At 41.5% G+C, this 57671-nt stretch carries 49 protein-coding genes (2 of these 49 only partly in view); 44 read left to right on the forward strand and 5 right to left on the reverse strand.

Annotation, left to right across the window (positions count from 1 at the left end; all coding sequences use genetic code 11):
• Positions 1-905: the 5' portion of a LacI family DNA-binding transcriptional regulator gene (locus tag HMPREF2607_RS05490; protein ID WP_048674949.1), read on the reverse strand. The gene continues 61 nt to the left of window position 1, outside the view; only the first 905 of its 966 coding nucleotides appear in the window; the start codon lies at positions 903-905; its stop codon lies off the left edge, out of view.
• An 8-nt stretch (positions 906-913) separates the two neighbouring features.
• Positions 914-2356, reverse strand: a complete 1443-nt coding sequence (locus HMPREF2607_RS05495) for a sucrose-6-phosphate hydrolase (RefSeq protein WP_048674946.1) — start codon at positions 2354-2356, stop codon at positions 914-916.
• Between the two features lie 189 nt (positions 2357-2545).
• Between HMPREF2607_RS05495 and HMPREF2607_RS05500 the strand changes: the two genes are divergently transcribed.
• The 14 genes from HMPREF2607_RS05500 (at position 2546) to HMPREF2607_RS05565 (ending at position 18114) form a co-directional block, all read left to right on the forward strand.
• A complete protein-coding gene (locus HMPREF2607_RS05500) occupies positions 2546-4549 on the forward strand; it encodes a PTS sucrose transporter subunit IIABC (RefSeq protein ID WP_070476255.1) in 2004 nt (667 codons plus the stop codon).
• Positions 4550-4729: 180 nt separating this feature from the next.
• Positions 4730-5623, forward strand: coding sequence for a fructokinase ScrK (gene scrK / locus HMPREF2607_RS05505; protein WP_002884717.1), 894 nt, complete (start codon positions 4730-4732; stop codon positions 5621-5623).
• A gap of 65 nt (positions 5624-5688) precedes the next feature.
• Positions 5689-6636 (forward strand): mannose-6-phosphate isomerase, class I, encoded by a 948-nt coding sequence (gene manA, locus HMPREF2607_RS05510; protein ID WP_070476257.1) that lies wholly within the window; start codon positions 5689-5691, stop codon positions 6634-6636.
• 2 nt (positions 6637-6638) lie between these two features.
• Positions 6639-6983: a hypothetical protein gene (locus tag HMPREF2607_RS05515; RefSeq protein ID WP_014632612.1), complete on the forward strand. Its 345-nt coding sequence runs from the start codon at positions 6639-6641 to the stop codon at positions 6981-6983.
• Positions 6984-7165: 182 nt separating this feature from the next.
• Entirely contained in the window at positions 7166-9715 is a 2550-nt protein-coding gene (gene secA / locus HMPREF2607_RS05520) for a preprotein translocase subunit SecA (protein WP_070476259.1), read from the forward strand.
• A gap of 23 nt (positions 9716-9738) precedes the next feature.
• Positions 9739-10770 (forward strand): 3-deoxy-7-phosphoheptulonate synthase, encoded by a 1032-nt coding sequence (locus HMPREF2607_RS05525; protein WP_014632614.1) that lies wholly within the window; start codon positions 9739-9741, stop codon positions 10768-10770.
• Positions 10771-10854: 84 nt separating this feature from the next.
• Positions 10855-11883, forward strand: a complete 1029-nt coding sequence (locus tag HMPREF2607_RS05530; RefSeq protein WP_070476261.1) for a 3-deoxy-7-phosphoheptulonate synthase — start codon at positions 10855-10857, stop codon at positions 11881-11883.
• Positions 11884-11888: 5 nt separating this feature from the next.
• Entirely contained in the window at positions 11889-12242 is a 354-nt protein-coding gene (acpS, locus tag HMPREF2607_RS05535) for a holo-ACP synthase (RefSeq protein WP_002891813.1), read from the forward strand.
• Between the two features lie 27 nt (positions 12243-12269).
• Positions 12270-13373, forward strand: a complete 1104-nt coding sequence (gene alr, locus HMPREF2607_RS05540) for an alanine racemase (RefSeq protein ID WP_070476262.1) — start codon at positions 12270-12272, stop codon at positions 13371-13373.
• A 120-nt stretch (positions 13374-13493) separates the two neighbouring features.
• Positions 13494-15524 carry an ATP-dependent DNA helicase RecG gene (gene recG, locus HMPREF2607_RS05545; protein WP_261674281.1) on the forward strand — a complete coding sequence of 677 codons (2031 nt, stop codon included), beginning with the start codon at positions 13494-13496 and terminating at the stop codon, positions 15522-15524.
• Positions 15525-15535: 11 nt separating this feature from the next.
• On the forward strand, positions 15536-16042 hold the full coding sequence (locus tag HMPREF2607_RS05550) for a hypothetical protein (protein WP_070476266.1): 507 nt from the start codon (positions 15536-15538) through the stop codon (positions 16040-16042).
• 613 nt (positions 16043-16655) lie between these two features.
• Positions 16656-17093 (forward strand): hypothetical protein, encoded by a 438-nt coding sequence (locus HMPREF2607_RS05555; protein WP_070476268.1) that lies wholly within the window; start codon positions 16656-16658, stop codon positions 17091-17093.
• 190 nt (positions 17094-17283) lie between these two features.
• The gene (locus HMPREF2607_RS05560; protein WP_048790092.1) at positions 17284-17892 is read left to right on the forward strand and encodes a DUF2975 domain-containing protein; all 609 of its coding nucleotides are present in this window, start codon (positions 17284-17286) and stop codon (positions 17890-17892) included.
• A gap of 9 nt (positions 17893-17901) precedes the next feature.
• Entirely contained in the window at positions 17902-18114 is a 213-nt protein-coding gene (locus HMPREF2607_RS05565; protein ID WP_022496194.1) for a helix-turn-helix domain-containing protein, read from the forward strand.
• 47 nt (positions 18115-18161) lie between these two features.
• Here the strand turns inward: HMPREF2607_RS05565 and HMPREF2607_RS10530 are convergent, their stop codons facing one another.
• Both HMPREF2607_RS10530 and HMPREF2607_RS05570 read right to left on the reverse strand, forming a co-directional pair.
• On the reverse strand, positions 18162-18305 hold the full coding sequence (locus HMPREF2607_RS10530) for a hypothetical protein (protein WP_002884712.1): 144 nt from the start codon (positions 18303-18305) through the stop codon (positions 18162-18164).
• Positions 18306-18308: 3 nt separating this feature from the next.
• Positions 18309-19277, reverse strand: a complete 969-nt coding sequence (locus tag HMPREF2607_RS05570) for an asparaginase (protein ID WP_037602584.1) — start codon at positions 19275-19277, stop codon at positions 18309-18311.
• 71 nt (positions 19278-19348) lie between these two features.
• Between HMPREF2607_RS05570 and HMPREF2607_RS05575 the strand changes: the two genes are divergently transcribed.
• The 16 genes from HMPREF2607_RS05575 to addA all read left to right on the forward strand — a co-directional run bounded on the left by HMPREF2607_RS05575 (position 19349) and on the right by addA (position 42671).
• On the forward strand, positions 19349-20734 hold the full coding sequence (locus tag HMPREF2607_RS05575; protein WP_014635024.1) for a Cof-type HAD-IIB family hydrolase: 1386 nt from the start codon (positions 19349-19351) through the stop codon (positions 20732-20734).
• A gap of 117 nt (positions 20735-20851) precedes the next feature.
• Positions 20852-22033, forward strand: a complete 1182-nt coding sequence (locus HMPREF2607_RS05580; RefSeq protein ID WP_070476270.1) for a DUF6574 domain-containing protein — start codon at positions 20852-20854, stop codon at positions 22031-22033.
• Positions 22034-22084: 51 nt separating this feature from the next.
• A complete protein-coding gene (locus HMPREF2607_RS05585) occupies positions 22085-23812 on the forward strand; it encodes a zinc ribbon domain-containing protein (RefSeq protein ID WP_014635022.1) in 1728 nt (575 codons plus the stop codon).
• A gap of 216 nt (positions 23813-24028) precedes the next feature.
• The gene (locus HMPREF2607_RS05590; RefSeq protein WP_070476272.1) at positions 24029-24475 is read left to right on the forward strand and encodes a LytTR family DNA-binding domain-containing protein; all 447 of its coding nucleotides are present in this window, start codon (positions 24029-24031) and stop codon (positions 24473-24475) included.
• A gap of 4 nt (positions 24476-24479) precedes the next feature.
• The gene (locus HMPREF2607_RS05595) at positions 24480-25175 is read left to right on the forward strand and encodes a LiaF transmembrane domain-containing protein (protein WP_070476274.1); all 696 of its coding nucleotides are present in this window, start codon (positions 24480-24482) and stop codon (positions 25173-25175) included.
• Positions 25176-25271: 96 nt separating this feature from the next.
• Complete coding sequence (locus tag HMPREF2607_RS05600) at positions 25272-26309, forward strand: S66 family peptidase (RefSeq protein ID WP_070476276.1); 1038 nt, start codon at positions 25272-25274, stop codon at positions 26307-26309.
• A 362-nt stretch (positions 26310-26671) separates the two neighbouring features.
• Positions 26672-28270: an Hsp70 family protein gene (locus tag HMPREF2607_RS05605; protein ID WP_048790187.1), complete on the forward strand. Its 1599-nt coding sequence runs from the start codon at positions 26672-26674 to the stop codon at positions 28268-28270.
• On the forward strand, positions 28267-28779 hold the full coding sequence (locus tag HMPREF2607_RS05610) for a hypothetical protein (RefSeq protein ID WP_070476278.1): 513 nt from the start codon (positions 28267-28269) through the stop codon (positions 28777-28779). Before HMPREF2607_RS05605 ends, HMPREF2607_RS05610 begins: the two co-directional genes overlap by 4 nt.
• A 9-nt stretch (positions 28780-28788) precedes the next feature.
• A complete protein-coding gene (locus HMPREF2607_RS05615) occupies positions 28789-29574 on the forward strand; it encodes an ATP-binding cassette domain-containing protein (protein WP_002891779.1) in 786 nt (261 codons plus the stop codon).
• Between the two features lie 8 nt (positions 29575-29582).
• Positions 29583-30398, forward strand: coding sequence for an ABC transporter permease (locus tag HMPREF2607_RS05620; RefSeq protein WP_002891777.1), 816 nt, complete (start codon positions 29583-29585; stop codon positions 30396-30398).
• Positions 30399-30659 (forward strand): hypothetical protein, encoded by a 261-nt coding sequence (locus tag HMPREF2607_RS05625; RefSeq protein ID WP_002891774.1) that lies wholly within the window; start codon positions 30399-30401, stop codon positions 30657-30659.
• 9 nt (positions 30660-30668) lie between these two features.
• Positions 30669-32408, forward strand: coding sequence for a DUF6287 domain-containing protein (locus HMPREF2607_RS05630; RefSeq protein WP_048790189.1), 1740 nt, complete (start codon positions 30669-30671; stop codon positions 32406-32408).
• A 332-nt stretch (positions 32409-32740) separates the two neighbouring features.
• Positions 32741-34051: an ATP-binding protein gene (locus HMPREF2607_RS05635; RefSeq protein WP_048790190.1), complete on the forward strand. Its 1311-nt coding sequence runs from the start codon at positions 32741-32743 to the stop codon at positions 34049-34051.
• A 33-nt stretch (positions 34052-34084) separates the two neighbouring features.
• The gene (locus tag HMPREF2607_RS05640; RefSeq protein ID WP_048790191.1) at positions 34085-35458 is read left to right on the forward strand and encodes a GHKL domain-containing protein; all 1374 of its coding nucleotides are present in this window, start codon (positions 34085-34087) and stop codon (positions 35456-35458) included.
• 249 nt (positions 35459-35707) lie between these two features.
• Entirely contained in the window at positions 35708-39028 is a 3321-nt protein-coding gene (gene rexB, locus HMPREF2607_RS05645) for an ATP-dependent nuclease subunit B (protein WP_070476312.1), read from the forward strand.
• A complete protein-coding gene (addA, locus tag HMPREF2607_RS05650) occupies positions 39018-42671 on the forward strand; it encodes a helicase-exonuclease AddAB subunit AddA (protein ID WP_070476280.1) in 3654 nt (1217 codons plus the stop codon). The genes rexB and addA overlap by 11 nt, the downstream gene beginning before the upstream one ends.
• A gap of 353 nt (positions 42672-43024) precedes the next feature.
• Here the strand turns inward: addA and HMPREF2607_RS05655 are convergent, their stop codons facing one another.
• Complete coding sequence (locus HMPREF2607_RS05655; RefSeq protein WP_064523930.1) at positions 43025-43756, reverse strand: DUF554 domain-containing protein; 732 nt, start codon at positions 43754-43756, stop codon at positions 43025-43027.
• 273 nt (positions 43757-44029) lie between these two features.
• On the opposite strand from HMPREF2607_RS05655, the gene HMPREF2607_RS05660 reads away from it, so the two are divergent.
• The 14 genes from HMPREF2607_RS05660 to HMPREF2607_RS05725 form a co-directional block, all read left to right on the forward strand.
• Positions 44030-44761, forward strand: a complete 732-nt coding sequence (locus HMPREF2607_RS05660; RefSeq protein ID WP_064523928.1) for an ABC transporter ATP-binding protein — start codon at positions 44030-44032, stop codon at positions 44759-44761.
• Positions 44762-44763: 2 nt separating this feature from the next.
• Positions 44764-46353: an ABC transporter permease gene (locus HMPREF2607_RS05665; RefSeq protein WP_070476282.1), complete on the forward strand. Its 1590-nt coding sequence runs from the start codon at positions 44764-44766 to the stop codon at positions 46351-46353.
• Positions 46354-46472: 119 nt separating this feature from the next.
• Positions 46473-47276 carry a glutamate 5-kinase gene (gene proB / locus HMPREF2607_RS05670; RefSeq protein ID WP_014635008.1) on the forward strand — a complete coding sequence of 268 codons (804 nt, stop codon included), beginning with the start codon at positions 46473-46475 and terminating at the stop codon, positions 47274-47276.
• Position 47277: 1 nt separating this feature from the next.
• Positions 47278-48528: a glutamate-5-semialdehyde dehydrogenase gene (locus HMPREF2607_RS05675; RefSeq protein WP_070476284.1), complete on the forward strand. Its 1251-nt coding sequence runs from the start codon at positions 47278-47280 to the stop codon at positions 48526-48528.
• Positions 48529-48622: 94 nt separating this feature from the next.
• Positions 48623-49015, forward strand: coding sequence for a DUF805 domain-containing protein (locus HMPREF2607_RS05680; RefSeq protein WP_037620160.1), 393 nt, complete (start codon positions 48623-48625; stop codon positions 49013-49015).
• A 99-nt stretch (positions 49016-49114) separates the two neighbouring features.
• A complete protein-coding gene (locus HMPREF2607_RS05685; RefSeq protein WP_021143652.1) occupies positions 49115-49513 on the forward strand; it encodes a DUF805 domain-containing protein in 399 nt (132 codons plus the stop codon).
• 98 nt (positions 49514-49611) lie between these two features.
• Complete coding sequence (locus HMPREF2607_RS05690) at positions 49612-50010, forward strand: DUF805 domain-containing protein (protein ID WP_021143653.1); 399 nt, start codon at positions 49612-49614, stop codon at positions 50008-50010.
• A gap of 141 nt (positions 50011-50151) precedes the next feature.
• Positions 50152-50613 (forward strand): Wzz/FepE/Etk N-terminal domain-containing protein, encoded by a 462-nt coding sequence (locus HMPREF2607_RS05695; protein ID WP_014635003.1) that lies wholly within the window; start codon positions 50152-50154, stop codon positions 50611-50613.
• Positions 50614-50643: 30 nt separating this feature from the next.
• Entirely contained in the window at positions 50644-51672 is a 1029-nt protein-coding gene (locus HMPREF2607_RS10535) for a hypothetical protein (protein ID WP_021147434.1), read from the forward strand.
• 110 nt (positions 51673-51782) lie between these two features.
• On the forward strand, positions 51783-52733 hold the full coding sequence (gene rsmH, locus HMPREF2607_RS05705) for a 16S rRNA (cytosine(1402)-N(4))-methyltransferase RsmH (RefSeq protein ID WP_002888254.1): 951 nt from the start codon (positions 51783-51785) through the stop codon (positions 52731-52733).
• A gap of 2 nt (positions 52734-52735) precedes the next feature.
• Positions 52736-53056 carry a cell division protein FtsL gene (ftsL, locus tag HMPREF2607_RS05710; RefSeq protein ID WP_002891750.1) on the forward strand — a complete coding sequence of 107 codons (321 nt, stop codon included), beginning with the start codon at positions 52736-52738 and terminating at the stop codon, positions 53054-53056.
• Positions 53057-53059: 3 nt separating this feature from the next.
• Positions 53060-55327, forward strand: a complete 2268-nt coding sequence (gene pbp2X, locus HMPREF2607_RS05715) for a penicillin-binding protein PBP2X (RefSeq protein WP_037602531.1) — start codon at positions 53060-53062, stop codon at positions 55325-55327.
• A gap of 1 nt (position 55328) precedes the next feature.
• Entirely contained in the window at positions 55329-56351 is a 1023-nt protein-coding gene (mraY, locus tag HMPREF2607_RS05720; protein WP_002891748.1) for a phospho-N-acetylmuramoyl-pentapeptide-transferase, read from the forward strand.
• 73 nt (positions 56352-56424) lie between these two features.
• A protein-coding gene (locus HMPREF2607_RS05725; protein ID WP_060971666.1) for a DEAD/DEAH box helicase crosses the window boundary here: on the forward strand, positions 56425-57671 show its 5' portion. Its footprint extends 97 nt past the window's final position; only the first 1247 of its 1344 coding nucleotides appear in the window; it begins with the start codon at positions 56425-56427; the stop codon falls past the right edge of the window.

The following is a 57671-nucleotide window of genomic DNA, read 5'->3' on the forward strand; positions in this document are numbered from 1 at the left end:
CCTTTAATTTTCTTGAGAAGAATTTCGACACAAAGTTTAGCAATTTCATCCAAAGGTTGTTGGATAGTTGCTAACTCTGGGTAGAAGTGACGGATAAAGGCGGTACCGTCATAACCGATGATTTTTAGGTCATCTGGGATAGAAAGTCCCAATTGTCTAGCTATCTTCATAACCAAGATAGCTGTTAAATCGTCCGAAACAAAGATGCCATCTGGTTTTTCACGAGAGATAATAGATTTGATTTCTAATTCTCGTCGCATGAGAGACAAATCGTTTGGAACAGGACAAATAATACCTTCCTTGTCCAATTCATAATTAAAACCTAGTTGACGAAGTCCTGTTGGAGAATCCGAATTATCATAGCCTGTAATCATGACAATGCGTTGACAGCCAGCCTTGACCATAGCTCTTGCGGCTAACTTGCCACCTTCAAAGTTGTCAGACGAAACAATAGGAATCTTTGGGGCGAGATTACGGTCGAAGGCAACGATGGGAGCTTCAACCTTCTCATAATCCTCAATACCAAGATTGTGACTAGATGAGATGATGCCGTCACATTGGTTGGCGGCGAGCATCTCCAAATAGTCCCTCTCCTTGTTAGGATCATGCTCACTATTACAAATAATGGTTTTATAACCTTGCTTAAAGAGTTCATCCTCAAGACGTTCAATAAGTTCGGCATAAAATACATTGGAAATATTTGGGAAAATCAAGCCAACGAGTTTGGCCGACTTTCCTTGAAGACCTCGAGCTAAATTATTAGGTTTATAGTTGAGTTCTTGCATAGCAGCGTGAACTTTGTCAATGGTCTTCTGTGAGAGGTAGCCCTTTTTGTTTATGACGCGAGAAACTGTGGTTGGGCTCACACCAGCCAGTTCGGCAACGTCAGTAAGCTTTGCGACCATAAATCACCTTAGTATTTCAAGTCGAAGTAGTGTCCAGAAACGTTTCCTGACGTTACTTTGATACCAGTTTGTTCTGCACTTGGGAAAACACGACTAGTGAAGACTTTCTCACCTTTGTTGAAGTAAATTTCAACGATTGAGTTATCTACAAAGATGTTTGCTGTTGCAGCTTGACCGGCATCAAGTGTACATTCACGACTTGTTCCAAAGTCAGTAGCATATTGTTCACCAGCTTTAGAACGGTCAAGGATAACTTTTCCGTTTTCAGTATCAACTGTAAGTGACAAGCCATTTCCTTCTTGGTCTGCGAAGAGGACAAGTTCTGTTTGAGTGTTAGCTTCAAAGTTAAGTTCAAGCTCGTAAGTGTTAGTTGTTGCCGTTTTTTCAGAGAAATCTTCTTGGCTAGCACGTAAGCTTGTAATGGCTTCGACTGGATATTGGTAGAGTTTGCCATCTTTAATAGACAATTCTTTAACCAAGCTCATAGCCCCTTGGTAGTCGTATTTGTCAGTTGGATAGTCCACATCTGGAAGACCGATCCAGCTGACAATAAGGGCACGACCATCTGGAGTATTAAAGCCTTGAGTTGCATATGCTTCAAATCCGTAGTCCAAGTTGATAATTGGTGTGCCATCAACGAGGGCAGGTTTTTCTGTGTCGAAATCTTGGAAAATCTTATAAGTGTTAGGGTAGATGTTACCGTAGTCAAGTTCAGCTTTATCGAGACCTTGTGGGCTATAAAGAAGAACAGGTTTGTCATCTACAAAGACAAGGTTAGGACACTCAATCATGTACTCTGACCCAGTGCCACCAAAGTCAAGATTACCAACCTCAACCCAGTTTTCGACATCATTGTCTACTGCCTTGTAAAGTTTGATATAACCTTGTTTATCGTGGTTTTGAGCACCTACGATAGCGTAGAATTGTCCCTTGTAATCGAAGATTTGAGGGTCACGGAAGTGCCCAGTAGCGTCAGCAGGTTGTTTGATAAGAACCTTGTCGAATTTTTCGATTTTGCCGTCTTTATCCATCCAAGCGCCGATTTGACGTGGGTCACGAACCCAGTTTTCATCACGAACGTTCCCAGTATAGAAGATAAAGAGTTTATCACCGATTTGATAAGCAGAACCTGAGTAGGCACCGTGGCTATCATTTTCATGGTCTGGCAAGAGTTTGACACCAGTTTCTGTAAAGTGAACCAAATCTTCAGTTTCAGTATGCACCCATTGTTTCAAACCATGAGCAGCTCCAAATGGCCAACTTTGGTAGAAAAGTTGGAACTTACCATTAAAGTAAGAAAAACCGTTTGGATCATTAAGAAGCCCTGTTTCTGGTTCGATATGGTAACTTGCACGCCAAGGTGATTTAGCGACATTTTCTCTAATCTTTGTTTTTTCTTCGTCTGTCCAATCTGCGTATGGACGGTAACGAACTTCTGTTGGTAGATTCATATTTAGTAATCTCCTAATCTATTTGTTAATAATATAGTAAACGTTTTACCTAGAAAAATCAACGATTTATCATAAAAAAACAAAAAATTATGCTAAACGGTTGACATATGACAGAAAGATGCTAAAATAGTTACCGTAAAGAAAAGCTAAACGCTTTCATACCAAATTTTATTAAGGAGAATTTTGCAAATGGATAACAAACAAATTGCAAAAGAAGTCATCGATGCCCTCGGTGGACGTGAAAACGTCAACAGTGTTGCTCACTGTGCGACTCGTCTACGTGTGATGGTTAAAGATGAAAACAAAATCAATAAAGAAAAGGCTGAGAACATTGAAAAAGTTCAAGGTGCTTTCTTCAACTCAGGTCAATACCAAATGATTTTTGGTACAGGTACTGTTAACAAGATTTACGACGAAGTCGTTGCTCAAGGTCTTCCAACAGCATCTAAAGACGAACAAAAAGCAGAAGCTGCTAAACAAGGGAACTGGTTCCAACGTGCTATCCGTTCATTCGGTGACGTTTTCGTTCCATTGCTTCCAGCTATCGTAGCGACTGGTCTTTTCATGGGTATCCGTGGAGCAATCAATAACGATACAGTTCTTAGTTTGTTCGGTACAACATCTGAAGCTTTCAAAGCAACAAACTTTTATACATATACTGTTGTATTGACAGATACAGCCTTTGCTTTCTTCCCAGCCTTGATTTGTTGGTCAGCCTTTAACGTATTTGGTGGTTCACCACTTCTTGGTTTGGTTCTTGGTTTGATGATGGTTAACGCAGCACTTCCAAATGCTTGGGATGTAGCCAGTCAAGCAACAAAATATGCCGTTGACCCATCAAAAGATATTTTGGGTAAAATTGCCAACATGGATGTGTTGGGTAGCTTGAAATTTACAGGTGCTGTAGAAGCAACTAAAACCCATCCAATTTACTTCTTTGGATTTATCCCAGTAGTTGGTTACCAAAACTCAGTCCTTCCAGCCTTCTTCGTAGGTTTGATTGGTGCTAAATTTGAAAAATGGGTTCGTAAATGGGTTCCAGACGTTCTTGACCTTCTCTTGCGTCCACTTATCGTCTTCGCTGTAATGTCAGCTTTGGCACTCTTTGTCATCGGACCTGTCTTCCACGCTGTTGAAAGCTACGTTCTTGCTGGTACAGAGTGGGTCCTTAACTTGCCATTTGGTCTTGCTGGTCTTGTTCTCGGTGGTGTTCACCAAGTTATCGTCGTTACAGGGGTTCACCACGTCTTTAACTTGCTTGAAGCTAACCTTATTGCAAATACTGGTAAAGACCCACTTAACGCAATTATCACAGCTGCTATGACTGCACAAGCTGGTGCGACACTTGCAGTTGGTTTGAAAACTAAAGATGCTAAATTGAAAGCACTTGCTTTCCCTGCAACTCTTTCAGCAGTACTTGGTATCACTGAACCAGCTATCTTCGGGGTTAACCTTCGTTTCGGTAAACCATTTATCATGGGTCTTATCGCCGGTGCTGCTGGTGGTTGGTTGGCATCAATCCTTAACCTTGCTGGTACAGGATTTGGTGTAACAATCGTTCCTGGTACTCTTCTATACCTTAACGGTCAAGTACTTAAGTATGTGATTATGGTACTTGTAACACTTGCTCTTGGTTTTGCTCTTACTTGGATCTTCGGTTACAAAGAGGAAGAAGTTGAAGCTCTTGAAGAAGTTGTAGCTGAAGATATCGCTTCAGCAGGTTCAGCTCCAGTTGAATTGCAAGCTGAAACAATCGCTGCACCACTTAAAGGTGAAGTTGTAGCTTTGGAAAATGTTAATGACCCAGTCTTCTCATCAGGAGCTATGGGTAAAGGTGCCGCTATCAAACCTTCAGGTAACCAAGTAGTCGCACCATTTGATGGTGAAGTGCAAATCGCCTTCCCAACAGGTCACGCTTACGGTCTTAAATCTGATAAAGGTGCTGAAGTGCTTATCCACATCGGTATCGACACTGTCTCACTTGACGGTAAAGGATTTGATGCTAAAGTTCAAGCAAATCAACGTATTAAAAAAGGTGATGTCTTGGCTACCTTCGATAGCTCAGTAATCACTGAAGCAGGTCTTGACGATACAACTATGGTTATCGTTACAAACACTGCAGACTTCGAAGATGTTTCATCAGTAGCGACTGGTTCAGTTGCTGAAGGTGCAGACTTCATCGCAGTTAAATAATAAGCTAGAAAAGTCGAAGCCAATTCGGCTTTTTTAGTTAAATAGCTCATAAAGAAAAGTATGAAGCAGAGTAGTCTGTGCCTCCTTAAACAAGGTCTCATTTAGATTGTCTTTTGCCTAGCTTTTCTTTATAATAGTATAAATAGTTATTATTGATCATAAAAGGAGATAGCTTTACCTATGGCTAAACTATACGGAAGCTTGGAAGCTGGTGGTACAAAATTTGTTTGTGCTGTCGGTGATGAGAAATTCCAAGTCGTTGAAAAAACTCAATTCCCAACAACTACACCTTATGAAACAATTGATCGTACGATTGAATTTTTCAAACGTTATGAAGACCAATTGGCTGGAATCGCTATTGGTTCATTCGGTCCAATTGATGTTGATCCAAACTCTGAAACATATGGTTTTGTGACTTCAACACCAAAACCACATTGGTCAAATGTCGACCTTCTTGGTTTGATTGCTAAAGAGTTTAATGTTCCTTTCTACTTTACGACTGATGTTAACTCATCTGCTTATGGTGAGACACTTGTTCGTAAAGGTGTTAAGAGCCTTGTTTACTACACTATCGGAACAGGTATCGGAGCTGGAGCTATTCAAAATGGTGAATTCATTGGTGGTATGGGTCATACTGAAGCTGGTCACGTATATGTACCTCTTCACCCAAATGATGTTTCCAATGAATTTAACGGAACTTGTCCATTCCACCGTGGCTGTTTGGAAGGTTTGGCTGCTGGACCATCGCTCGAAGCTCGTACAGGTATTCGTGGTGAATTGATTGATCAGCATTCTGAAGTTTGGGATGTTCAAGCTTACTACATTGCTCAAGCGGCTGTCCAGGCAACTGTGCTCTACCGTCCAGAAGTTATCGTCTTTGGGGGTGGTGTTATGGGACAAGAACACATGCTTCGTCGTGTTCGTGAAAAATTCACAGCTCTTTTGAATGGTTACCTTCCAGTACCAGATGTAAATGAATATATTGTGACACCTGCTGTTTCAGGTAATGGTTCTGCGACGCTTGGTAACTTCGCACTTGCTAAGGACGTAGCCGACAAGCATGCAAACAAATAAACAAAATATGTAAAATCGCTTTAAGAGATAATCTTAAGGCGTTTTGCTCTATACAGGAGGAAGTAATGGAACCTTTATTTTTAGATTCACCAATGCATGAGAAAATCTGGGGAGGTAATCGCCTCAAGACAGAGTTTGGTTACGATATTCCCAGTGAACATACTGGTGAATACTGGGCAATTTCTGCCCATCCTAATGGTGTATCCTATGTCAAAAATGGAAAATATGCTGGTTTCCACCTGGCAGAGCTTTACAAGGATAAACCAGAACTTTTTGGGAACCCCAAGACTAGTGTTTTTCCTTTGTTGACCAAGATTTTGGATGCTAATGACTGGCTCTCAGTGCAGGTACACCCTGATGATGCCTATGGGCTAGAGCACGAAGGTGAGTTAGGAAAGACAGAATGTTGGTATATTATTGATGCTGAAGAGGGTGCAGAAATTATTTATGGTCACAAGGCTAAGACAAAGGAAGAGCTGGCATCCTTGATTGAGGCAGGTGATTGGGATGGACTTTTGTTGAAAACTTCTGTTAAGAAAGGTGACTTTTTCTTTGTACCAAGTGGCACCATGCATGCTATTGGCCCAGGTATCCTTATCTTAGAGACTCAACAATCTAGTGATACTACTTACCGTGTTTATGATTTTGATCGTAGGGATGATCAAGGCAATAAACGTGAACTTCATATTCAACAGTCTCTTGATGTCTTGAATCTAGGGAATCCAGAAAATAGCGTCCCAGCAACTGTTAAGACCTTGCAATTAGAGTCGACTTGTTTGACATCAAACTCCTTTTTCACTGTGTATAAATGGAAACTCAGTGGCTTGGTTGACTTCAAGCAATCAGCTCCCTATTTGCTTTGTTCAGTACTTTCTGGCAATGGGACCATGACTATCGATTCACGCATTTATTGTCTAAAAAAAGGCGATCACTTCATTCTTCCAAATGATGTGACAGATTGGGAAATTGATGGACAATTGGAGATGATTGTCAGTCACCCTAACGAGGCTTAAGTATGAGTAATGAAAAAGTTTTAGCGGCCCTATTTGAGCGTATTGAAATCAACAAATCCTATTATTTTGAGGGAGCTTATTATCGTCTGAAAGACTATGGAGACCACATTTATGGCTTACAGCGGGCAATTCCTGGTATGTGTGGTGAAAAAACAGCTTCCCCTAGCATCAAATTTTACTGGAAAAATGGTGTCTTGGACTATCAATTCTACGTTGATTTTGAAGCTAGTCCTATGATAATGAAGGCCTATAGCAGCACCGACCATGCTTTCTTCGAGCAGGCTTTTGAAAATCTCTTGCATGATTTTGAGGATATCCTAGAGAGCCAAGAAAACTCTGAGAAGTAGGTATAAAGTATTATTGTCGATATTTTCAGTGAATCTAATAAAAAAGTTTTACTTTATTTGCGAATCCATTGTGAAAGCCCTTAAACTAGGGCTTTTTTCTTTGTCAATCCTTGAGTGATTTCTTGTTTAAAGGGGGCTTTTGTGGTAAAATATGGAGATAAAGACTGTCGAAAGGAAAAAAGATGGCAAATTTATTACGCAAAATCATTGAAAATGATAAAGGCGAAATTAAGAAACTAGAAAAAACTGCCAAGAAAGTCGAGAGCTATGCTGATGCAATGGCAGCTCTTTCAGATGAAGAACTTCAGGCAAAAACAGAAGAATTTAAAAAACGATATCAAAACGGAGAAAGTCTAGACCAACTCTTGCCAGAGGCATTTGCAGTTGTTCGTGAAGGGGCAAAACGTGTTCTTGGACTTTTCCCATATCGTGTGCAAATCATGGGTGGTATTGTTCTTCACCATGGTGACGTCCCAGAGATGCGTACAGGGGAAGGGAAAACCCTGACTGCGACAATGCCTGTTTACCTAAATGCTATTTCAGGTGAAGGTGTGCACGTTATCACCGTTAACGAATACCTTTCAGAGCGTGATGCAACTGAAATGGGTGAGCTTTATAGTTGGCTTGGTTTGTCAGTAGGGATTAACCTTTCAGCCAAATCACCAGCTGAAAAACGTGAAGCTTATAACTGTGACATCACTTACTCAACCAACTCAGAGGTAGGTTTCGACTATCTTCGTGATAACATGGTTGTTCGTAAGGAAAACATGGTACAACGTCCATTGAACTATGCCTTGGTCGATGAGGTTGACTCAGTTCTTATCGACGAAGCTCGTACACCATTGATTGTATCAGGTCCTGTAAGTTCAGAAACTAATCAGTTATATCATCGTGCGGATGCCTTTGTTAAGACCTTGACAGAGGATGATTATGCCATTGATATTCCAACGAAAACGATTGGTTTGAATGACTCAGGTATTGACAAGGCTGAAGAATTCTTCAACTTGGACAACTTATACGATATTGACAATGTTGCCTTGACTCACTATATTGACAACGCCCTTCGTGCCAACTACATCATGTTGCATGATATTGACTATGTGGTCAGTCCTGAGCAAGAAATTCTTATCGTTGACCAATTTACAGGTCGTACCATGGAAGGACGTCGTTTCTCAGATGGGCTCCACCAAGCCATTGAGGCAAAAGAAGGTGTGCCAGTTCAAGAAGAAACGAAGACATCTGCCTCAATCACTTACCAAAATATGTTCCGTATGTACAAGAAATTGTCAGGGATGACTGGTACTGGTAAAACTGAGGAAGATGAATTCCGTGAAATTTACAACATGCGAATCATTCCGATTCCAACTAACCGTCCAATTCAACGTATTGACCACGATGACCTTCTTTACCCTACCTTGGATGCTAAATTCCGCGCTGTGGTACAAGATGTTAAACGTCGTTATGAAAAGGGACAGCCAGTCCTTGTTGGTACGGTTGCCGTTGAAACATCTGACTTGATTTCTAAGATGTTGGTTGAAGCAGGTATTCCTCATGAAGTGCTTAATGCCAAGAACCACGAAAAAGAAGCGCATATTATCATGAATGCGGGTCAACGTGGTGCCGTTACGATTGCGACCAACATGGCCGGTCGTGGTACCGACATCAAACTTGGTGAAGGTGTTCTTGACCTTGGTGGACTCTGTGTCATTGGTACAGAGCGTCACGAAAGCCGTCGTATCGATAACCAGTTGCGTGGTCGTGCGGGACGTCAAGGGGACCCAGGGGAATCTCAATTCTACCTTTCACTTGAAGACGAATTGATGCGTCGTTTCGGTTCTGATCGTATCAAACAAGTCTTGGAACGTTTGAATGCTGATGATGAAGATATTGTTATCAAATCACGTATGTTGACACGCCAAGTGGAAGCGGCTCAAAAACGTGTCGAAGGAAATAACTACGATACTCGTAAACAAGTTCTTCAGTACGATGACGTTATGCGTGAACAACGTGAAATCATCTACGCTGAGCGTTATGATGTTATCACAGCGGAACGTGACCTTGAACCTGAGATTAAGGCCATGATTAAGCGTACGATTAACCGTACGGTAGATGGTCACAGCCGCAATGATCAAGAGGAAGCTCTTAAAGGTATCTTGAACTTTGCTCGTCAGGCCTTGGTTCCTGAGAATGCCATCTCACTTGAAGATTTACGAGAAGTGGGAGAGGTAACGAAACGTAGTGTTAATTATGACGCTATTAAAGTTTACTTGAATGAGTTAGCAGATGATGTTTATGATCGTCAAATCAAGAAATTGCGTTCAGAGGAAGCTATCCGTGAATTCCAAAAAGTCTTGATTTTGATGGTTGTTGATAACAAGTGGACGGACCATATCGATGCCCTTGATCAATTACGTAATGCCGTTGGTTTGCGTGGTTATGCCCAAAACAATCCAATTGTTGAGTATCAATCTGAAGGGTTCAAGATGTTCCAAGATATGATTGGGGCAATTGAATATGATGTGACACGTACAATGATGAAAGCACAAATTCATGAACAATCTCGTGAAAATGTGAATGAACGTGTTTCAACAACAGCAACAGGCAATATCCAGGCTCACCAAGCAGATGCTAATGGTCAAGAAATTGACTTTAGTAAGGTTGGTCGTAATGACTTCTGTCCATGTGGCTCTGGTAAGAAATTTAAAAATTGTCACGGTCGTAAACAATTTTAGGAAAAAAGAAATAGGTAATTATTATGGTTTTTAAAGCAGTAAGTGAAAAAATTGATTTTGATGCAGTTAAAGAATCAACTACATTGACAGGTGAAGCCCTTGCCAAGAAACAAGCTCGTGATAAAGAGCTTGAAGCAATCATCAAGGGTGAAGATGACCGTACGCTTTTGGTTATTGGTCCATGTTCATCTGACAATGAGGATGCAGTTCTTGATTATGCTCACCGTCTGGCTAAACTTCAAGAAGAAGTTAAAGATAAAGTCTTTATGGTTATGCGTGTTTATACAGCTAAACCTCGTACAAATGGTGATGGTTATAAAGGACTTGTCCACCAACCTGATGCTGAAGGTAAACCAAACCTAATCAATGGTATCAAGGCTGTTCGTAATCTTCACTACCGTGTTATCACTGAAACTGGTATCACAACTGCTGATGAAATGCTTTACCCAGAAAACCTTCCTTTGGTAGATGACCTTGTGTCATATATTGCCATCGGTGCACGTTCTGTAGAAGACCAACAACACCGTTTTGTTGCATCAGGTATTGATGTTCCAACTGGTATGAAGAACCCAACATCAGGGAATCTTAACGTTATGTTTAATGGTATCTACGCTGCACAAAACAAACAAAACTTCCTCTTTAACGGTGAAGAAGTTGAAACTTCAGGTAACCCATTGGCACACGTTATTCTTCGTGGTTCAACGAATGAATATGGTAAAAACGTGCCTAACTTCTACTATGATGATGTTCTTGAAACAATCGAACACTATGAACAAATGGGCCTTGAAAATCCATTCATCGTTATTGATACAAACCATGATAACTCAGGTAAACGTTACTTGGAACAAATCCGTATCGTTCGTCAAACCTTGATTAACCGTGACTGGAATGAAAAAATCAACAAAGTTGCACGTGGTTTCATGATTGAATCTTACCTTGAAGATGGCCGCCAAGATGCGCCAGATGTCTATGGTAAATCAATCACTGACCCATGTCTTGGTTGGGATAAGACAGAAGAATTGATTCGTGAAATCCACGATACTTTGTCAAAATAATAAGGTAACAGAAACCATATATGGGGAGTGAACCGTTTGGATGACCAAGCGGTTCGCTCTCTTTTCACAAAGAGAGGGAAATAGATGGGAATTCATCAAAATAGTCCGCTGATTGATGTAGCGGAAGTAAGGAAATTGCATGCTCTTACGGGAGATGCTCTAGTAACTAAACAGGCTAATGATGAGGCTTTGGCAAAAATTATCAAGGGTGAGGACAAACGTATTCTCTTGGTTATTGGTCCATGTTCGTCTGATAATGAAGAAGCTGTTCTTGACTATGCTCACCGTTTGGCCAAACTTCAGAAAGAAGTGAAAGATAAAATCTTTATTGTTATGCGTGTTTATACAGCTAAACCACGTACTAATGGAGATGGTTATAAGGGGCTTATCCACCAACCAGATGCAGAGGGTGATGTAGACCTTCTTGCTGGAGTTAAGGCGGTTCGCCACCTTCAGTCACGTATTATTACTGAAACAGGCCTCCCAATCGCTGATGAGATGCTTTATCCGTCAAATCTTTCCTTCTTTGATGACCTGCTTAGCTACCATGCTGTTGGAGCACGTTCGGTTGAGGACCAAGAGCACCGCTTTGTAGCTTCAGGTATTGATGTGCCAATTGGTTTGAAGAACCCAACGTCAGGAAATTTGAATGTCATGTTTAATGGTATCTATGCTGCGCAGAACCAACAGCATTTCCTTTACAATGGCGCTGAAGTTAAAACAGATGGTAACCCACTCGCTCACGCTATCTTGCGTGGTGCCAACAATGAAAATGGACAGAACATTGTTAACTACCATTACGAGGACTTGGTTAAGGCTTTGGACAAGTATAGTGCACTTAATCTGGAAAATCCATTTATCCTTGTTGATACTAACCATGACAACTCAGGTAAAAACTTCATGGAGCAAGTTCGTATTGTGCGTGAAGTCCTTCTTAACCGTGAGTGGGATGAGCGTATCGCGGACACCGTGCGTGGCTTTATGATTGAGTCTTACCTTGAGGATGGTCGTCAAGACACACCTGAAGTTTATGGTAAATCAATTACAGATCCATGTCTTGGTTGGGATAAGACAGATAGCCTTATTCGTGAAATCCACAATCGACTGTCGTAACAATTATGATTTTTGGACATGGTATAGACTTGCAGGAAATTTCAGCTGTAAAAAAGGCTTATGACCGTAATCCACGCTTTGCAAAAAAGGTATTGACACCAAAAGAGTGGGAGCGTTTTGAATCCCTTTCTGGTAATCGTCAGATGTCTTATTTAGCAGGGCGCTGGGCCGGTAAGGAAGCATTTTCAAAGGCTTGGGGTACTGGTATTGGAGCAGTTGGCTTTAAGGATATTGAAATATTGACCAATGACAAGGGAGCTCCAGTGGTGACCCAATCACCTTTTGAAGGCAAGGTTTTTATCTCGATTTCCCATAGCGGTGATTTTGTTCAGGCAAGTGTCATTTTAGAAAAAAACTAAGAGATAGATGTTGGAAGAGGATAGCTTATGATTTCAAGTTTACATCGACCAACCTTGGCAAAGGTTGATCTATCAGCAATTTCAGAAAATATTGAACAAGTGGTTAGTCATATTCCTAAACAGGTGCAGACTTTTGCAGTTGTTAAGGCCAATGCTTATGGTCATGGCGCTGTCGAAGTGGCTAAGCATGTATCTAAGCAGGTGGATGGTTTTTGTGTTTCCAACCTAGACGAGGCGCTTGAACTTCGTCAAGCTGGCTTGGAACAACCGATACTTATTTTAGGAGTAGTCTTGCCAGGCGAGGTTCCTTTGGCTATTCAAGAAAACATCACGCTGACGGTAGCTTCGCTAGAGTGGTTGGAAATGGTTAAGGATCAAAGGCTTGATTTAACTGGTTTGACCTGTCATATTAAGGTTGATTCAGGTATGGGCCGTATTGGGGTGCGTAGCCAAGAGGATGCGGATAGCTTGATTGCCGGACTTAAATCACTTGGTGCGGATGTCGAAGGTATTTTTACTCATTTTGCAACGGCTGATGAGGCAGATGATAGTAAATTCAAGCGTCAAATGGCCTTCTTCACGGATTTAGTTAATAACTTGGTGGACTGTCCTCGCTTGGTACACGCTAGCAACTCTGCGACAAGCATCTGGCATGCAGAAACAGTCTTTAATGCGGTACGTCTAGGTGTCGTCATCTATGGTCTCAATCCTAGTGGCAGTGTTTTAGACCTTCCCTATAACATTCGTCCTGCTTTAAGATTGGAGACAGCACTTGTTCATGTTAAGACCCTGCCAGCAGGTCAAGATGTGGGTTATGGTGCAACGTATACGACGACAGCTGATGAGGTTATTGGAACCATTCCGATTGGCTATGCGGATGGTTGGACCAGAGATTTACAAGGTTTCCATGTTATTGTGGATGGCCAGCTTTGTCCTATTGTTGGGCGTGTGTCTATGGACCAGATCACTGTTCGCCTTCCTAAGGTTTATCCCCTAGGAACTCCTGTCACTCTTATGGGGGAAAATGGGGGAGCAAGCATCACTGCGACAGAGGTTGCTGAAAAACGTGGCACTATAAACTACGAGGTCCTTTGTTTGCTTAGTGATCGTGTACCTCGTAGCTATGATTAATGTAAATAAAAAGAGAAATCCAGTTTGATACTGGATTTTTTGATTTTAGTGAAGACCATTTTCATGTGTTATAATAGCAGATAAGGCTTCCTCTTTCACGAGGAGAAGAACACGATAGAAATGATAGAGGATATGATTCAACTAGATTCACCGATTGCGGATTTGAAAGGTTTTGGTCCTAAGTCCGCTGAAAAATTTACCAAATTAGATTTGCACACGGTTGGGGACCTCTTGCTTTATTTTCCTTTCCGATATGAAGATTTTAAGAGTAAGTCTATCTTTGAACTGATGGATGGCGAAAAGGCAGTTATTACGGGAACCGTGGTAACCCCTGCCAATGTGCAGTATTATGGCTTTAAACGTAATCGTCTGAGTTTTAAAATCAAGCAAGGAGAGGCAGTGATTGCCATTAGTTTCTTCAACCAGCCTTATCTTGTAGACAAGATTGAGATGGGGGCAGAAGTCGCTATTTTTGGCAAATGGGACCAGAAGAAGTCTGCAGTGACTGGTATGAAAGTGTTGGCCCAAGTTGAAGACGATATGCAGCCGGTTTACCATGTGGCCCAGGGCGTTAGTCAGGCCCAGCTGATAAAGGCTATAAGGGCAGCTTTTGATAGTGGGGCCTTGAATTTGTTGGAGGAGAGTCTCCCACAGGTGCTTATGGACAAGTATCGTCTTATGGGACGCCAAGAGGCTGTGCGTGCCATGCATTTTCCGAAAGATTTGGCTGAATATAAGCAGGCTCTACGTAGGACCAAGTTTGAGGAGCTCTTTTATTTCCAGATGAACTTACAGGTGCTGAAGGCTGAGAATAAGTCCGAAACCAATGGTCTAGCAATTGCTTACGATGAGGCCAAAATCAAAGCCAAAATTGCAGAATTACCATTCCCCTTGACAGAAGCCCAACAGCGCAGTTTATCGGAAATCCTAGCTGATATGAAATCTGGAGCTCATATGAACCGTCTTTTGCAAGGAGATGTGGGCTCAGGGAAAACAGTTATCGCTAGCCTGGCTATGTATGGGGCCTATACGGCAAGATTGCAGTCTGCTCTCATGGTACCGACGGAAATCTTAGCAGAGCAGCATTATCAGAGTTTGCAGGGGCTTTTTCCTGAGCTAGAGGTAGTGCTCCTAACTTCTGGGATGAAGGCAGCGGACAAAAAAGTAGCTCTTTCCAAAATCGAATCTGGGGAGGCTCAGATGATCGTGGGGACTCACTCACTGATTCAGGATGGTGTGACTTATCACAGGCTTGGCCTAGTAATTACTGATGAGCAACACCGTTTTGGGGTTAATCAACGTCGTATTTTCCGTGAGAAAGGTGATAATCCTGATGTCCTCATGATGACAGCGACACCTATCCCTAGGACCTTGGCGATTACTGCCTTTGGAGAGATGGATGTGTCAATCATTGACCAGATGCCGGCTGGGCGTAAGCCCATTATTACCCGTTGGGTTAAACATGAGCAACTAGATACCGTACTGACTTGGATTAAGGGCGAGTTGGAAAAAGATGCTCAGGTCTATTTTATTTCACCTTTGATTGAAGAGTCTGAGGCTCTCGATTTGAAAAATGCGGTGGCCCTTCATCAGGAACTCACAGATTTCTTTGGGGATTCAGCTACAGTGGCTCTGATGCACGGTCGCATGAAAAATGATGAAAAAGACCAAATTATGCAGGACTTCAAGGACAGAAAGTCTCAGATTTTAGTATCAACCACAGTTATCGAAGTAGGGGTTAACGTGCCAAATGCTACAGTTATGATCATTATGGATGCCGACCGCTTTGGACTTAGCCAGCTTCACCAACTTCGAGGACGTGTAGGTCGTGGCCATAAGCAGTCCTACTGTGTTTTGGTGGCTAATCCTAAAAATGATACCGGGAAAAAACGCATGCAGGCCATGTGTGAGACTACGGATGGTTTTGTTCTAGCAGAAGAGGACCTTAAGATGCGTGGTTCAGGAGAGATCTTTGGGACACGTCAGTCAGGAATTCCTGAATTTCAAGTGGCTGATATTGTGGAAGACTACAATATCTTAGAAGAAGCAAGGCGCGTGGCCAGCCAAATTGTGTCTGACCCTAACTGGCGCGAGAATCCTGATTGGCAGGTGCTTGGAGCTCATTTGAGAAGCCAAGGCGAGTTTGATTGAGGAGGAAACCTATGAAAAAGAAACGGTTAAAACTCGATTTTTTTGCGATCTTGCATCCCTTATTTCTTATGATGTTAGGTCTTATATTTTATTTTTTCGCCTTCATCTTGATTTGGTTTATTACCGAATTGGCAAAGCTGATAGAAGGAAAGACGGACTTTCATACCCTATATCTTTATTCACTTCTTATCTCTCTAGTTTGTTCGGTATTACTGATTATGTACGTCGCGGGTTTTATAGCTCAGCTGATTATCCATATACAGCATCAAAAGGAAAGGACGCTTTTGCCGGTCTGGTGTATGCTTACGGCTGTACTGATGCTTGTGCCCCTATTCGAAGATTTTAGTATCTTAGGCTCGTCCTGGAATTTTAAAGGGTATTTTCTTTCCATAGTTGCCTACATTGCCTATCTCTTTACAAAGCTACCCAAGGTTATTGAAAGTTACCGCTATCATGCGACAATTCGCTATGCCGTTTGGGTGGCTCTGGTCTTGGGAATTATTTTATCTATGCTTTAGACAGAAAAACTCTCAGTAAACTCACTGAGAGTTTTAAGTCTCCTTCAAGCTTATTACAAGCTTTCTTTAAGTTAGGACACCTATAATAAAACCATCAAAACGAGATAGGTTTTGATAATAAAACGTTTTGGCTTAGCCAAACCATTCCTACGAAGGAGGACAAAACAATGACAGTAAAAATTAAAGTAACCTACAACCGAAATTTCCAGAAGAATCCTCAAGACTTTAAGGTTTATCAAAACTAATATTGATGCTAGGAAGAGGCTAAATTTACCCATATTCTACAACTTTCATCCCTCATTTTCCAAAATCCCTTTTTCCTTTTTTTCATAACGTAGAATCCCTCTTCTTAAACTCATAAAAAGTCTAGACGGAAGCATGACCAGTCTAGGCGATTAACATAAGTAAGCTAACCAGTTGAGATTTTCTTGACTGGTTTTTTTGAAATTTAGATAAAAAATATCGAAAAACGATAAAATGTGTTGACAAGGAGAAATAAAGAGTGTAATATATAATTATCGATAAACGATAATAAGTTTTCAATAAAGATAATCTTATTCGCGAAAAAGAGAAATTATATACTAAAAACTATTTAATAAAGGAAATACTTATCATGAAAACACTTAAATCAATCATCAACGCAGTTCTTATTCTTCTTATGGCAATCTACGGTCTTGCAATGCTTGCTTTACTTATCCTTCCTTTTGTGGATGTGACTAATCTTTTTCCAGGTGCTGAGGTTCATTACCTTTCTGGATGGGGTTACTGGCTTGTATCAGAGTTACAATTTGCCTTCTATCTTGCCTTGATTTGTCTCCTTCGTAAAGAGTTTAAAGACTTTACTTGGAAGGCATTTTGGACCGAAGATTTTTCTCTCTTCTTGAAAAAGGCTGCTCTTCTAACCTTTGTGCCATCAGCCTTGAATATCTTCTTACAGTTGGGAACGACAGATCACCTAGTAATGGACTTCAGCACATCAGTCTGGCTCCTCTTGGTCTCTCTAGCTTGTGATGCTGTCTGTCTTCGTAAGGGACAAACAGCTGTCAAATAATTGAAGGAATCTTATTTGAAAAGTAGTAAAATCTTACCTATAAACTAGTATTTTATATTGATATTCGATATAATTGATACTGTTAATAGTTAGCTAATGATTTGTATGAGGTCAAGGGCTCCTAGAGGCACCTTGGCTTTTTCTAGTCTATGCTCAAAGAAATCAAATGAATTTACAATCGAGGTAACACATGACAACTATCTTATTTTATTTTTTAATCATCCTAGCCTTGGCTGGCTCTAGTTATTATGGTTGGAGATCAGCCAAAAGTGCTAAAAATCGTCAGGAAACGCAAGAACAGAAACGTCTACGTAGTATTCTCCTGTTTGTTAATGTCCTCCTTTTTGCGGGCTTTTTAAGTCTTGTTATTACCATTCTTAATGATGCCTTTATCCTGACGGGTCATGAAGGACTCTTACAACAAGGTTTGCGTATGCTTCTTGGTTCGGGGGTTACCGTGAAAAGTAGTAGCACTAGTCTGACGCTTTTTGCAGCAACCATTGATTTCCTTCGTATGGTAGTCAACATAGGATTCTTGTTGTGTCTACGTGCCTTTTTGATTAATCTTTATCGTTCTGATATTTTCATTGCTAAAAATGCTAAGTTGGTTCGTTGGTCAGCGCATTTGCTAGTTCTTGGGGCTTTTATCAATAATGGTATCTTTACATTTGGAACAGGCAGCCATAGTTATAGTTTCTTTAACATCAGTTATTTGCTAGTTAGCTTTGTCCTCTATGCTGTTGCTATGATTTTGACTAAGGCTAATGCCATTGCTGAGGAAAATGAGTACACGATTTAGGAGGGGCATATGATTATTGTCAATTTGGACGTTGAACTTGCCAAGAAGAAGATGCGCTCGGGTGAGTTGGCAGAACGTATTGGTATTACCCCAGCCAATCTCTCGGTTCTAAAGACCGGCAAGGCCAAGGCAATCCGTTTTACGACTCTGGATGCTATTTGTAAGGAGTTAGATTGCCAACCAGGAGATATTCTTGAATATAGATCAGATGAAGAAAATTAAAAGCCTGAAGCAGTAGTCACTTCTCTAGTGATCATGCTTCAAGCTTTTTATTTTTTCTTCAACCATGCGACCAGGGCTAGACTGACTAGCACGGTGCCACAGACCATGGCGATATGTGTTTTTGAGACTGTCAGCTCATAGTGGAAATCTTTATTTTCCAATTTATCGGTTGCTTCAATACTAAGTTTCATGTCTTATCCCTCGATATAGTCTTTCAATTCTTGGTCTTTGAGTCCCGCACTGAGTGCGATGAGGAGTTTGAGGCGAGCCTTTGGTGCGTTGAGTTCTTTAACAAACATAACGCCAGCTTCTTGGAGTTTGACTCCCCCGCCTTCATAGGCGTAGACAGGTTCGGCGATACCGTTGAAGCAGCGGGAAACGAGCACAACAGGGACTCCTTTTTCCATAAGATTTGTGATTTCTCTTGCAGCCAATGGTGGGAGGTTTCCAGCACCTAGTGCCTCGATAACCACGCCATCAATCTTTTCAGGATCTAGGAGACTGATGATTCCATCTCCGATACCCATCCCAGCATAGGCCTTGATGATTGGTACTGTTCCTGTGATTTGTTCCAAGTCAAAACGAACCCGAGGCTCTGCAGTTTTGAACCAGAGGATGTCATGCTTCATGATGATTCCTAGTGGACCGTGGGTTGGTGTGTGGAAGGTTGCCACGTTTGTGGTATGGGTCTTAGTCACATACTTGGCTGCATGGATTTCATCATTCATAACGACCAGGATTCCTTTGTCAGCGGCCTTGTCGTCGCTAGCAACACGTAGGGCTGAGAGATAGTTATAGACTCCGTCGCTTCCTAGTTCGTTCGACGAACGCATGGCACCAGTTAGGACGATTGGAATCTCAGGGACGGCCATGGTGTCTAGGAAGTAGGCTGTCTCTTCCAGAGTATCTGTTCCGTGGGTGATGACCACACCATCATATTGCCCAGCTGTTTCCTTGATTTTTTTGTAAATATCCAGCATGTGGTAGGGTGTGATATGTGGGCTAGGGATATTAAGAAAATCGAGAACGGTTAGTTCTAAATTGTCTAAATCAAGCCCCACATGGTTCATGGGATTATCAGCGTTTTGACTGACCTTGCCATCATTATCCGCTGACATGGAAATTGTTCCTCCAGTGTGAAGGACGAGGATTTTTTTTGTCATTTATATTACCCACTATTATATTATATGTTATAATTTATTTTAGCATAAAATGTTAGAAGGAGGGGAGCTCTGTGGCCATTAAAGCAGTCTTTTTTGATATTGATGGGACCTTTCTCAATGACCGAAAACGCGTGTCGAGTTCGACTAAAAAAGCTATCAGTCAAATGAAGGAAGATGGTATCTTGGTTGGTTTGGCAACAGGTCGTGGTCCAGGATTTGTTCAGCCTTTCATGGACAACCTGGGTCTGGATTTTGCAGTCACTTATAATGGTCAATATATTTTGACTCATGACAAGGTCCTGTATCAAAATCAGCTCCCTAAATCAACAGTCTACAACTTGATTCGCTATGCCACCAAGCACCGTAGAGAGATTTCTCTAGGGACTAGCACAGGTCTTGTTGGTTCCAATATTATTAGTATGGGAACGAGTAAGTTTGGACAAATCGTCAGCCGTATTGTCCCTAAGTCCTGGGCTAAGATGGTGGAACGTAGTTTCAAGTCTTTGATTCGTCGTTTCAAGCCACAAAGTATTGAGACTCTTAAGACTATCATGCGTGAGCCTATTTATCAGGTGGTTATGGTAGCGACGGTGGGGGAAACACAAGATATTGAAGAAAAGTTTCCTCATGTGAAGATTACCCGTTCAAGTCCTTATTCAGCCGATATTATTTCAGCGGACCAATCTAAGTTAAAAGGTATCGCTCATCTAGGTGAGGTTTTTGGTTTCGAACTCAGTGAGGTTATGGCCTTTGGGGATTCGGAAAATGACCTAGAAATGCTGTCTGGCGTCGGCATTGGTGTTGCCATGGGTAATGGTGAAGACGAGCTGAAAGACCAGGCTACCCATGTCACTGATACTAATAACCAGAATGGGATTGCCAAAGCCTTGTCACACTACGGTTTGATTCATTTTGAGACAGAAAATTCATTTACCAGTGATGATGGCAACTTCAACAAGGTTAAGGATTTCCACCATTTGATGGATGGCTCAACTAACGACATGCCTCGTGTTTACGGTATCGAGGAAGCTGGTCACCGTGCGGACTTCAAGTTGGAAGAAATCGTCGAATTTCTTTATGCTTCATCAGGTGGGGACAAGCGTGTCTTTGGTCAGGCTGTTCTGGATTTGCATGCTGCTCTTGATAAGGCAGCCCTCAAAGTTAGTTCTAAAGAGCACTCAGAGTCAACGATGGTTGGTCAGGTGGATGCTTTGACTGACTTGCTTTACTTGACCTATGGTTCATTTGTCCTTATGGGGGTCGATCCTAAGCCTTTCTTTGATACGGTTCATGAGGCTAATATGGGGAAAATTTTCCCCGATGGCAAGGCTCACTTTGATCCCGTGACCCACAAAATTCTTAAACCAAGTGACTGGGAAGAGCGATTTGCACCAGAACCACACATTAAACGAGAGCTGGATCGTCAGATTCAAAAATCTCTACAAAGAAATAAGTAAGAAGATATAAAGGTTTGGACAGTTTGCTCCAAGCCTTTTTCTAATAAAAATGACATTTATTAATGGCTTTATTTGTGATAAAATAAAGTCATTCTATGTATTTTTAAGGAGATTATTATGACTAAAGCAGATTGGTTAGACTTTTTTGAAGCCATCAATGGTCGTTCAGCGACTGAAGAAGAAATTGCAGCAGCACTTGCAGCTGGTGAGTTCCAAGATGACGCACCAACAGTAGAAACTGCTCCAGTACAAGAAGCGCCAGCACAACCAGCATTCGCTAATGTTCAAGAAACACCAGCCCAAGAGGCGCAACCACAGCCAACTTTCGCTGGTGCCCAAGAAGCGCAACCACAGCCGACTTTTGCGAGTGCACAAGACGCACAAGCGCAAGCTTCTTTTGCAAATGCTCAGGCAGCCCAACCTCAACCAACCTTTGCGGGCGCTCAAACTGCTCCAGTACAAGGTGTGCCAAATCAAGCAGCGCAACCACAAGCTGGTTTTGCCAATGCTCAAGCTGGTCAACAAGCAGCTTTTGCTAACGGTCAACCTCTTCAACAAGGTCAAAACGTTCAATTTATCAACGGTCAAGCTGTAGTTGTTCCAGCACAACCATCAGCATTTGCGACAACTTTCAAAAACTACTGGACATGGTTGCTTAATGCATGGCGTCGTCCAGCTGACATGACAGATTATGGTAAACACAATGGTTGGCTTAACTATATCTTCTTGTCACTCTTCACTGGACTTGCCTTCTTTGCAATCTTGAGCGCTATGGCACGTAAATTTGTTAGCCCAGTTGTATCAACAACAAACGCATTGTCTAGTATGTTTGGTTCTTACGGAACAGATAGTTACTCATCTTCATTTTCAAGTCATACATCTAGCATTGGTTTTGGAGCTTTCTTTGCAAGTATCCTAGCTGCCTTTCTCTTCATCTTTGCCTTTATCTTGGCAGGATTTGTAACACGTAAGGCCATCTTCCGTGATCCTGAGACTACTTTCTTGAATAGCTTTGACCGTTTTGGTCGCTTGACATCATTGGCCTTGCCAATCTTGCTCGTAACAATTTTGTTCGGAGCTATTGGACTTGTTGGTTTCCCACTTTTCTTGTTCTATGTTGTTTACTTCTTATTTGCACTTGCAAACCTCTTTACAATTGTTCCTGTAACAACAGCGTGGAAGGCTGATAAGTTCTATCAAATGATCTTGGCAGCACTTTTGAATGGTGTAATTTTGTCAATCTTGTTTGCAATCGTATTTACTATTATGTCATCATTTATGGTGGGGCTTCTATTCTAATATAAGTAAACCTCTAGCATTTTTTGAAAAAGTAAGTTTATAGGAGTCTTTATGGCAACAAAAGAAAAGTGGATTGATTTATTTGAAAAGGCAGTTGGTCGTCCGCCCCATGCTTTGGAGATTGAAGAAGGCCAGAAAGCAGACTTTGACTTAAAGGCTATTAAAGGCATTGCGGCGATGGGCTTGGACCAAGAAGCCACTCCTTCTGAACCAACAGAAGAAGTTGATGAGTATGACGTTGCCGAGGAAGTGTTTGAAGATGTACCGCTTGGTGATGAAGAGGAAACAACTCCTTTAGAAACTGAGGAGCTTGCACCAGTATCTCAAGCAGATCAAGGTCAAGCTGAAGAAAATTCAGAGGCTGCTTCTAAAGAAGCACAAGCTATCTGGATGAAGGCTTTTAAAACCTATGTTGGACGTCAGCCTCTTCCCGAGGAATTCCTACTTGGTAAGTCTTCAGGTTATGATGTATCAACCATCCATCAGTTTATCTCAGATGGTAAGGCTGCGAAACCAGCCAAGCCAGCTATGGCTAAAGGGAAGAAAATCCTGATTATTGCTGGTGTTGTTGCAGCAGTCTTAGCGCTTGCTGGTTATGGCTTTGGTTCTTATTACTACTCACGTGGTCAAGTAGCAGAGCGTTATGAAGCAGCAGCTAAGAAGAGCTTTAAAGATAGCTTGGAATACCAAGTATGGTCTGATACTAAAAAGGAAATTAAAACATCTGAAGTCAAGTACACAGACACTAAAAGTACACAAGCCTATAGCAAGAGCCAACTCATGTCTGGCGAACGTATGCAAAAGGTTGGACGTCAGTTCCTTATTTTTCCTAAGTGGCGAGTCGTGGTAGATCCTGGAACGGTTGATTTGACTGTTAATACAGCTGATTTGAATGTGACCATTAACGGGGTTTCTTACGCTACTACAGATGGTAATAACTACACGGCTAAATTGAATCATCTCTATCCAGGAACTTACAATTTTGTGGCTTCTGGTAAGGTAAATGATCAAGATATCACTGTCTCATCTGAGGAAAATGTGACCTCTAAAACAGAAGTCAACCTTTCTGTAGAGTATCTTAGCTTTACTGTTAAGTCTAATCTTAAGGATGGAGACCTCTACGTTGGTGGTACCAAGATTGGAACCCTTAACTCAGGGAAACTAGACGTTAACAAGGTAGCAGTAGCTGGTTCATCAGCCGTTTATGTTAAGAAAAATTTCGAAGATGGTAGCTCTATCAAGACAGAGACATTGTCTATTAAGAAAATTTCTGAAGGCCAAACGGTTACTCTAGATGCTGATGGTGTTCTTGATCGTGATACGGCAGATCGTCTCTTGACTGCTGCCTACGGTAAATTTGGTAGCTACGCTTCGAATCATAACACGACACCAGATGGTGTATCCGACATTTTCCTTAATGGTACTGATGATACCATGTACAAGGATGTAACGGCTGATATTGACAAAAATACTACAGGTGCTAAAAACCGTGCCGCTGATAGTATTTCTTTCTCAGACGTTGACGTCACAGAAGTCGTTCAGACTGGTGAGAAGACCTTCAAGGTGACCTTCACAGCAGTTTATGATTTCTATTATGGCTATGATTCGAAATTCAAGTCATCAGGAGATATCAAAGATAAAATCTCTTGGTCATGTAATGTGGAATACGTTGGTGACGATAGTGACTCTAGCAGCAATGGTTCTAACTATAGCGACTACCGTATCAATGGCAAGGCTGGTGAATCGCAAAATGTGAGTCGTGAAAATACTGTGAAATAGTAGATGCTTTCTCATAGAGCTAGTCATTGTTGAACTGATTACAAATAGGAGGTTAGTCCTCCAGACTAAAAAATGGAGAACTTGGCAATTGCCAGGTTCTTTTGTTTGTCTGTTTTTACCTCTTAGGGGCTAAACCGTGCCACTTACCTAAAAGGCCTTGTTTTGTGTAAAGCAGTTGTTATAATGGAAGCATCAAAAGGACAGGAAAGGAGTATTATGAAAGTTAGAATCGAATTAGACCCATCCATGGATGAGCCTGAAATCTTGATTCGAGCTCCCCGGTTAACACAGGAATTAGCTCAGCTCCAAGAGTCTATTCTAAGGCAAAAGTTAGTTCCTTTAGCCTTTTACAAGGAACGAAGCGAATATTTTCTGGATTTGGCAAATATTCTCTTTTTTGAAACAGACGGGGAAAAGATTTTTGGACATACTAAGGATGAGGCCTATGAGGTGAAGCAAAAGCTCTACGAATTAGAAGAGTTGCTTCCGATTACCTTTTGTCGAATTTCCAAATCGACGATTGTTAATGCTAAGCAGATTTATTCTTTGGAGAAGTCTTTTTCAGGGACTAGTACGGTGAATTTCTATCAGACCCACAAGCAGGTCCATGTATCAAGACGCTACTATCAAGTTTTAAAAGAACGACTAAACGAAATGAGGTAAGATAATGAGAAAGAAATTAATTGGGATCCTCTTGATCCTTTTGGCAGCTTTGGTAATTGTACAAGACTATTTTATAAAATGGGAAATTAGTATTTGGATGTTGGCCTGGGTGGTCTTACTGGCAATTTTGTCCCTCTCTAGTCTTTTGAAGCGACATTTTGGTCTTGGTTTCGCCTATGGCATTGTGGCTCTATTTTCACTCAATGGACAGTTCCATTTTCTTCCAGTATCTAATTCGGTTGTTATTTTTTCTTCTATTCTTGCGGTTATTGGCTTGAACATTCTCTTCAATCCTTCTAGTAAAACAAAGAATCGTTTTGGATTGGGTTCTACTGGTTCGGACGCTAATAATGGTGGAAATGATATTGATGTCACTTTTTCAGCAGTGACCAAATATCTCAATGACGAGCAATTTACGCATGGGAGTGCGGATGTTAGTTTAGGACAGGCTTCCGTTTATTTTGATAATTGCCGTATTGAGGGGCCATCTGCTCAGTTTGATGTGGACGTTTCTCTTGGAAGTCTTAGCCTCTATGTGCCCAGTGATTGGCGGGTGCATGTGAATGTGGATAACTCTCTTTCAGCTGTACAGCATGAGGAAAATCCTAGTAACTTGACCAGCAAGGACTTCTACATCAAAGGTGATGTTTCCTTGGGTAATTTAGAAATTATTTATGTTGGTGAGAATGCGATTGATTAAGTTAGTGGAGGGAACTTCTGATTAATATAATACCTATTGTTTTATCTCATCTCCTGTGATAAGATAGGCTCAATCTTTTTTCAGGAGGGACAAGACATGGTTTCTACTATTGGTATTATAAGTTTATCTAGTGGGATTATCGGTGAAGACTTTGTCAAGCACGAAGTGGACTTGGGTATTCAACGTCTCAAGGGCCTCGGACTCAATCCTATCTTTTTACCTCATTCGCTAAAAGGCTTAGATTTTATCAAAGAACACCCTGAAGCTCGTGCAGAGGATTTGATTCAGGCATTTTCTGATGATAGCATCGACATGATTCTATGTGCTATCGGTGGAGACGATACCTATCGCTTGCTACCCTACCTCTTTGAAAATGACCAACTACAAAAGGTTATCAAACCAAAGATTTTTCTCGGTTTCTCGGATACAACCATGAACCACCTCATGTTACATAAACTAGGTATCAAGACTTTTTATGGCCAATCATTTCTAGCAGACATTTGTGAGTTAGACAAAGAAATGTTGCCATATAGCCTTCACTACTTTAAAGAATTGATTAAGACCGGAAAAATCTCAGAAATTCGCCCTAGTAACGTTTGGTATGAGGAACGGACTGATTTTAGTCCCAAAGCTTTGGGAACACCTCTTGTCAGCCATGCAAATACAGGTTTTGACTTGTTACGAGGCAATGCTCGGTTTGAGGGAGAAATCCTCGGTGGTTGTCTTGAGTCTCTCTATGATATTTTTGACAACTCTCTACACGCAGATAGCACAGACCTCTGCCAAAAATACAAACTTTTCCCTGACTTATCCGACTGGGAAGGAAAGATTCTATTGCTAGAAACAAGTGAAGAAAAGCCTGAACCTGATGATTTCAAAAAAATGTTGCAAACTTTAAAAGAAACTAGGATATTTGAGGTCATCAGTGGACTCTTGGTTGGGAAACCTATGGATGAAACCTTCTATGACGACTATAAGGAGGCTTTAATGGACATCATTGATAGCAATATCCCAATTGTCTATAATCTGAATGTTGGCCATGCCACACCAAGAGCCATTGTTCCCTTCGGAGTCCACGCCTATGTAGATGCAACGGAGCAAGTCATTCACTTTGACTATAACAAAGAAAGCTGAGATGAGATTCTCAGCTTTTTTTAGAAAGTAGGAGTATTTTAGTTGCTATAAAGCATGGCACTTTAAGTGGATAATACTCCTGTATTTCTAAGTTTATCCAGTCTATCAGATTGATTGACACTCAAGGGAGTGAGACAAGGAACAATTTTTAAAAAGTTGTTCGGTCCTACTCCCTTTTTTCCTATTTTATAGTCTCTTTATTTGTGATAATATAGTATAGTGAAAAAAACTAGACTGGAATAACTTTACTCTTTTGGAGTTTTATGTGACAGCGATGAATGGAGACAATCTAAGCGGATACCTGCTTGGAGCTATAGTCAAGAAAACTCAAAATGAGGAATGAGGCTAGAAGGGAAATTGTTATGAGAAAAAAAGCGATTGGTATTGATTTAGGAACAACGAATTCCGTTATGGCTGTTGTTCGTGAAGATGTGCCAGAGATTATTCCGATGGGGACGAATGACGATCAGGTCTTACGTTCAGCGGTTTACTTCTCAAATATTAGTGGCCAAAACCATGTATCTTTTGGTAAAGAAGCCATCGAGCGTGGGACAGAAATCGGAAGTACAGAAAACTTTAAATTTGACTTCAAACGTGACATCGGGCGTCCGATTGCTAGTGATACACCAGACCACACACGTGTCAATTCTATTATTCTTTCGGCCTTGGTTTTGAACGAATTCCGTAAACGCGCCTATGTCGTTGGTCAGGAGATGGGACAAGCAGACGGTATCAAGGATGCTGTCATCACCGTGCCTGCCTACTTTACGTCAGATCAACGTGCGGCAACGAAGAATGCTGGTCGTATCGCAGGATTTAACGTTTTGCGTATTATCAATGAGCCTACAGCTGCGGCCATTGCCTATGCCCACACTAAAAGTGCTCAAGGGAATGTCTTGGTCTTTGACCTTGGTGGAGGAACTTTTGATGTTACCATCATGCGCGTGGCTGATCATGCCTATGATATTTTAGCGACTGACGGGAATTCACGCCTTGGTGGGATTGACTTTGATAAGCGTCTTGTGGGCTACATCATGCAGGAGTTGGAAAAACAAGGGGTCAATATGACTAACCTTTCCGAGAAGGAAAAAATTCAACTTCAATATAAGGCTGAGCAGATTAAGACTAGTCTATCTGTGAATGACCAAGCTCTCTATGAGCATTATATCAATGGTCAAGGTTACGGTGTCTTGATTACTCAAGCAATTTTCAATGAAATTACCTTGGACCTCCTCAAAGATACTGAAATCAAGGTACAGTCTACCCTTCAAGCATCTGGCTTGAAATGGGAAGAAATCGACCATATCCTGCTTGTGGGTGGTTCAACACGTATGCCAATGATTCGTCAAATGATTCGTTTGATGAGTGGTTTGGAACCTAAGTTTGACCTTAATCCAGACACTATCGTGGCACAGGGGGCATCTATTTTGGCCGACCTTATCGTCAATAACGAGGTTAGCTTCTCTGAGCACCAGGATGGTAAGACAACTGAGACAGACAGAGTAGTTGTCAAGGATGTGACCTCTCAGGGAATAGGTCTGCTCTTCAAGAAAAATCCAAACAAGAACTACAGCTTTGTGGGTGACTACTATAATAGTGTCGTGGTTCCACGTAACTCGGTCTTGCCTTTGGCAGTGACCAAGGATCTCTTTGCGGTCGTGGATGGACAGAGTAAGTTCAAGCTTCGTATCACAGAAGGAAATTATGAAAATCCATTTGCTGTGAAGATTTTGGGACAAGTGGAAGGACAAGTGCCACAACCTCGTCAGAAAGGCGAGCTTTTGGCACAAGTCACCTATGCCTTCGATTCAGAACAAATTGTTACCGTAACAGTGTCTGATCCTCGAAGCAATACTGTTGTGGCACGCTTTTCAGTCAACGCACAAGTCAACCAAACCCAAGAAGTGGTTAAGGAAGACTTGTCAGAACTTCAAGCTATTTTTGCTAAATTCATCTCATGATAGACTACTACAAAGCAATTGATACAGAGACAGGACAGGAAGTATCTTATTTAAGAGAGGTCAGTAACCGTATCTCTCCAGAGATGTCGGCTCAAGATTGTTTCGTGGCACTTTCCTTTTTACGTGAGGAGCTGGAGGAGCTCTGGACAAATGGTACCTTGGATAAAGAGGGAGAGCGTTTGCGTAGTGAGCTCTACACGATTCGCTCAATCTTTTTCTCAGACCATGAGAAGTTACAATACGACCGAAAACTCAGACAGGCTCAGAGAAAGGCATTGGAAGCTGAAAAGGAGACGACCACTGATACTAGCAATGTAACAGGTAAAAAGGAAATCCCTTTTGAACCTGTTGCGGTGACTCAGACTAAAGAGTCATCTCTTAAAAATTACCTCTTTGCGGCCTTCGCCTTTGTGATTCTACTAAGCTTGATTCTCTTTTTCAATGTCAATGTCATCGTTCTTATTATCGGAGCCATTCTAATTGTGGCTTTGATGTTACTTATGTCTTAGGAGATATTAATGGAAACCAATCAATTAACATTTGAACATATCTGTTTCAAATATAAGGGAAATGATAACCAGCTCTTTACAGATTTGGATGTTACTATGGAGACTGGCCAAGTTGTCGGTATCTTGGGTGCCTCTGGTTCAGGGAAAACAACTTTAACTGAGATTCTCCTTGGCCAGCTTAAACCAACCTGCCAACAATTTCGTATTTTAGAAAATGGCAAACCTGTGACTGCGGGTTCACGCTCTTGGTCCTATGTGCCCCAACAAAATCTTCTTCGTGAGTACCTCAAGGTATCTGAGACCTTTGATTTTTATGCGGACCATCATCTGAAAGGAAGTGGTAAGCTGACTAAAAAGCATCGCATTGCAGGGATTATGGATGATTTAGGGCTGACGGAATTTGCAAACAAGAAGATTTCAGAGCTTTCTGGTGGGCAAAAACGCCGTGTCTCCATTGGTATCGAGCTTCTTAGCCCTAGTCCCTACTTTATCCTTGATGAGCCGTCTTCAGGCTTGGATGCTCTTAGTGACCGTAATCTCTTACGTACCTTGAAAATTTTGGCTAAATCAGCTAACAAGTCTATTGTGGTTATTACCCACAACACAGAAAATTTGGCTATTTTTGACAAGATTATCTTCTTGTCCAAGGGACGTCCGACATTTGCAGGGACCTATGAAGAGTTGCTTTTGGAATACAAGACTAGCGATCCTTATATGATTCGTAAATATATGGATATGAATATCGCAGATGTCTACCAAGAGCTCAATGCTTCAACACGTATTTACAAGATTTAGGGAGACTTATGAACGCAGCATTACGATTAAGTTGGTATAAATTTAAACACCACTACATGGATTTTGTTAAGGTTCTTCTGGGCATTGTCGCTTTCGAAGGCTTAATCCTCTATATTCAAGACAAGGGATTTTTGAAAGATTTCGAAACAACTCGAATGACCCTCTTTCTCTTGCTTTTCTCAACCAGTCTCTTGATTGTGGTTCAAAACAGTATTTATATTTCTAAGGAACGCTCAGTCCTCAACCGTGACTTTTTCTCAGGTTTGAGTCGTTCGGCCTTTGCCTTGGCTAGTATGGGGATTCACGCCTTCTTTGCTGTTTTGGAAACTATTGTCTTTATCCTATCTTACTCTGTTTTTAGTAAGTTCTTTGACAAAGAATTTCCAGACGCTGGTCATATTTTTGGTTCCTACCGTTGGGAAGTTGGGATTACAGTGCTTCTGGTTTTCTTGGCTTCGCATTTCATTGCCCTTTTTATCTCAGCCTTGGTTGGCAAATCTGAGATTACCTCTGTTATCCTAGCAGTTGTTGTGGGGATCATGCAATTTTCATTGTCAGGAACTATCCTATCTTTGCCAAAAGCCATTGATTGGGTACAAAAATTTATCTATCTAGGTTATGGGCACAAGCTTTTTGGGATTTCTAGTGACTTGTCAGACTTGCCATCTAGCTTGGCTAAGTACAGGGTCCCTGTTCCTAAGAGCCAGTTGGAGGCCTTTCAAGGGTCTACAGGTGAATTCTGGGGCCAATGGTGGGCTTTGGTACTTCATTGCCTAGTTTATGCCCTACTCTTTTTCGTCACACTTCAGAAGAAGGAGAAATAAATGCAACAATATGATGAATGGCTGATTGACTTCCAAGTGCAGTATGGTCGCAAGCCAAGTGATAAGGAAGTTGCCGAAGCTGCTAAGACTGGTTTTGCTCTTTCTAGTGGTTTGAGCAGACAGAAAAATTCTAAATTCAGACAAGTCTTGTCTAAGGTTGGTTTGGGAGATCTCAAGTTTAGCTGGTTTTTAGTTTTGGAAATTTTGCTCTTGATTTGTATCGCCCTCTTTGGCTATGTTGTTGGCTATCTATTTATCTAGGAGGACCTCATGAAACAGTTTAAACATAAAAAGTTTATCGGTTTGGCCTTGCTTGTCTTTTTGGTCTTCATGGTACTTGGAAAATACACTCAGAGCACGGCTTTCACATCGTCTTCAAGAGTTTATGCCACAACCGTTGTCGATAAGAATACTGGGAACAAGGTGCGTTTTGAAGTTCGTAAAATCAAGGGAGACAAATACGAAGTCAAAAATACGGAGACAGGTGATACTTATCAGGCTAATGCCCAAGCCGGCGAAGACCGTTCTTTGAGCTTTAAGTTGGCTGGAACTAACGGCAACTCAGACGGTACTATCCGTATCACACCAAGTATGGTGCCTGGAGGAGATGCAAAGGTTGAAATGACTGACTCAAACACCTATACTCAGGTTGAGGGAGGTTCTGAAGTCGTTGAGTCTAGCGAGGCTTCGTCTAGTTCTTCAAGTAGCCAAGTTAAAAGCATTATTAAGGATATTTTGGAATCAAGTAGTTCATCCTCTGGTAGCGACGCAAGCTCAGAGTCGTCTTCTAACGATCCAAATAAGCCAAATGCAGATATCAAGACTAAGACCGATGTCAATGGTGATAAGGAAACCACTTATATTGCAGACTATTCGACTGAGGACATTAAGTCTATCACGGAAGCTTTTGGGAAATGGCTCTATCAGTCTGATTATGCCAAGGATGCTGTTTTAGTTCAAAGTAGCTTTGACAGTATCACTAAGGTCAATGATGGTAGTCCAACCTTCCTTTCATTTAAGGCACCTAAGGAAAAAGATAGCAGCCAAACGATTACCATCCTTGCTAATCTCATCAATGCGGATGGCTATGAACATATTACTGGTGTTCCGAGTGGTATCATCAATGGTAAGGAAGTCTCAAACTATGATTTCAAGGACTATAAAAACACGGTTGATTCCTTTGCTTTAGGGATTAATGACAATAGTGGTAAGACCGCAGACTATAGCCCAACATCATCTTTCCGTCTTTATACCTTGAAGGATAAGAAACATGCTATGTATGAAGACGATGCCGCTGAACAAAAAGCCCTCTTTAAGGACTTTTCAGCTGATGATAAAACTGGTGGCAATTATAATGGCTACAACAAGCTTTATAAGGATTTGGTTGACCAAGATAAGGATTCTTACCAAATCGTTCTAGGTTCTAATGGTACTGTTTATTATGTGACGAACTACTGGAAGGGTAATTACGATAAGAAGGCTGTTCAGACCTATAAGGTAGCACCAGATGATATGCAAGAGGCTTACCAAGAGTTGCTCAAGCATTACTCTAGTGCTAGCACATCTGAAAGCTCAGAATCTTCAAGTTCTTCACAAACATCGGAGTCATCATCAAGTTCATCAGAGACTAAAACAGAATCAAAAACGGAAACCAAGACCGAACAAACAGGCATGGATGTTAATGCTATCAAGGATAATAACTTCCAAAGCCTCGAAGGGACTTGGAAGAATGGGAATGGCTTAAGTCTGAATTTTTCTAAGGACAATTTAACAGCTCCTGAGAATTATGTTGTTGAAAATACAAATGGAAAACTTGAGAATGGCTATCTCACATCAAGTTTAAGGATGGGAATTACCGGAGCAGCGATTGTCTTTATTCCTAAGGGAGTAACGCTTCCGACAGTACAGGGATTTGTGGATGGTTCGGATAATACTAAAGACCGTATTTTGATTACCCAGTCAGCATCACCACAATCTGACGCCAAACAATTCTACTACAAGGCTGACTAGACCTTAGGTTTAAAAAAAAGTCTTGGAAATTCGAAGAAGGTCGCAGAGGTTCCTAGTCACCTAAAGAAAGTTTCTAAAAGAATATGTCTTTAATGAAAAAGTTGAGATAAAATTGTCTCAACTTTTTTATGTTACATTTGTAACTTTAATTTAATAGTGAGTCTATCTTCTATAAATAAATGGATTCTTAGAGGTATTATAGACCTTAATAGAAAATTAATTATTGTGAAAACTTACAAAAAGCTATATAATGAGTAGTGTTGTAAAAAGGGCTTCCTAGGGGGTTTTTGAGGAAGTTTCTTAAATCAGATTAAAGGGAGAGGGGGAAAAGAATGACTTCTATTATTGAATCACTACTTGCTGTTTTTAAAGATTTTCATTGGCTAGTATCTATAGACATGCTCTTGATTTTCTTTGTCAATTATCTGATGTTTCATGCAGCTGGTAGGGTCAAGATTTCTTGGTGGCTACTTTTATTAGGTGGCCTTTTATCAGTTGTTTTGACTCCCCTTCTTCCTATGGGATTCAAATTTTTACTTAATCCTCTCATTTTATTTTGTTTTAGTTATTACAAACGTCCAGACTTGCCATGGATAGAGCCGGTATTTAATAGTTTTTATGCCTGGGGGACAACCAATATTATTATACGAGGCTTGTCATTAATCGTTTTTCCTTTACTTTTGGGAGCCGACTTGATGAGCCGCATTCCAGAATCTTTAACGGAGTTTATATGTGTGGTAGTTACCTATCCTCTTTACCTCTTGGTTCACCGTTTTATTGGTTATGAATATTTGCAGGTCGAGGAAAAGGAGCGCTTACGCATACACTTCACCCCTATTGTTATTGGGGTTAGTTTTGCCTTTCTTTCATACGGGCTTCTAAATGATTTCATGCCTTACTTTGCTAGCATCTGGCCTGTAGAAGTGGTTAACAATTATGCCAAGTTGATCGTTCTATTAGCAACAGGAGCCTTCTTCATCGTTGTTTCCTATGCCAACCAGTGGATTAAGGATGAACTTTTTCTGGAGTTGAAAGAGGAGCAGGAGCGTCATTTCCAGAGCTTACAGGAATCTAGTAGACATATCCTCCATCTTTATCAGGAGCTATACCGTGATGGAGTGCCTAAGGTAGTCGTACCTAAGAAGGCTAAGACCGTTCTGGCTACTAGTCAAGAGGGAGACACTCAGAACCTATCTGATGAAGAGGTTCCCTTCAGCAAGGTTATGCCAGATATTTCTAACCTGCTTTCTCAATTGTTACGTTCCGTCATTGAGAGTAAGTATATGGAGTTTCATGCTGTTGGCGTTGATTTTATCATGGAGGTTCCAGACCCTATATCCCCAGTTCATATCGATGTAGTGGATTTATCAGCTGTTCTAACCACCTTCTTGGACAATGCCTTGTTGAGAGCTCATGGTCAAGAAAATAGTTTAGTTCGTATGTCTTATTACCAAAGAGGTGAGGTCCAGGTCCTCTCTGTAGAGACAACCCTTTCGCAAGATAGTGCCGAGGCGCCCCACGAGGCGTATGAGAGTCACTTATCAATCAATGAGCAGCTCGAAGATATTATGGAGCGTTACCCTCAGTCTAAACTTAGCTTTAAGAATGATAAGTTCATCTATAGACAGCAATTTGAATACTAAAGACTTGTAAAAAAAATATAGAAAGGAGATTCGATGTTTGAATCGTTTTTGGGAATAAATTTTTTAAATCTCTATGATACAGATGCCTTTCTAGCCATTCAGCTTATTTTAACTCTGACGATAAATTGTGCCATTTTCAAACGAATGACAGACATTCGTATCTCCTGGACGGTCTTCTTGACCTTAGCCCTGTTAGATGTAGTCATTCAGTATAATATTACTAACATGATTATGGTTTTTGATGTCTTTATCCTGATGATTTTGGCCTTTCTTGCTAAAGGGAAGACCTGGTCAGTGACCCAGTATGCTTTTCATACTTTGTTTCCAGTGGTGACGTCAGATTTACTTTATCGCTTATTGGGACTCTTCTTTATTCCCCTTCTCTTAAATCTCCCTGTCGCTGAGGTAGGGTCCAATGCTCTTTTCTATCTCTTATCTTACGGCTTGATTTTGCCACTTTATTTTGTATTTGACCGTTTCTTGGGCTTGGATTTGAAGCGTTGGAAGGTCTATAGTGATGACTCTTTCCAGAACCTCCAGATTTCTAGAAGAGTTGCTATAGCAATGGCCATTTATTTATTGGGAATCTATCTCAGTGTGAACTTAGACAGTTGGTTCCCTGGCTATTCTTCAGAGGTGGAGTTGAGATTTCGGATGCTTTGGGTTCTCTTGTCCGCAGTGGCTTTCATTTTCCTAGTTGCCCATCTTAATCAACTGTCTAGGCAGTATTTGGAAGAGAGTTTGGCCATGGAGGAAAAGAGGCATTTGAATAGTTTGACCAAGGCCAACCAAAAGATTGATCTTCTCTACAATGAGTTGTTACAATATAGACAGTCTTATCAGACGGTTGTGGAACAATTTTCAGAGGAAGTGCGTGACCAGGAAGAGGCTCTTGCCGAGCAGGTGTATCAGAATGTGCTTAGAGAGAGTGCCAAGGAGTTTGAACGTTTCCGTGTCATTGATAATCCTAAGCTGGAAAATATTCAGTCCTTACCCTTACGTAGTCTTCTTTCGGCTCGTATGATGGAGGCTAAACGTAGTAATATTCCAGTGACTTGTGATATTCCTGAGGAAATTTCAGGGTTTACCATGAACGTGGTTGACTTGACCTTGCTGGTGTCTATTTTCTTTAATAATGCGATTGATGAGAGTAAGCAGGTACCTGCCAGTCAAATCAATTTTAGTTTTCATCGACATGATGAGGATGGAAGTTACCATTTCGTCATGGAAAATAGGACGCAAGAAGAAAAAGTTGACCTTGATGCCATTATGCAGGAAGAAAACCAGAAGAAGACCTCAGGTCTTAACCTCCACTCAGCCAAGGACATTCTTAGGAAGTATAGTGATGCCAACCTGATTACAAGCAGTGGTGATTACCTCTTCAAACAGGAATTGATTTTTAAATAAATATATAGAGCTAAATCAAAGGATTTGGCTCTTTTTTTAGGTACAGGTCCATAAAGGAGGGCTCTTTGCTGTTGAGTTTGTGCTTATGTGTGAAAATTTAGGACATCGGAGGAGATAGGAGCGAGGGAGGAGTCTGATTGTTGCTTCATTCTGTGTTATAATAGCAAGGATTAGTGGTTGTTAGCGCTAAGTGAATGGCAATTCTTGCTTAGCCTAACGACTGGTGTAGAGACAAGAAAGGGACGTCTTATGAAATTACTTTATACGGATATGTCTCAGGATTTAACAGAAATTCTGACGGAGCAGGCAACCAGCTATGCTCAAAAGGGAAAGAGGGTCTTTTATATTGCCCCTAATGCCCTGTCATTTGAGAAGGAGCGTAAGGTCTTGGAATACCTGCCTCAGTCAGCATCCTTTGAGATTACGGTGACTCGTTTTACTCAGATGGCGAGATACTTCATTCTCAATACGAGCAACCCCAAAACGCAGCTGGATGATACTGGTCTGGCCATGATTTTTTATAAGGTGTTGTCGCATATGGGCGATGATGAGCTCAAGGTTTATGGCCGTTTGCGCAAGGATAGTAACTTTATTAATCAATTGGTAGACCTTTATAAAGAGTTGCAGCAGGCTAATATGACGGTTCTGGATTTGCAGCATTTGGATCAGGTTGAAAAACAAGAGGATTTGCTCAGGATTTTCAGTGCGGCTCAGGATCTCTTGTTGGCAGGAGATTTTGACAATCAATCAAAACTTAGTGCCTTCTTCAAGGAAATTACCTCAGGACATCTGGATAAGGCACTGGGTAACACGGTTTTGGTCATTGATGGCTTTACGCGTTTCTCTGCCGAGGAGGAGGCCCTAGTTGCTCTCTTGAATGATAAGTGCCACCAGATTGTCATTGGGACTTATGCCAGTCAAAAAGCTTATAGGGCTAACTTTGTTTATGGCAATGTTTATCAGGCCTCAGTGGATTTTTTGAGAACTTTGGCTCAGACCTATAAGGTGACACCCGACTATGTGACGACAGACAAAGAGGGCAATCCTTCTTTTGCGCGCATTAGTCGTCTTTTGGAGAGCCGTCATGATTTTAGTACGGTAGATGAGCAGCTAACTGCTCAGGACAAGCAAGCCTTGCAGGTATGGGAAGTGGTCAACCAAAAGGAAGAGGTGGCTCAGGTTGCCAAGAGTATTCGTCAGTTACTAGCAGATGGCAAGCGCTATAAGGATATCTTGGTCCTGCTTGGTGATGAGGAGAGTTATAAGCTTCAGGTGGGGCAGATTTTCCGAAAATTTGATATTCCCTATTATTTCGGTAAGGAAGAAACCATGTCTAGCCATCCTTTGGTGCAGTTTGTGGATTCGCTGGAACGTATCAAGCGCTATAATTATCGTGCTGAGGATTTGCTTAATCTCGTAAAATCCGGTCTCTATGGTGGTTTTGCTCAAGAGGACTTAGACCTTTTTGAATATTATGTCAATTTTGCAGACATCAAGGGGCGTCACAAGTTCTTGTCTGATTTTACGGCCAATAGTCGTGATAAGTATGATTTAGACCAGCTTAATGCCTTGCGCTCACAACTGGTAGAGCCCTTGGACAAGTTGCTTAATAGTCGCAAACAAAAGGGTTCTAGTCTACTCAAGAAACTAGTGGTCTTTTTAGAGGCTGTGCAAGTGCCAAGCCAAATGGCTAGTTTGACTGCCAAGGCCAGTGAGGCGGAAAAAGAACAGAACGAACAGGTCTGGAAGGCTTTCACACAACTCTTGGAGCAGGTTGAGACTATTTTTGGGGAAGAAACACTGTCAGTGGACGACTTTTTGTCCATTTTGCGTTCAGGAATGTTGGCCTGTGATTACCGTACGGTCCCAGCCACTGTCGATGTGGTTAATGTGAAGAAATACGATTTGATTCAACCACACTCTGCTCCTTATGTTTTTGCCTTGGGGATGACCCAGTCACATTTTCCTAAGGTAGGGCAAAATAAGAGTCTCCTGTCTGACGAGGAACGTAGTCGTATCAATGAGGCTACGGATGAACACAGGAGTTTGGATATTGTTACGCAGAGCAACAGTCAACGGGGGCATTTTGTGGCTATGTCACTTTTTAATTCGGCTAGTGAACAATTGGTGCTTAGTCAGCCACAAATTCTCAATGAGACTCAAGATGACATGTCGGTTTATTTGAAGGAGCTGCTTGACCTTGGTCTTCCTTTGGTTGAAAAGGGACGTAATCGTTTCGAGGCCAAGGGTGACCAGATTGGGAACTACAAGGATCTTCTATCAACTGTCATCGCCCTTAACAGTAGCCATCTAGATGCTGATTTGGACAAGGAAACGCAGACTTTCTGGTCAGTTGCTGTGCGTTATCTCCGTAAGCGACTTGATAAGGACCAAGTCTTGATTCCAAATGTGATTGACGATGTGACGACGACCAAGGTTGATGATCAGGTCATGCAGCTGGTCTTTCCGGGGGAAGAACCACTGAAATTATCAGCCTCGGCTCTGACGACCTTCTATAACAACCAATATCTTTATTTTTTGCGTTATGTTTTGGGGCTTGAAGAGTTGGAGTCCATCCATCCAGATGCTCGACACCATGGGACTTACTTGCACCGTGTCTTTGAGCGTGTTATGGGGGATTCTTCGCCAGAAAACTTCGATGATAAATTGGAAAAGGCTATTGCTCAGACCAATCAGGAACAACCCTTTGAACTTCTCTATACAGAGGACCAAGAGAGTCGCCTGTCTCGTCAGATTTTGGAAGATATCGCTCGTTCAACTGCCAGTGTTTTGCGTGATAATGCGGCTGTTAAGGTTGAGCGTGAGGAAGCCAAGTTTGATTTGCTTTTAGCAAATAGCATCAAGATTACAGGGATTATTGACCGTGTGGACCGTTTAACGGATGGGGCTCTGGGTGTCGTTGACTACAAATCAGGTAAAAATGTCTTTGACATTCAGAAATTCTACAATGGCCTCAGTCCGCAGTTGGTAACCTATCTAGAAGCCCTCCGCCAGACCTATAAGGTTGATGCTGATCAGCTTTTTGGTGCCATGTATCTTCACATGCAGGACCCACAGCTTAGCTTAGCTCAGTTTGGTCTGGATAAGCTAGCAGCTCAGGCTCATAAGGAATTGACCTATAAGGGACTTTTTGTGGCTTCAGAAACAGAGCATCTGGCTGGTGGAAACTATGATTTACAAAAGACTGTCACCTATGACAAGGAGGACCTAGAAAACTTGCTAGACTACAATATCAAGCTCTTTACAAGTGCTGCTGAAGTTATTCGAAGCGGGAATTTTGCGGTTAATCCTTATACCGAGGATGGCAAGTCTGTTCAAGGGGATCAAATCAAGGCAATTACTCATTTTGAGGCCGACCGCCACATGGGACAGGCTCGAAAGCTCCTGCGTTTACCAAGTAAGGGCAAGAAGGAAGCTTATTTGGAGCTGATGGCAAAAGATGAGGACTATAATGAGATGCAAGTTGCTGAAAAAATCGTCCCCTTTCTAGTCACTGATCAAGCTGTGACAGCAGACAAAAAAGACCAGGAGGACAACCATGTTGACTAAAGCTTTTTTAAGTCCAACAGAGATTAAGGAACGCATTGCCCAAGAAGCAGCTTCTGACAAGGAACGCAAGTTAACACCTGAGCAGATTGAGGCCATTTACAGTAATGGTAGTAATATTCTTGTGTCAGCTTCGGCTGGATCAGGAAAAACCTTTGTTATGGTTGAGCGTATCCTTGATATGATTGGACGTGGCGTTGGCATTGACCAACTCTTTATCTCAACCTTTACGGTAAAGGCTGCAGGTGAGTTAAAAGAGCGTCTGGAAAAACGTCTGACAGAGCAGCTTGGACAAGTTGAGACGGATGAAGAGCGTGCCTTTCTTTCAGATCAGATTGCCAAGATTGGGACGGCAGATATTGGAACTATGGATGCCTTCACCCAGAAATTGGTCAATCAGTATGGCTATCTCTTGGGTGTGTCACCTATTTTCCGCATTATGACAGATCCTGCCGAGCAGACACTTATGAAAAATGAGGTTTATGCCGATCTTTTCAACGATTACATGCAAGGAAAGGATGCCCAACTTTTCCAAAAATTGGTCCGCAACTTCGCAGGAAATGGCAAGACTAGTAAGGCTTTTCGTGATTTAGTTTACGATGTCTATAACTTTTCTCAGGCTACTGCAGGTCCTGAAAAATGGCTACGTCAAAATCTTTTAAAAGGGCAGGCAGAGGCCAATCCAGACAAGGCTAAAGCTGAGCTTTTAGAGGATCTCAAAGATGGCTTGTTGGCTGATTTCTTAGACTTCTTAAGAGACCATTTAGGCCTAGCTCAGCGTGAATTTGCCAAGGCTAAGTATCTTAATAATGTGTCGGATGCCATTAGCCTTCTTGAAGGAGCCTTGGCCAATGACCAGACGGATATGGAGGACTTGCTCAAACAACTCTTGACTTTGTCAGGAGGAACTGGTTTGACCAATATGACTCGTCCCAAAGACGAGGAACTCAAGGCCTACAAGGAGGCTTACAACAAGACCAAAAATGAGTTTGTGGCCCAGTTGCGAGAGGTTGATACCCAGCTAACGGTCCTCGAGGTTTTGACCAAGCATAATGATAACATCTTACCTCTGTTAGAGCTGCTTCAGGCCTTTGTACTTGATTTTTCGGACCAGTATTTACAGGCAAAGATTCAGGAAAATGCCTTTGAATTCTCGGATATTGCCCATTTTGCCATCCGTATTTTGGAGGAAAATCCAGAGGTGGCAGCTAGCTACCGTGACCGTTACCATGAAGTGATGGTAGACGAGTATCAGGACAATAGCCATACCCAAGAACGCATGTTGGAGCTCCTATTTAACGGCCACAACCGATTCATGGTGGGAGATATCAAGCAATCCATCTATCGTTTCCGTCAGGCAGACCCTCAGATTTTTAATGGTAAGTTCCAGCTTTTCCTTGAAAATCCAGATGCAGGTAAGCTGATTCTCCTTAAAGAGAATTTTCGTAGTCAATCTGAAGTTCTTGATGCGACTAATGGTGTTTTCAGCCACCTCATGGACCAGGAAATCGGGGATATCCTCTATGACAAGACTCACATGCTGGTAGCGGGTAGCCAGAAGCAAAAAGAACCCCATCCTGAAAATGAGACAGAGGTTCTGATTTACAATAGTGATGAAGCGAGTGTGACTCCTGACGAGGAAGGTGTTGATCAACCTATTAGTAGCGGCGAGATTTCCTTGGTTATCAAAGAAATCATCAAACTTCACGAGCAGGGTGTACGTTTTGAGGACATTACCCTCCTAGCACCTACACGTAATACCTATCTGGACTTGATGGCAAGCTTCGAGGAGCACGGAATTCCTTTGGTTCCTGACGAGTACAAGTCAAGCTACCTAGAGTCACTAGAAGTTATGATTATGTTGGACACCCTTCGTGCCATCAATAATCCTCTCAATGACTACGCCTTGGTTGCCCTCCTTCGTTCACCTATGTTTAACTTCAACGAGGACGACCTGGCTAGGATCGCTGTCCAGGCTGACAAAGGACAATTTTATGACAAGCTTCTTGCAGCTCATACTAAATCAGGACTTCATCCAGAAGTCGTGACGCAAGGACTGGAGGCCAAGTTGACTCTCTTCATTGAGACTCTGGCAGATTGGCGTGATTACAGTAAGTGGCACTCGCTTTACGACCTCATTTGGAAGATTTACGACGATCGTTTTTACTATGATTATGTTGGCAGTTTTCCACGAGCTGAGCAACGTCAGGCCAATCTCTACGCCCTTGCCTTGCGTGCCAATGCCTATGAAAAGACTGGCTTTAAGGGACTTTCTCGTTTTATTGGTATGATTGATAAAATCATTTCTAGCGGTAACGACCTAGAGGAAGTGACAGACTTGGTTCCCAAAAATGCCGTTAGCCTCATGACCATTCACAAGTCCAAGGGACTAGAGTTCAAGTATGTCTTTGTCTTGCAGATGAATCGCAAGTTTATTGGTCACAGCAAGGACGGTCTAAGTGGCAAGTACATCATCAACCGTGAAAAAGGACTAGGCATTAAGTATCTAGCTGACCTCAAAGACCAGGTAAATACCAATTTGCCTAAGTTAAATGTTGTTCTCGAGACCTTAACCTTCCAGGAAAATCGTAGGGAAGAACGCCGAGCAAGTATCTCAGAAGAGATGCGTCTGCTCTATGTTGCAATGACCCGTGCAGAGAAAAAACTCTACCTAGTTGGTAAGGGCAGTAAGGAGAAATTGACCCAGCAATTTGGCACGGATGTTGAAAATAATCGTTTACCAGTAGCTCTACGTGACCAAATCGCTACTTATCAGGATTGGGTTATGGCTTTGGATACTGCCTTCATGAGAAAGGATCTCAAGTTTACTGTTCGCTTTGTTGAGGCTGAGGAGTTGACTCCAGAGGCTATTGGTCAGGTTGAAGTTCAAGCAACAGTAGATGCTGATGATCTATCTAACAATCGCCAGACGGAAGACATTAAGCGTGCCCTAACTGTCTTAGAAAGTGTTGAAAAACTCAATCAACTTTATGCACCAGCGATTGACCTGCCATCTGTGCGTACGCCGAGCCAGCTCAAAGCCTTCTACGAACCTGTCATGGATACTGAAGGGGTGGATATTATGGACAAGAAAGAGGAGGTACAACCTCTGGAGACATCCACTAGCTTTGAACTTCCAGATTTTGGGCAAAAAACGAAGGTCACTGGAGCTGCAGTTGGTTCAGCCACCCATGAACTCATGCAACGCTTGATTCTTTCTAACAAGGTGACCCTCCAAGATTTGACACAGGCCTTGAGTCGGGTATCCGCAGATGATCAAGTCAAGGCGCGTGTGCAGTTAGAAAAGCTACTAGGCTTCTTTGACACCGAACTTGGAAAGCTCATTCTAGCTAACCGTGATAAGTTGCGTCGCGAAGCGCCATTTGCCATGTTGGCAGAAGACCCGGCTAGTAAGGAAGACTTTGTCGTCCGTGGTATCATCGATGGCTACCTTCTTCTTGAAGACCGTATTGTCCTCTTTGACTATAAGACAGACCGCTTCACTCAACCTGGTGAGCTTAAGGACCGCTACAAAGGGCAAATGAGCCTCTATGCTAAAGCACTTAGCCAAGCCTATCAAGTAGATAAGATTGACAAATACCTTATTCTCCTAGGTGGAAAAAACTTGGAAGTCGTAGAAGTATAAGCTATAACATAACCATTCTTTCATAGTGAAAGAGTGGTTTTTTTGGTGTCTCAATCCCACCAAAAAAGACCGGTGTGCACACACCAGTCTTTTCAGATAGATTTCCATCAGTATTGTAAGTTCGTTAAAATATTAGAGGATGGAAATAGTTATGAAAAAAAGTATCTTGTAGGTTGCTTAGGCCTACAAGGGTTATTATAACAAACTCATCTCAGTCTAAACAAGGTTAGAAAAATTAGAATTCAACACCACGAACATTACTATTTTTTAATAATCCAAGTCTATAACAGCTAAAAAATAGACAAAAACCGCCAGCATTAGACTGACAGTATTTGTTTAGTTTAATCCTAATGTCAACTAATCAAAGGCACCACCCAATTGACCCAGGCCCAGGAAATAGGCATAACCAGAATCATGGATGGAATCATATCTGCTGTTGGGAATTGACGCAGTTTCATAATACGAAAACCGGTCGCAATCATGAGGAAGCCCCCGCAAGCCTTAAAGTCTCCAATCATGGCTTTTGTTGTTAGAGGGAGAATGAAACCAGCACTCACAAAGAGGAGGAAGAAAACGATAAATTGTGGAATGGCAATCATGGAGACGATGTAGCCTAGACTACAAGAGAAAATCATGGCTGTAAAGAAATCTAGGATAGATTTGGAAATCAAGATGGAGGAATCGCCTGTCATCCCAGACTCAAGGCTACCGTAAATTCCTGTACCACTCGCACAAAAAAGGACGATAACTGTCAAGAGCTGTGCATAAAACTCATCGTGAGCTAACCCTGTTTGTTTGCTTGGTGTAATCTTGGACAAGCCTTTTTCCATAAGTCCAGCCCCCTTGTTGATGAGGTTTCCAAACTTTAGGGCCAGTCCAATGATGGTACCAATAACCACCGCGAAGATAACCGCAGGCATATTAACCATATTCATAATAGCACTAATCCCCATAACCATAGAGGCTAGACCAAAGATAAGGTTAAGGTTCTCCTTGAAATCGTCTCGAAGATAATCCCCAAAGAGTCCTCCAGCGATTCCTCCTAAGATAATAGATAGCGAGTTGATGATAATTCCAGTTGGCACCAGTGATTTTCCTCCTATTGATCTAAATACTATAAGTTTAGCATTATCAAAGACCGAATGCAAAATTGTCTCGTTTTTACAAACGTTTTCTTGAAATTGTACCTTTGAAATGATACAATAAATGAGAAGGTAACGAAATAGCCTTATCTAAACCTATTGTCGGCATTATTAGAGTATTGTTCATGAAAAACATAGCAATAATTCTAATTTATAATTTAATATAAAGTGTAAAATGAGACTATTGTTAAATAGATTCTCAAGAAAGGATAAAAGATGATTCGTTTTGAACACGTAACGAAACGTTATGAAGATAAAGATGCTCTCTCAGATCTTAACCTCGAGATTCGAGATGGTGAGATTTTTGGTCTAATCGGTCACAATGGAGCTGGTAAGACCACGACCATTTCTATTTTGACGTCTATCATTGAAGCTAGCTACGGTGAAGTTTACGTTGATGATATGGCCCTCAGTCAACATCGTGATGCCATCAAGAAAAAAATCGCTTATGTGCCAGATTCACCGGACCTATTCTTAAATTTGACGGCCAATGACTATTGGTACTTCTTGACACGTATCTATGATTTGGAAGCTAGTCAGGTTGAGGAACGTTTGACTAATCTCATGGCTACCTTTGACTTGACGGAGAGTCGTTATAACCTCATTTCTTCCTTCTCTCATGGTATGCGTCAGAAGGTTGTCGTTATCGGTGCACTTTTGGTTAATCCACAGATTTGGGTTTTGGATGAGCCTCTGACTGGTCTGGATCCACAGGCGTCTTATGATTTGAAGGAAGCCATGCGTCATCATGCCAAGGAAGGTAATAGTGTCCTTTTCTCAACCCACGTTTTAAGTGTAGCTGAGCAGCTCTGTAATCGGATTGCTATTTTGAAGAAAGGGAAACTTATCTTCCAAGGGTCTCTAGCTGAACTGAAGTCTCAGTACCCTGACAAGGATTTGGAAACTATTTATCTGGAAATGGCTGGACGTAAGATTGAGGAGGTATAGTCATGAACTGGAACCATGTTTGGGAGCTTTTTAAAATCAATCTCCTCTATGCTAATCCTCAAGCAGTAACTAACCTACAGAAACGTCAGGAGAAAAAGAAAAAAGCCAATTTCTCCATCGTTAATGCCATGCTTAGACAACAACTCTTGATTCTAGCTGTTTTTACGGTTGTTTATAGCTATCTTTTTGTAGGTGTCGATTATAAGGCCAATCCTGGAGTCTTAACCCTATATCTCTTGACTTTTTCAATCATGGGGCTTCTCCAGACCTTCACGGCTCTCTATAGTACCTTTTATGACAGTAAGGATAGCAAGGCTTATCTGCCTCTTCCCTTGAAGCCAGCGGAAGTTTTTTTGGCCAAGACCTTGTCAGGCTCTATGGTTGGGATGACCTTCATGGTACCTATCCTTAGTCTTCTCATTCTAGCTTACTGGCAATTTATTGGCCCATTGGGGATAGTCGTTGGGCTTCTGACCTTTATCGTTTCTCTCTTTATCAATCTTGTTTTTTCAGTGATTCTGTCTAATAGTATTGGAACGCTGATTGTTCGCAGTTCTCATAAAAAGCTCTATTCAACCATTTTGATGACCTTGTCAACCCTATTGATTATGTTGCCTATTATGATGGTCGGTTTTATTAAAGGTTATGTTGATGGTGCTGGACATGCCGATTTTCCCTTGGTTCCTTATCTAAGAGGTTACTATGATGTCGTAGCTGCCCCTCTATCTCCAGAGGCTCTGCTAAATTTCTATCTTCCCCTGGTTGTAGTGCTTATCTTGGGCTATTGGTTTTATAAAGTCAGAATGCCTCGTTATTTCCACGAAACCATTTATAACCAAAAGGCTAGAAAGCCTCAGGCCAAAGCTGTTACTCGAAGCCAAAGACAGGTCTTGATCCGCCATCATTTATCTACTTTGGGGAATTCAACCCTCATTATCAATACCTATGTGGTGCCGGTCTTATATATGATCATGTTAGGTGGGGGTGCGGTATTTTTGAAAGATCTGGGCCCAGACTATTTCGGACTCCTGCTTTTGGTCGGAATTGCCTTTGGTTTCTTTTCAGCTCAACCAACAAGTTTTCTTGGTGTAGCAACATCCTTAGAGGGGACAAACTTTGACTTTATTCGTAGCCTGCCAATCAATACGGGTGACTATCTTCGTCAAAAGTTCTGGCTTTTCTATGCCTTGCAAGTCGGTGTATCCCTCTTACTAGGAGGACTTGGTTTAATCTTCCTTGCACATCTCCATCTGATTTTGGTAGCAAGTTTCACTCTTGGTTTTCTCGTAACAACCTATCTTGTAGGTGGTTATTACTTTGAACGTGACCTTAAATTGTTGGAAGTGAATTGGCAGGAAGTTACCCAGCTCTTCAATCGAGGTGGCGGACAGTGGCTCTATATGGGTATCTTTATTCTTACAATTTTCATCGCTGCCTTGCTAGGAGGTATTGTTTTCTTTGCAAGTAAGTTCTGGATTGCCTTAGTAGTCAATGCTATAGTATCTGGGCTTATAGCTTTAGTTGTCCTAATCGTTTATCTCTTTGTTGATCGCAGACGTTGGAAACGTATTAGAGCCATGTTTTTTGCCTAGAACAAACTGTTTAAAGAGTCTCTCCGATTGGAGGGATTCTTTTTTACTGAAAATCCTTAATATGTAAACTTATGCATTATATATGTTAAAATACCTGAATTTAGTGTATAATCATAAACATGAAACGAAATTTTGACTCAGTAAAACGCCTGGTTATCAAAATCGGGACTAGCTCTCTGGTTTTACCATCAGGGAAAATTAATCTTGAAAAAATCGATCAATTAGCTTTTGTTATTTCTAGCTTGCATAATAAAGGAATTGAGGTTGTCCTCGTATCCTCTGGTGCCATGGGCTTTGGTCTCAATGTTCTAGACCTTGAGAAACGCCCAGCAGAAGTTGGTAAGCAACAGGCTGTCTCAAGTGTAGGGCAGGTAGCTATGATGAGCCTTTATTCTCAGGTCTTTTCACATTATCAGACCAAGGTATCTCAGTTGCTTTTGACGCGTGATGTGGTTGAGTATCCCGAGAGTTTGGCCAATGCCATCAATGCCTTTGAGAGCCTCTTCGAGCTTGGAGTTGTCCCAGTTGTGAATGAAAATGACGCTGTCAGCGTAGATGAAATGGACCATGCGACTAAGTTTGGAGACAATGACCGCTTGTCTGCTATCGTTGCTAAGATTGTTGGTGCAGACCTACTTATCATGCTGTCAGATATTGATGGGCTTTTTGATAAGAACCCAAATGTTTATGAGGATGCGACCCTTCGTAGCTATGTCCCAGAGATTACCGAGGAAATTCTGGCCTCAGCTGGTGGTGCTGGTAGTAAATTTGGTACGGGTGGTATGATGAGTAAGATTAAATCTGCCCAGATGGTTTTTGAAAATCATAGCCAAATGGTTTTGATGAATGGTGAAAATCCACGTGACATCCTTCGTGTCCTAGAAGGAGCCAAGATTGGTACACTCTTTAAACAGGAGGACTAAGATGACATATATCGATACACTGGGCCAACAGGCCAAGGTGGCAGGTCGTCAGATTGCTAAATTATCAACAGCAGCTAAAAACGACCTTCTAAATCAGGTAGCTAAAGCTCTAGTAGCTGAGAGTGCCTATATTATCACTGAAAATGCTAAGGATATGGCAAATGCCAAGGAAAATGGTATTTCAGAGATTATGCAAGATCGTTTGCTCTTAACGGAAGACCGTATCGCAGGAATTGCTGAGGGTGTCCGTCAGGTAGCAGATCTTCAAGACCCAATTGGTCAAGTGGTTCGTGGCTATACGAATCTGGATGGTCTCAAAATCGTTCAAAAGCGTGTCCCTATGGGTGTTATCGCTATGATTTTTGAGAGCCGTCCCAATGTCTCAATCGATGCCTTTAGCCTTGCCTTTAAAACCAATAATGCCATCATTCTCCGTGGAGGACGTGATGCCATCAATTCCAACAAGGCCTTGGTTACAGTAGCCCGTAAGGCTTTGGAAAATGCAGGTATCACAGCAGATGCTGTTCAGCTGGTTGAAGATACCTCTCATGAGGTAGCAGAGGAACTCATGGCGGCGACCAAGTATGTTGACTTGCTTATCCCTCGTGGTGGAGCCCGTCTCATCCAAACGGTTAAAGAAAAAGCCAAGGTTCCTGTCATCGAAACGGGTGTTGGTAACTGTCATATTTATGTGGATAAATATGCTGACTTAGATATGGCGACACAGATTGTTATCAATGCCAAAACCCAACGACCAAGTGTTTGTAATGCTGCAGAATCTCTCGTCGTTCATGCTGATATTGCGGAAGACTTCTTGCCTAACTTGGAAAAAGCTATTTCAAAAGTTCAGGCTGTTGAGTTCCGTGCGGATGAAAAGGCTTTGAAACTTATGGAAAAATCCGTACCCGCTTCACCAGAAGATTTTGCGACAGAGTTTCTTGACTATATTATGTCTGTTAAAGTGGTAGATAGCCTTGATGAGGCTATTAAATGGATTAATACTTACACGACATCGCATTCAGAGGCTATTGTGACTCAGGATATCAGTCGTGCGGAGCAATTCCAAGATGATGTTGACGCTGCAGCTGTCTATGTTAATGCCTCAACCCGCTTTACAGATGGATTCGTCTTTGGACTGGGTGCTGAAATCGGAATCTCAACCCAAAAAATGCACGCCCGTGGTCCAATGGGACTGGAGGCCCTAACGTCAACCAAGTTCTATATTAACGGACAAGGACAAATTAGAGAATAACCCATAAAGCTCCATGAAGGAGCTTTTTTAGTTGGTTTGCTAGACGACAGGTCTTCTGATATACTGGTAGTATCAAGGATGAGGAGATTTTGCCATGTTTAGAGCTTATAAAAAGTATTGGATGGGCTATGTCGATTTTACAGGACGTTCAACTCGCTCAGACTATTGGTTGGCAGTTTTAGCGAATACTATTGTAGGTATCATTTTATTTAGCATAGTTATAGTTGTAAGTGTTTTTGATAGTCCGAATAGTCATTATCATGTTATTCTCAGCTTACTGTATGGGTTTGCAATGCTATATTGTTTTGCTAACTATATTCCATCTATTGCCCTTCAGGTGCGTCGCTTACGTGATGCCGGTTTTCACTGGGCATTGATTTTCTTACGCTATGCGCCTGTTATAGGTGATATCGTACTGTTGGTTTTGTGTTGTCAACCCACAAAAGTAGAATTTCCTTTCAACAATTTTAATAATCTTCAGCAATGATAGTTACTTAACAGCCTCCTTAGGTTGTTTTTTAGTTGATTTGTCAAATTCTTTTTTTATTGCTATACTATAAGTATCAAAAAATGAGGAGATTTTATTATGATCGAAGCTTATAAGAAGTTTTGGAAGGGCTATGTAGATTTTGAAGGCCGTTCAACACGTTCAGATTACTGGTTTGCATATTTGGCAAATATGTTAACAGTTATTGCTTTTTATGTGTTGCTGGCAATCTTTGGAGGCATTGCAGGTGCTACAGAATCAAGCTTTTTTGCTGTTATTTCATTCATCATCCTATTTATCTTTTTTGCCTTTGGTGTTGCTGCCATCTTACCTGGTCTTGCTGTAACAGTTCGCCGTTTACGTGATGCTGGCTACAATTGGCCGTATATTTTTGTTACATTTATTCCATTTGTAGGTCCTATTATCTTCATTGTTTTACTATGTAAACCAACTAAAGTTGAGTATCCATTTAACAACTTCAATAATCCACAGCAATAATAACGACTTAACAGCCTAGTATGGCTGTTTTTTAGTTGATTTGTCAAGCTTCTCTTCTCTTGTTATACTGAGAGTAACATAAAAAGGGGGATTTTATTATGATTGAAGCCTACAAAAAATTTTGGAAGGGCTATGTTGATTTTACGGGCCGTTCAACACCTTCAGATTACTGGTTTGCATATTTGGCACATGTATTGATTTTCTTTGCTTATTATTTGCTCGATGCAGTGTTTGAAAGAATGGTATCTGCAACAGGGTCAATGGATGTATTTACTATTTCAGTTATTTTACTACTCATCTTTTTTGCCTATGGTATTGCTACAGTTTTACCTGGTATTGCTCTAACGGTTCGTCGTTTGCGTGATGCTGGCTATAATTGGCCGTATATTTTTATTCCTTTAATTCCCTTTGTCGGTATTTTTATCTTCATTTTTCTACTATGTCAACCAACAAAAGTAGAAGTGCCAGTCAACAACTTCAATAATCCACAACAATAATGGCAATCAACCAACTCTTTGAGTTGTTTTTTTTGATGTTAAAAAAGTTTTATGTTAATGTTGCACATTTTAATATTTCTGATATAATCTTATCTGAGACTAATCGATACTAAAAATATATTTAAGAAATGTGAATACTCTATGAAACTACTTCGTCATTTAAAAGAAAAACGTTACCTTATTTTGGCATTTACCCTACCGGCTATCCTATTGGCTCTGGCTATTGTCTTTTTGCAACCTGCACACAATCATGCAAAGGTCCAAGTCAAGGTTACTACTAAGCAGTCATCGTCTAGCAAACCTAAGGCGTCATCCAAATCATCGAGCTCTAGCTCTTCGTCATCTTCTTCAACCTCAAGTGAGTCTTCAAGTGAATCGTCATCAGCAAGCTCAACGGTAGAAGCAGCTAGTCAGACAGAAGCAAGCTCTACTCCTGCGGTAGCATCAACGCCTACGCCATCACCATCTTCAGCACAAGAGGCTTATCAAGCGCCCCAGTATAGCTATGTGCCACCAACAACTTATACAGAGTCACATAGTGAGTCTTCAAGCTATACAGCACCTGCCTACAGCGCAGATGTTAGCTCTGGGACAACAGAATAAGGGTTAGAGAAAAGGAATTTAGGATTAGAAATGAAAAATAAAGTTTTAGCATTAGTAACAGGATTATCTAGTTTAGTCCTATTAGCCGCTTGTTCAAACCAGCAAAATGGCTTGACTTCGACGACTTCATCTTCATCAGTAGAACAGTCACAATCAAGAAGTAGTGAAAGCTCTAGTCAAGAGAAAAAGGTAGATACCTCTGCTTATGATAGCATCATTAGTAAGTACCAAACAGCTGTGGCCAACAACCAAACGGATGCCTCGCTTAATTCTCTCGTTGTTACCTATGCTAATTCTCAAACAAGTCCTGCCTCAACGGTCTATACTTACCGTGATCTGGATGGTAATGGTGTTGATGAGTTGATTCTTGCTTTTAAGCCGGGGAAACTCTTTAAAGAGCATATGATTACGGATATTTATACTATCTCTAAGGATAGTGGTCAGGTGATTCGTCTGACAGAAGGTTCACAACTGGGCATGTTGGGTGAGCGCATGACTTTGGCCTACCTCAAGGATAACACCTTTAGCTACTATGGTAGTGCTGGTGCTATGGCTGGTGGAGGTTCTGGCTACCACTTTAGTAGTGATGGTCAATCTCTTGTAAAAGATGACAGTGATTCGGGTGCAGAGAAGGCTGATCTTTCGAATTGGGATTGGAAGGATCTGAGCAGTGCCTCTACTAATAGTAGTTCTAGCGCAGCGTCACAAACTCAAACAAGTTCAACATCTCTTAAGCCTGATGAACTCAAAAATGGCAATTACAAATCAGCTGTAGGAACATGGAAGTCTTCAAATGGAAAGACCATCACCATTACTTCGGATGGGCAGTTGGATTTCTGGGGCTATACTTATCCTATCGACAAAGTCTCACCCAATCAATATGTGTCTGGTATATATACCTTAACTTATGTTGATTCTAGTCCAGTAGGGAATACTCCAATTCAGCTTTGTCCTAAGGGCGTTAGCGATGCAAGTGATGCGGGAGATAACAGTAAGGACCGTATCTTAGCGACGAATGGAGTGCCATCTGAGGAAAGTTATTTTTACAGAGTGGATTAATCTCATCAGACTAATAGATCAAAAAGTCAGGCCACAGGTCTGGCTTTTTTACTATCCTGTCAACTTACAGAACGAGACAATTTCTCTATTCTTGTGCTATAATAAAAGTTATGACTAATGAATTTCACCATGTAACCGTTCTTTTACACGAAACTGTTGATATGCTTGATATCAAGCCCGATGGCATCTATGTTGATGCGACCTTGGGTGGCGCAGGACATTCGTCTTATCTTTTGTCGCAATTATCTGAAAAGGGTCATTTGTACTGTTTTGATCAGGACCAAAAGGCTATTGATAATGCTCAAGTGCGTCTCAAGGACTATATTGATAAGGGTATGGTGACTTTCATCAAGGATAATTTCCGTAATCTCAAGTCCAATCTTGAAGCCTTGGGGGTGTCTGAAATTGATGGCATTCTCTATGACTTGGGTGTCTCTAGCCCACAGTTGGATGAGCGTGAGCGTGGTTTCTCCTATAAACAGGATGCTAAGCTGGATATGCGCATGAATGAGGAGGCGAGCTTGACCGCTTATGATGTGGTCAATACCTATCCTTACAACGATTTGGTGCGTATTTTCTTCAAGTATGGTGAGGACAAGTTCTCTAAACAAATTGCACGTAAGATTGAACAGGCTCGTCAGGTTAAACCAATTGAGACCACGACGGAACTGGCGGAAATCATTAAATCAGCTAAGCCTGCTAAGGAATTGAAGAAGAAAGGCCATCCAGCCAAGCAAATTTTTCAAGCTATTCGTATCGAAGTGAATGATGAGCTTGGTGCTGCGGATGAGTCTATTCAAGAGGCCTTGGATTTACTTGCTGTAGATGGTCGTATTTCGGTCATTACCTTCCATTCTTTGGAGGATCGATTGACTAAACAGCTTTTCAAGGAAGCCAGTACGGTAGATGTGCCTAAAGGTCTACCTTTTATTCCTGAAGACCTCCAACCTAAGGTAGCCTTAGTTAATCGTAAGCCAATCCTACCTAGTCAGGAAGAATTAGAAGCTAATAACCGCTCGCATTCTGCTAAATTGCGTGTGGCTAAAAAAATCAGGAAATAATTATGGAAAATAAGGAACATCAGATTGTTAATAGAGCCATTAGAAACCATATTCGTTTTATGACGCGTATGGAAAAGGCCTTCTATTCGGCAATTGTTTTGACAGCTATTGTGATGAGTATCGCTGTTGTATTTTTACAAGGGCGTAACCAGGCTATCAAGCAACAAATCACAGACCTTAATAGCAAGATTAGTGATGAAAAAACAGAGCTTAACAATGCTAAGCAGGCGGTTAATGAGTTGACAAACTCTGACCGTATTAAAGAGATTGCTAATAAGGCAGGCCTGTCTATTAATAACGATAGTATTAAGAGTGTGAAGTAACCAATGAACAGATTAAGAAAACTTAAACATTTATTTCTAAACTATGTCGTTAGGGATAGGCGAAAGCCAGCCCAGAATCGACAGCACGTTGGTCAGAACCTTATGGTTCTCAGCATCTTTATCTTTTTCGTCTTTATTATCAACTTTGTGGTGATTATCGGGACAGACAGTAAGTTTGGTGTCGATTTGTCTACCCAGGCTGCTAAATCTTATAACACTAAGACCACGGTGGCTGCCAAGCGTGGGACGATTTACGACCGAAATGGAAATGTTTTGGCTGAGGATTCAACCAGTTATGCCATTTACGCTATCGTGTCGACCAGTTATGTATCAGCGACTCAAGAAAAACTCTATGTCCAAGATAGTCAGTTTGACAAGGTTGCTGATATTTTAAAGGATAAGCTAGGAATTGAAAAGAGTGATTCCTTGGCCCAATTGCGTACTAAGGGTGCCTACCAGGTTTCCTTTGGGCTAAAGGGGAAGGGAATTACCTACTCTGTTAAAGAAGAACTAGAAAAAGCCTTTAAAGATGCGGGAATTAAGGGGATGGCCTTTGAAGCAACAACGTCACGAATGTACCCTAATGGAACCTTCGCGTCAGAGTTTCTTGGTCGTGCCGAAGCTGTTGAAAATAAAAAAGACGGCTCATATTCTTTAATTGGTCAAACTGGTTTGGAGCGCTCGCTCAATAGCCTCTTGACTGGAACAGATGGAGAGGCCATCTATGAAAAGGATAAAAACGGTAATACGCTTCTAGGTACGGAAACCATTACCAAGGAAGCTATCGATGGTAAGAACATCTATACAACCTTGTCAGCGCCTCTCCAAACCTTCTTAGAAACGCAGATGGATACCTTTATGGAGCAGACGCAAGGTGTCAATGCTTCAGCGACAGTTGTCAATGCAAAAACAGGTGAAATTCTTGCGACGACACAACGTCCTACCTATAACTCTGATACCCTCGAAGGACAAGCCAAGAAAAGTTATGACTGGGTTAACCGACTTTATGAGGCCCAATATGAACCAGGGTCAACCATGAAGGTCATGCTCTTGTCATCGGCTATCAATAACGGAAGTTTCAATCCTAATGCGACCTATAGCAATGCCAACGGTATCAAGGTTGATGATGTTGAAATCAATGACTGGTCTATTAATGAAGGTATCTCGTCAGGCCGAACCATGTCATTTGCTCAAGGCTTCTCTTATTCAAGTAACGTTTTGATGACCATGTTGGAACAAGAGATGGGAGACAAGGTTTGGTCAAACTACCTATCACTCTATAAGTTTGGACTTCCAACCCGTTTTGGGATGGTAGGTGAATCTTCAGGGGTTGTCTCAAGAAACTCTGTGAATATTGCGCAATCATCCTTTGGACAAGGGATTTCAGTGACTCAGGTTCAGATGCTTCGTGCTTTTTCAGCTATCTCTAACAATGGTGTTATGTTGGAACCTCAATTTATCAAACAAGTTGCAGATGTTAACCAAGGCACTGTTCGTACGGCTAAGAAAGAAGTTATTGGTAAGCCAGTTTCCAAGCAGGCTGCTTCTGAGACCCGTAATTATATGATTTCTGTTGGTACAGACCCAGAGTTTGGTACCCTGTACAACAAGTCTGAAGGTTCGCCAATCATTAAGGTTGGTAACTATGATGTTGCGGTTAAGTCAGGAACAGCCCAAGTGGCCGATGAAAAAACAGGAACCTATAAAGTTGGGACCAACGAAACGCTCAACTCAGTTGTAGCTATGGTTCCTTCTGATGATCCACAATATGTTATGTATGTAACAGTTCAGGAACCTAAGACCTGGGATAATAATTTTTATGCGACGGTGGTTAACCCTGTCCTAGAAGAAGCTATGTCCATGGGTGATACGCTTGATACCTCTGTTTCTGAAGGTGGTGGAAAGACCGATGAAACGAGCTATCAAACCGGCGATATTATCGGTAAGAGTCCGGGCGAGACAGCTAACACCCTTCGTCAAAACTTGATTCATCCGATTGTTCTGGGTGTTGGTGATAAGATTGAGAAGGTTTCTGTAGATGCCAAAGCCAATATCAAGGCTAATGAACAGATTCTTATCATGACCAATGATTTCACAGAACTTCCAGACATGTATGGTTGGACCAAGAAGAACGTTGAAACCTTTGCCAAATGGAAAGGCATTAAAGTTACTTATAAGGGTGGCAAGTCAGGGACTGTTACCAAACAAAGTGTTGCGGCAGGAAAAGCCCTGTCTAAAACCAAGAAGATTACCATTACTTTAGGAGACTAAGATGACTATGAGTCTGATAGCAGGTGTGGCCGCCTTTGTGTTGACGGTGCTCGCCATGCCTCACTTTATTACTTACTACAAAATCAAGAAAATCGGTGGCCAACAAATGCATGAAGATGTGAAGCAGCATTTGGCTAAGGCTGGAACACCAACTATGGGAGGGACAGTCTTCCTAGTGGTTGCCATCTTGGTTAGCTTGATTTTTAACTTCCACGTCTTTAGCGAGGGCCACCAAGCCTATGGTGCTACAGTAGGGATTCTCTTTGTAATTTTGATTTATGGAATCATCGGCTTCCTTGATGATTTCCTTAAGATTTTCCGTCAAATCAATGAGGGACTTAAACCTTGGCAAAAGATGGCCTTGCAGATTATTGCGGGTTTGCTTTTCTACTTTATCCACGTACTCCCTAGTGGGACAGATAGCCTAGCTATTGGTGGATTAACCATTCATCTCGGTGTCTTTTATGTTCTCTTTGTCCTATTCTGGATTGTCGGTTTCTCAAATGCTGTGAACTTGACAGACGGTATTGATGGTTTAGCTTCTATCTCTGTGGTTATCAGCTTGATTGCCTATGGAATTATCGCTTTTGTCAAGGGTGAGTTCGCTATCTTGACTATCATTATCACTATGATTGGGGCACTTCTTGGCTTCTTCGTCTTTAACCACAAGCCAGCCAAGGTCTTTATGGGAGATGTCGGTTCCTTGTCACTTGGAGCTATGCTTGCGGTTATCTCTATTGCCCTACGTGTAGAGTGGACCCTACTCTTGATTGGTGTGGTTTATGTCTTTGAGACAGCTTCTGTCATGCTACAGGTCAGCTATTTCAAATACACTAAGCGTAAGTATGGTGAAGGTCGTCGTATTTTCCGTATGACACCATTCCACCATCACCTCGAGTTGGGTGGTCTTTCAGGTAAGGGTGACAAATGGTCAGAGTGGAAGGTTGATGCTTTCCTTTGGACAGTTGGAGCACTTGCAAGTGCCATTACCCTTTGGATGGTTCTTGGAAACGTTATGAAATAAATGAAAAGAGCAGAAATGCTCTTTTTCTGTTATAATGATAGGGATAGACTAGATAGAAAAGAAGTAACTAAGCATGTCATTTAAAGATTTTAATTTTAAAACATTTATTCAGGAGGCTCTTGACGAGATTAAGTTTAAAGAGCCAACACCTGTTCAACAGAAATTGATTCCTGTAGTCCGTTCAGGTCGTGATTTGGTTGGTGAATCAAAGACGGGTTCAGGGAAGACACATACCTTCCTCTTGCCAATTTTTGAGAAACTAAATCCAAAGAGTGGTGATGTTCAGGTTGTTATTACAGCACCATCACGTGAATTGGCGACACAAATTTACCAAGCGACAAAACAAATTGCCAAACACTCTGAGACTGAAATTCGTGTGGTCAACTATGTGGGTGGTACAGACAAGCAACGTCAGATTGAGAAACTCAAGGTAGCACAACCTCATATTGTTATCGGGACACCAGGTCGTATTTATGACCTAGTTAAGTCTGGGGACTTGGCTATCCACAAGGCCCATACCTTTGTTGTTGACGAAGCTGATATGACCATGGATATGGGATTCTTGGATACTGTAGACAAGATTGCGGCAAGTCTGCCTAAGGAAGTTCAAATTTTGGTCTTCTCAGCAACCATTCCTCAAAAATTGCAACCATTCTTGAAGAAGTATTTGACCAATCCAGTCATGGAACAAATTAAAACTTCAACAGTTATTGCGGATACCATTGATAACTGGTTGGTATCTACCAAGGGTCGCAACAAGAATGAACAGATTCTTGAGATGCTTAAGGGGATGCAGCCTTATCTAGCAATGATTTTCGTTAATACCAAGGAACGTGCTGACGATTTGCACAGTTACCTAGTGTCAAATGGTCTTAAGGTTGCCAAAATTCACGGCGGTATTCCACCACGTGAACGTAAACGTATCATGAATCAAGTTAAGAAGCTTGAGTTTGAGTATATAGTAGCGACTGACCTTGCAGCGCGTGGGATTGACATTGAAGGGGTTAGCCATGTAATCAATGACGCCATCCCTCAAGACTTGTCCTTTTTTGTTCACCGTGTGGGACGTACTGGACGTAATGGCTTGTCAGGAACAGCCATCACCCTCTATCAACCAAGTGATGACTCAGATATTCGTGAGCTTGAAAAGATGGGGATTACCTTTGAGCCGAAAGTCTATAAGGACGGCGAGTTTCAAGATACCTATGACCGTGACCGTCGTGCCAACCGTGAAAAAGCCTATCAAAAACTTGATACGGAAATGATTGGTTTGGTTAAGAAGAAAAAGAAAAAAATCAAGCCTGGCTACAAGAAGAAAAT

Origin of the sequence: Streptococcus sp. HMSC078H03 (assembly GCF_001808655.1) — a bacterium.
GTDB lineage: Bacteria > Bacillota > Bacilli > Lactobacillales > Streptococcaceae > Streptococcus > Streptococcus salivarius_G.

Excerpts from the sequence above, each read along its gene's own strand:
- addA (WP_070476280.1), top strand. The coding sequence starts at position 39,018 with ATGTTGACTAAAGCTTTTTTAAGTCCAACAGAGATTAAGGAACGCATT.
- mraY (WP_002891748.1), top strand. The coding sequence starts at position 55,329 with ATGACTATGAGTCTGATAGCAGGTGTGGCCGCCTTTGTGTTGACGGTG.
- HMPREF2607_RS05495 (WP_048674946.1), bottom strand. The coding sequence starts at position 2,356 with ATGAATCTACCAACAGAAGTTCGTTACCGTCCATACGCAGATTGGACA.
- HMPREF2607_RS10535 (WP_021147434.1), top strand. The coding sequence starts at position 50,644 with ATGAAAAATAAAGTTTTAGCATTAGTAACAGGATTATCTAGTTTAGTC.
- HMPREF2607_RS05695 (WP_014635003.1), top strand. The coding sequence starts at position 50,152 with ATGAAACTACTTCGTCATTTAAAAGAAAAACGTTACCTTATTTTGGCA.
- HMPREF2607_RS05630 (WP_048790189.1), top strand. The coding sequence starts at position 30,669 with ATGAAACAGTTTAAACATAAAAAGTTTATCGGTTTGGCCTTGCTTGTC.
- HMPREF2607_RS05615 (WP_002891779.1), top strand. The coding sequence starts at position 28,789 with ATGGAAACCAATCAATTAACATTTGAACATATCTGTTTCAAATATAAG.
- HMPREF2607_RS05500 (WP_070476255.1), top strand. The coding sequence starts at position 2,546 with ATGGATAACAAACAAATTGCAAAAGAAGTCATCGATGCCCTCGGTGGA.
- HMPREF2607_RS05515 (WP_014632612.1), top strand. The coding sequence starts at position 6,639 with ATGAGTAATGAAAAAGTTTTAGCGGCCCTATTTGAGCGTATTGAAATC.
- alr (WP_070476262.1), top strand. The coding sequence starts at position 12,270 with ATGATTTCAAGTTTACATCGACCAACCTTGGCAAAGGTTGATCTATCA.
- HMPREF2607_RS05685 (WP_021143652.1), top strand. The coding sequence starts at position 49,115 with ATGATCGAAGCTTATAAGAAGTTTTGGAAGGGCTATGTAGATTTTGAA.
- HMPREF2607_RS05675 (WP_070476284.1), top strand. The coding sequence starts at position 47,278 with ATGACATATATCGATACACTGGGCCAACAGGCCAAGGTGGCAGGTCGT.
- HMPREF2607_RS05605 (WP_048790187.1), top strand. The coding sequence starts at position 26,672 with ATGAGAAAAAAAGCGATTGGTATTGATTTAGGAACAACGAATTCCGTT.
- HMPREF2607_RS05525 (WP_014632614.1), top strand. The coding sequence starts at position 9,739 with ATGGTTTTTAAAGCAGTAAGTGAAAAAATTGATTTTGATGCAGTTAAA.
- HMPREF2607_RS05610 (WP_070476278.1), top strand. The coding sequence starts at position 28,267 with ATGATAGACTACTACAAAGCAATTGATACAGAGACAGGACAGGAAGTA.
- HMPREF2607_RS05660 (WP_064523928.1), top strand. The coding sequence starts at position 44,030 with ATGATTCGTTTTGAACACGTAACGAAACGTTATGAAGATAAAGATGCT.
- recG (WP_261674281.1), top strand. The coding sequence starts at position 13,494 with ATGATAGAGGATATGATTCAACTAGATTCACCGATTGCGGATTTGAAA.
- rsmH (WP_002888254.1), top strand. The coding sequence starts at position 51,783 with ATGACTAATGAATTTCACCATGTAACCGTTCTTTTACACGAAACTGTT.
- HMPREF2607_RS05530 (WP_070476261.1), top strand. The coding sequence starts at position 10,855 with ATGGGAATTCATCAAAATAGTCCGCTGATTGATGTAGCGGAAGTAAGG.
- pbp2X (WP_037602531.1), top strand. The coding sequence starts at position 53,060 with ATGAACAGATTAAGAAAACTTAAACATTTATTTCTAAACTATGTCGTT.
- rexB (WP_070476312.1), top strand. The coding sequence starts at position 35,708 with ATGAAATTACTTTATACGGATATGTCTCAGGATTTAACAGAAATTCTG.
- HMPREF2607_RS05640 (WP_048790191.1), top strand. The coding sequence starts at position 34,085 with ATGTTTGAATCGTTTTTGGGAATAAATTTTTTAAATCTCTATGATACA.
- scrK (WP_002884717.1), top strand. The coding sequence starts at position 4,730 with ATGGCTAAACTATACGGAAGCTTGGAAGCTGGTGGTACAAAATTTGTT.
- HMPREF2607_RS05580 (WP_070476270.1), top strand. The coding sequence starts at position 20,852 with ATGACTAAAGCAGATTGGTTAGACTTTTTTGAAGCCATCAATGGTCGT.
- ftsL (WP_002891750.1), top strand. The coding sequence starts at position 52,736 with ATGGAAAATAAGGAACATCAGATTGTTAATAGAGCCATTAGAAACCAT.
- HMPREF2607_RS05620 (WP_002891777.1), top strand. The coding sequence starts at position 29,583 with ATGAACGCAGCATTACGATTAAGTTGGTATAAATTTAAACACCACTAC.
- proB (WP_014635008.1), top strand. The coding sequence starts at position 46,473 with ATGAAACGAAATTTTGACTCAGTAAAACGCCTGGTTATCAAAATCGGG.
- HMPREF2607_RS05665 (WP_070476282.1), top strand. The coding sequence starts at position 44,764 with ATGAACTGGAACCATGTTTGGGAGCTTTTTAAAATCAATCTCCTCTAT.
- HMPREF2607_RS05550 (WP_070476266.1), top strand. The coding sequence starts at position 15,536 with ATGAAAAAGAAACGGTTAAAACTCGATTTTTTTGCGATCTTGCATCCC.
- manA (WP_070476257.1), top strand. The coding sequence starts at position 5,689 with ATGGAACCTTTATTTTTAGATTCACCAATGCATGAGAAAATCTGGGGA.
- HMPREF2607_RS05570 (WP_037602584.1), bottom strand. The coding sequence starts at position 19,277 with ATGACAAAAAAAATCCTCGTCCTTCACACTGGAGGAACAATTTCCATG.
- HMPREF2607_RS05690 (WP_021143653.1), top strand. The coding sequence starts at position 49,612 with ATGATTGAAGCCTACAAAAAATTTTGGAAGGGCTATGTTGATTTTACG.
- HMPREF2607_RS05565 (WP_022496194.1), top strand. The coding sequence starts at position 17,902 with ATGATTATTGTCAATTTGGACGTTGAACTTGCCAAGAAGAAGATGCGC.
- HMPREF2607_RS05680 (WP_037620160.1), top strand. The coding sequence starts at position 48,623 with ATGTTTAGAGCTTATAAAAAGTATTGGATGGGCTATGTCGATTTTACA.
- HMPREF2607_RS05585 (WP_014635022.1), top strand. The coding sequence starts at position 22,085 with ATGGCAACAAAAGAAAAGTGGATTGATTTATTTGAAAAGGCAGTTGGT.
- secA (WP_070476259.1), top strand. The coding sequence starts at position 7,166 with ATGGCAAATTTATTACGCAAAATCATTGAAAATGATAAAGGCGAAATT.
- HMPREF2607_RS05555 (WP_070476268.1), top strand. The coding sequence starts at position 16,656 with ATGAAAACACTTAAATCAATCATCAACGCAGTTCTTATTCTTCTTATG.
- acpS (WP_002891813.1), top strand. The coding sequence starts at position 11,889 with ATGATTTTTGGACATGGTATAGACTTGCAGGAAATTTCAGCTGTAAAA.
- HMPREF2607_RS05595 (WP_070476274.1), top strand. The coding sequence starts at position 24,480 with ATGAGAAAGAAATTAATTGGGATCCTCTTGATCCTTTTGGCAGCTTTG.
- HMPREF2607_RS10530 (WP_002884712.1), bottom strand. The coding sequence starts at position 18,305 with ATGAAACTTAGTATTGAAGCAACCGATAAATTGGAAAATAAAGATTTC.
- HMPREF2607_RS05635 (WP_048790190.1), top strand. The coding sequence starts at position 32,741 with ATGACTTCTATTATTGAATCACTACTTGCTGTTTTTAAAGATTTTCAT.
- HMPREF2607_RS05560 (WP_048790092.1), top strand. The coding sequence starts at position 17,284 with ATGACAACTATCTTATTTTATTTTTTAATCATCCTAGCCTTGGCTGGC.
- HMPREF2607_RS05600 (WP_070476276.1), top strand. The coding sequence starts at position 25,272 with ATGGTTTCTACTATTGGTATTATAAGTTTATCTAGTGGGATTATCGGT.
- HMPREF2607_RS05625 (WP_002891774.1), top strand. The coding sequence starts at position 30,399 with ATGCAACAATATGATGAATGGCTGATTGACTTCCAAGTGCAGTATGGT.
- HMPREF2607_RS05590 (WP_070476272.1), top strand. The coding sequence starts at position 24,029 with ATGAAAGTTAGAATCGAATTAGACCCATCCATGGATGAGCCTGAAATC.